Consider the following 57,671-nt stretch of genomic DNA (forward strand, 5'->3'; position numbering starts at 1 on the left):
TTTTTAAAGACATAGTCGACTTAAAAATCAAAAACCGAAGAGAAGAACTCGATTTGCCAACGCCCAATTATTTACTTTTTGTAGAACATCCGCATGTGTATACTTTGGGTAAAAGCGGAGATCTTGAAAATCTTTTATTAAACGAAAAACAGCTCGAAGCCAAAGGAGCTACTTTTTATAAAATCAATCGTGGCGGCGACATTACCTATCACGGCCCGGGACAAATTGTAGGTTATCCGATATTAGATTTAGAAAATTTCTTTACAGATATTCATAAATACTTACGTTTTCTGGAAGAAGCTATAATCCTGACTTTAGAAGAATACGGCTTAAAATGCGGAAGAAGCGAAGGCGAAACTGGAGTTTGGCTCGATGCAGGAACTCCGTTTGCACGCAAGATTTGTGCGCTTGGCGTACGCGCTTCACGATGGGTAACCATGCACGGATTTGCGCTAAATGTAAATGTTGATTTAGGATATTTTGACAACATTATTCCGTGTGGTATTCGCGGTAAAGGCGTTACTTCTCTACAAGTAGAACTTGGCGTAGAAAAAGTCGATGAAGCCGAAGTAAAGGCTAAAATCGTAAAACATTTGACCCATTTGTTTGAGGCAGAATTCGTTTGATGAACTTTTAATTGAATAGATTTATAGGTCTGAGTATACAAGAGAAATAAATTTTTTTTACTTAACTAGTAAGAATAATGTAGCATAAGATTTAACCACAAAGTCCGCAAAGGTTTCACAAAGTTTAGAAAGAGTTTTTAGTGAAGTTTTATTTAAAAAAAAAACAAGTTCGCAAAGCTTTGTGCTCTTTGTGTTTTTACAAAATTTTAAGGGTGAAAAACTTTGTGTTCTCTGTGTTAATAATTACACCCAACTAGTCTTTTAAATATAAATAGTATGAAAAATGCTGAAGAAAATAACAATTATCGAATTGCCGTTCCTTCAGCATTTGAAACTGTTTTTTCTCATTTTTACTTTGCCGAAAATAAAACGGCATTTCCCATAACAAAAACCTTATTGCCAAGTTTTCAAACCATTTTGGTTTTTAACTTTGGAACAAAATCATTTTTAAAATCGCAGCAGAATACTTTTTTAGAAGTTGAAAAATGTATGGTTCTTGGCCCTATAAAACAAGCTTTCGATTATACTTTAGAGCCTAATTCAGAGATTTTGGTAGCCAATTTCAAAGAAGATGCTTTTTACAGATTCTTTGGCAATGCAATGTTTGATTCTTTGCCCATTCATCCCGATGATTTAATTGATGAAAATTGCTTTACTCTTTTGTGGGAAGAACTTCAAAAACTTTCTGACACAAAAGACCGTGTCAATTATATTTTAGATTTCTGTAAACCTTATTTAAGGGAACAAAAGGAGATAACAACGCTTTTAACCGATTTTCAAAACCAAAATCTGAATCCCATAAAAGCAATTGCTTCGCAGATCAATCAAACCGAAAGAAATATTCAGCTCAATCAAAAGAAATTTTTTGGTTACACTATAAAAGAAGCCAATCGGTATGAAAGGTTTTTAAAAGCAGTAAATCAAATTCAGGAAAATATAATAAACGAGTCAAAAACAGATTGGCTAACGATTGTTGACCAATGCGGTTATTACGATCAAAGTCAGCTCATTCATGACTTTAAATATTATATGAATATTTCGCCCACAAAATTCCTGAAATTTCAAAACGATATCTGCAGCTCAAAGTCAGGATAAATCAGATTTCGTTTTCTTACAATTGTACTCAAACCTTGCGTTCTACATTTGCCATGTTAATCTTTAAAAACAGAAAACATGAAAAATTTAATTGTTTATGCGCATCCCAATTCAGGAAGTTTAAATCATTTCTTCAAACAAACTGTACTCGAAAGCCTTCAGGAATCCGGAGAAGAAATTGCTGTTCGAGATTTGAATGAGATCAATTTTAATCCTGTACTTTCTTTAGACGATATGAATGGGCAAAGAATGGGAACGGTTGCTGATGATGTTAAAACAGAACAAGACTTTATAACATGGGCAGATCGTATTATTTTTATTTACCCAATTTGGTGGACAGGAATGCCGGCAATTATGAAAGGTTATATTGATCGTGTTTTTAGTTACGGATTTGCTTACCGATACGATCAGGGTGTTCAAAAAGGTTTACTGACTGGAAAGAAAACAATCATTATCAATTCGCACGGAAAATCAAATGCAGAATATGAAGCAATGGGAATGGATAAAGCTTTGATATTAACCTCAGATACCGGGATTTTTACCTATTCAGGATTAGAAATTCAACAGCATTTTTATTTTGATAAGGCAGACAGAGCTTCCGCAGATAATATTTCGGATTGGGAAAGTCAGATCCAAACTATTTTCAAGTTTATCGGTAAAGAATCAGTTTTGGATAAAAAAATGATTTAATATTAAAAATAATTGTAAAAACCATAAAAAAGAGCCTTTAATCGTCGAGATTTTGAATGGTCGGTAAATTATGTGAGGGTAGTAGTAGTATGGGTTTTTTATCCTAAATTTGGTTGCGTACTTTATAGTAAAAGCTTTGTCGAATCTAACTTACTGACTTATGAGAAAAATCTACTTTATCTGTTTTATTTTTATGATTAATGGGCTATCTGCTCAAAAGAAAGATAAACTAAATCCAATCGAAGTGTATGAAAAAGCCTGGTCAGAACGTAAAAGTGAGGCAAGGTTAAAAATAATTAAAACCATTTGGCTGGAGGAAAGTACCTTTGAAGACCCTTCTGCCTCTATAAAAGGAACAGCGGCTCTAAACAATGTTATAAATGAATTTTATAAAAAGTTTCCCGATGCTGTATTTAAGTCTGGTCCAAAAGTGGTAAAAGACAATTACGTAAGTTGGGATTGGAAAATTTTAGATGCAAAAAATAAACTTATAATGGCCGGACGTGATTTTGCCCGACTTAACGGAAAAGGTCAGGTAAGTAAGATTATTGGTTTTTGGAATCCGGAAGCTACTTTGTCTGAGGCAGAGATTTTGAATAATCTTGAAGCAGATAATTTTAAAATTGTTGCTCAATATTACGAAAGTGTTTTTAAAACCAGGGATTTTACTGCAATGGCACATTTAATAGAAGAAGGTGCAGTTTATAATCAGGCTGAAGGATTGCCTTACGGAGGGAAATTTACAGGTTTTAATGAATGGGTAAAAATGTATGCAAAATCAGCTGAATTTTTTGATGTAGAAATAGAAAAAGAGCCTGTTTATTTTAGCGATGCTACAAAAAACGAAGTAATTATTTATTTTACCATAAAGGCGAAAGCAAAAAAATCAGGTAAAACACTTTCGGTACCAATCTCGGAACATTTTGATTTGAAAAATGGAAAAATTACGGACATCAGACCTTTTTATTTTGATACCAAGCTATTTGCAGAATTTCTGAAAAGTAAAAAATAATAGAAATCTAAATCTATCAATAACAAAAAAAGACTTATCAATTGCGATAAGTCTTTTTTATTGTTATTCAAAATTCAATTCGAGTTGATCCGGCAAAAGCCTAAAACTCATTCTGTGATATTTTGTAGTGCCATATTTTTTTATGGCTTCCCTATGTTCTTTGGTAGGATAACCTTTGTTTTGTTTCCAGTTGTACATCGGGAATTCTTCATGAATCTGATCCATGTATTCATCGCGATACGTTTTGGCCAGGACAGAAGCCGCGGCAATACTTAAAAATTTACCATCACCTTTTATAATGCTTTGGTTGGGAATCGATTTTAGTAATTCAATTTCAGTTAAAGAAAATTGTTTGCCAAAAGTATTTTTCATACCCAATTTGGCATTCAAAGAACGATTACCATCTACAATAATAAATTCAGGTATATGATGCAGTTTCAGGATACATTCCTGCATGCCTTTCATTGAAGCATTTAGGATATTAATCTCGTCAATTTCGTTGGGATGCAGATGCGTAACAGCAAAACAAAGCGCATGCTGCTCGATGATTGGTTTTAGAAAAACTCTCATCTTTTCAGACAATTGTTTACTGTCGTTTAAAAATTCATGCTCAAAATGATTCGGTAAAATTACTGCAGCAGCCGTTACCGGACCAGCCAAACAACCTCTTCCAGCTTCGTCGGTTCCGGTTTCTAAATTAAATCCTGAGAAATTTTTTTCAAGCATTTCTTTTTTTGTTTTAATTCGCAAATATTATAAAATTTTCTTTAAAAACATTCGTTCTCTTACTATTTGCCAAAGCAGTCGTATAAATTCAAGTGTTTTTTTATTTATACGTTTTTATCTTTTACCTTTGCCAGACAAATTTTGCCAAAATAATTCCATATAAAGCGATCAAATGAGAATATTCTTTTTTCTATACCTATTAGTTGTACCCACTTTATTGTTTTCTCAGGAAAAAACTACTTCTAAAAATAGTTTAGATATGAATACTAAATATTCAAGTATAACTGATACTATAAAAAAGAAAAAGGCAAAAATTGCAACAATAGATCAATATCAGATAATTACTCTGGAGCATGATACTACATATGTTGACACTTCGCTAACCATAAAAGGTGCTTATAAACAAAACAATCTTCGTAAGGATGATTTCGGACTTTTGTCTTTTGCAAATATCGGACAGACTTACAATACTTTGCAATATAGCCTGACTAGTTTTTCTCCTTATCCGGAAATTGGTTTTAACGGAAAACACTTTAATTATATGCAGGCCGATCAAATCAATTATTATTCTGCAGCAACACCTCTGACCGAATTGTTTTTTAATACCACAATAAATAAAGGTCAGAACGTAGATTCATTTATTACATTAAATACTTCAAAAAATCTCAACTTTTCTATTGCATACAGAGGTTTACGTTCAGAAGGAGATTATATAAATCAATTGGTAAGTGCGGGGAATTTCAGACTTACAACAAGTTACGCTACAACCGACAGGAGATATGCGATTAATGCACATTATACTTATCAGGATGTTTTGAACGAAGAGAACGGAGGAATTACTACTCCGGCAGATTTTGAAAGTGATAATCCGGATTATAAAAACCGTCAAAGATTGCAAGTGTATCTTACAGATGCTGAATCATTTTTAAAAGGCAGACGTTTGTTTTTTGATCATGCTTTTAGAATAAATCCAACCGAAGGGAATAATAATTTGTATGTAACGCACCAGTTTAATTACGAAAATAAATTTTTCGAATACAATCAGGCAACCGTTCTTTCGGCTGTTGGTACCAGATCAGTAAAACGATTTGGAGAATCATATGTAACAAGCGGTATCAACGACCAGACCCATTATGAAAGACTGTATAATAAGGTAGGAGTAGCTTATGAAAATTCTCTTTTAGGAAAATTCAATTTTTTTGTTGACGATTACAGATCGAATTATAAATACGGAAGAGTCTTAGTAAATGCTGCAGGAGTTGTTATTCCGGATAATTTGTATCTGCAAATTAATAATGTAGGAGGACAATTTGAATATCAAAAAAACAAATGGAACGGGCGTTTTTTATATTCAAGATCAATTACAGACCAGTCTCTTTCTGATTTAGATGCTAAATTAAAATATGATTTTAATGATAAAATCCAGTTTGATTTTAGATATCGTAATATCAACAAATTACCAAATAATAACTACAATTTGTATCAAAGTAGTTATGTGCAGTATAACTGGTCGAATAATTTTAAAAACGAAAAAATCAATTCGCTTAGTGCTGCTGTTAGCACGCCTTGGTTAAATGCAGAGGTTCAGTATACAGTTTTAAATGATCATTTGTACTTTGCAGATGTTTCTACGGCAGCACAGGTTGCAGTAAATACACAAATTATAAATCCGGCCCAATACGGAAATGCGATAAATTACCTGGAGATAAAAGCAAGCCGTGAATTTAAATTTGGCCCTTTTGCCCTTGATAACACACTTTTATATCAAAAAGTAGATCAGTCAGATTTAATTTTAAATGTGCCTGATTTCGTAACAAGAAATACATTTTATTATTCAGGTCACTTTTTTAAGAAAGCATTGTTTATGCAAACCGGAATCGTTTTTAATTATTTTACAAAGTATTATGGAAATGGTTACAACCCGGTTGTTGGAGAATTTTATGTTCAGAAAGAAAAAGAAATTGGAGGTTATCCGTTATTTGATGTTTTTTTAAATGCCAGAATTCGCCAAACCCGATTCTACGTAAAGGCAGAGCACATCAATGCACTTTTTTCTAAAAGCGACTATTATTCGGCACCTAATAATCCTTATCGTGACTTTGTTATTCGATTTGGTTTAGTTTGGAATTTCTTCCAATAAAATTAGGATTATAGTATATTAAAAATCAATATTAAATTAAATAGAAATGGACTTTTCAAATAACATTTTAGAAACAATTGGTAATACACCATTAGTAAAACTCAACAAAATTGTTGCTGAAATTGATGCTTTAGTATTGGCAAAAGTCGAAACTTTTAATCCTGGAAATTCTGTAAAAGACAGAATGGCCGTAAAAATGGTTGAAGATGCTGAGGCAGATGGCCGATTAAAACCCGGAGGAACTATCATTGAAGGAACTTCTGGAAATACGGGAATGGGATTGGCACTCGTAGCGATCATTAAAGGATATAAACTAATTTGTGTAATATCAGACAAGCAGTCAAAAGAAAAAATGGATATTTTGCGCGCTGTAGGTGCCAAGGTAGTAGTTTGCCCTACAGATGTTGAGCCAACAGATCCAAGATCCTATTATTCTGTTTCAAAACGTCTGGCTGAAGAAACGCCAAATTCATGGTATGTAAATCAGTACGATAATATGTCAAATTCTTTGGCGCATTACGAACAAACCGGACCCGAAATCTGGAAACAGACTGATGGAAAAATCACGCATTTTGTAGTAGGAGTAGGAACAGGCGGAACTATTTCAGGTGTTGGAAAATACTTAAAAGAAAAAAATCCAAATATTAAAATTTGGGGAATCGATACTTACGGTTCTGTTTTTAAAAAATACCATGAAACCGGAATTTTTGACGAAAACGAAATTTACTCTTACATTACAGAAGGGATCGGAGAAGATATTTTGCCTAAAAATGTTGACTTTTCTTTAATAGACGGATTCACAAAAGTAACCGATAAAGATGCAGCCGTTTATACCAGAAAAATTGCTCTTGAAGAAGCTATTTTTGTTGGTAATTCTGCCGGAGCTTGTATAAAAGGACTTTTACAGCTTAAAGAGCATTTTAAGCCAGAAGATGTGGTTGTGGTATTGTTTCATGATTCAGGAAGCCGCTACGTAGGTAAAATGTTTAATGACGACTGGATGCGCGAACGTGGTTTCTTAGAAGAAAACATTACAAAGGCCGAAGACGTAATTAAAGATCATATTGATAAAGAATTAATCGTGGTTCGTACAGAAGAATTGGTTTCTCACGCGATCGAACGTATGCGTAAATACAAAATCTCGCAGATTCCTGTTGTAGATATTACTGGTTTTGTTGGTTCTGTTGATGAAACAGATTTATTTAGAAGTTATGTTGCAGATAAAAACGTAGCCGAAAAACCAATTAAAGAAGTAATGGGAAAACCTTTCCCGATTGTAAAATTAGGAACACCAATTGAGGAAGTTTCTAAATTATTTACCAAAGAAAATGATGCCGTTTTGGTTGATTTAGGAAATGGTAATCATCATATTATTACGAAATATGATATCATTGGATCTATAAAATAATACAATTGTAATAATTCATAAATCCATAAATCTAGTTGTGAAATTAGGTTTATGGATTTTTTAGCTTAATATATTCGAAAATGACTTTTACCGCGATAGATTTTGAAACTGCAACAGGACATCATCCGTGCTCTGTTGGTATCGTTACTGTAGAGAACGGAATAATTGTAGATGAGTTTGTTACTTTGATTAAGCCTCCCAAAAATGAGTATAATCCGTTTACGATTCGTGTACACGGAATTTATCCTCGTGACACTGTAAATGCAAAAAGTTTTGTACAGGTTTATCCTGAAATTGAAAAAAGATTGAAAAACAGAGTAGTGGTGGCACACAACGAAAGTTTTGACCGCAATGTTTTAATGAAATCGATGGCGCTTTATGGTTTGCTTTACGAAGATTTAAATATAGCCGAAAAGTGGGAATGTACCGTTAAGATCTACAAATCAAAAGGCTTTAAACCAACTAAATTAAGTGATTGCTGTCGCGAAATGAAAATTCAGCTCAATCATCACGAAGCGTTATCTGATGCAAGAGCTTGTGCTAAATTGTATATGTTGAGATAAAAAAGAGGTGTTTTTTTTGTAAGATTAATATTATTTTAATTAATTTTAGACTTTTTATCAATTAAAGTAAAAGTCTAAAATGAAAGAAGATTTTCTTCATTATCTCTGGAAATTCAAAAAGTTCGACACTTTGAATTTGAAAACTGCCCAGGAGGAACAAATCACGATTATTAAGACCGGAGATTATTTAGAACTTGCCGGACCGGATTTTTTTAATGCCCAAATCACCATAGGAAACCAAAAATGGGCAGGCAATGTCGAAATTCATTTAAAATCCTCTGATTGGTATGTTCATGGTCATGAAAAAGATGCTGCCTACGAAAATGTAATTTTGCACGTAGTTTGGGAACATGATACAGAAATATTTAGCAGAGACAATAATGAGATTCCTGTTTTAATCCTGAAAGATTATGTTGCTTCAGAAATTTTATCCAATTATAACTCCTTAGTAATACCCAAATCCTGGATATTTTGCGAAAAAGATATCGGGAAAATTGACGATTTTATAATAAAAAATTGTCAGGAAAGATTGTTCTTTGACCGCTTAGAGCGCAAATCGAAATTTATTTATGATTTATTAGAAGAAACAAATCAGGATTGGGAAGGAGTTTTGTTCGTTTTACTGGCAAAGAATTTTGGTTTAAATACAAACGGTAATTCCTTTTTGCAAATAGCGAAATCTATTCCTTTTTCAATTGTTCGTAAAGAAAGCTTTGAAATTGAAAATCTCGAGGCATTACTTTTAGGCACTTCTGGCTTGCTGGATGACGATAAAGAAGATATTTATTTTACCGATTTAAAATTGCGATATTATTATTTACTTAATAAATACCAATTAGAAAAACGTCATATCGATTCAGTACAATTTTTTAAGCACCGACCGGATAATTTTCAACGATCCGACTTTCGCAATTGGCTAATTTGTATCACAAACATCAAAACTTATTTTCGAAAGTAACAGTTCTAAAATCAGTAAAAAGTGTCTATGAATTATTAAATGTTTCGGCAAGTGTATATTGGAGTAATCATTATCAGTTTGATAAAGAAAGTTTAAGAAAACCGAAATCTTTATCGAAATCATTTATGGATTTGATCATTATCAATACCATAATCCCAATTCAGTTTGCGTATGCCAATATAAGAGGCGAATCTATTGCCGAAGAATTAATAGCATTCATGAATGAAGTTACACCTGAGAAAAATGCTATAATTGATAAGTTTCAATCTTTTGGAGTTTTTGCTAAAAACGCTTTCGAAACGCAAACATTATTAGAACTTAAAAATGAATATTGCAATCAAAAAGCATGTCTAAAATGTGTTCTAGGAGTGGAGTTGCTGAAGAATAAGCAGAATTAGAGAATTAGAAAATGTCTCAATGAGATAATTTTGTACTTTTGTTTTTATTAGCAAATATTAATATCATCCTGAGCGAAGACGAAGGATAAAATCTAACTATGTCAGCAATTTTAAAACTTAAATTCTTTTTTGAAAAATATGGTTTTCATGTTTCTTCAAGATTGGCCGATAAATTGGGTATGCGCGTAACGAGTGTGAGATTGTTTTTTATCTATATTTCGTTTGTTACGGCCGGTTTAGGATTTGGTGTTTATCTTACTTTGGCATTCTGGATTCGCCTCAAAGATTTAATTCGTGCAAAACGTACCTCGGTTTTCGATTTATAAAATATTTAAAACATAAAAAGGATCATAAAGTAATTTACTCTATGATCCTTTTTTATTTATGTTTAGAAAATTACTTCCCCGGATTGTTTAATTTACTGTTTTTCTTACCGTAAATAAAATAGATTGCTACTCCTAATGCCATCCATACTACAAGTCTAATCCAGCTCTCGTTAGGTAATGAATACATTAAAGCCAAACAAATAATAATTCCTGCAATTGGTACAAATGGTACTAAAGGCGTTCTGAAAGATCTTGGAGCATCTGGCATTTTCTTGCGCATTACCATTACACCAATACAAACTAGTACAAAAGCCAGTAAAGTTCCAATACTTACCATATGTCCTAAATCACTTACCGGAACTAAACCAGCAAATAAACTTACGAATACCAGGAAGAAAAGGTTAGTTTTCCACGGAGTACGAAATTTAGAATGAATAGAACTGAAGAATGGAGGCAATAAACCATCTTTACTCATAGTGTAAAACACGCGGCTTTGTCCCATAAGCATTACTAACATTACAGAAGTATAACCGGCTAAAATAGCCACTATTAGACCTGTTTGTAAAAAGTCATAACCTGTTTTTGCAAATGCAGTTGCAGCTGGTTTAGCATCTCCTGCAAATTCTCTGTAATTAACAAGACCTGTCATTACGTGAGCGAAAAATACATATAATAAAGTACAGATAATCAACGATCCTAAAATACCAATTGGCATTCCTTTTTGCGGATTTTTAGCTTCCTGCGCAGCAGTAGATACAGCATCAAAACCAATAAAGGCAAAAAACACAGTTCCGGCTCCTGCAGCAATTCCTGACCAGCCAAATTCACCAAAAACACCTGTGTTTTCTGGTATATAAGGCGTATAATTTGCAGTATCAATAAAGCTCCATCCTAAAACAATGAAAACAATTACTACTGCTACTTTTACAACAACTAAAAAGTTATTTAATGATGCAGATTCTTTAGTTCCTCTAATTAATAATAAAGATAACATTGAGACAATAAATATAGCAGGTAAATTTACAATACCACCTTCGATTACTGTACCGTCACTAAGTTTTAGAGTTTCCCAGGGCGAACATATAAATTCGTGAGGGAGATGAATTCCATATTTGTTTAATAATTCTAATAAGTAGCGGGACCAGCTAACGCCAACCGTTGCGGCTCCCAAAGCGTATTCTAAAACTAAATCCCAACCAATAATCCAGGCCATAAATTCTCCCATTGTGGCATAAGAGTAAGTATATGCACTACCAGCAACTGGAATCATAGAAGCAAATTCTGCATAACAAAGTCCGGCAAAAGCACATCCAACGGCTGCTAAAATAAAAGAAAGAGTAACTGCTGGTCCTGCATGTTCTGCTGCAGCAATTCCTGTTAACGAGAATAATCCGGCTCCAATAATGGCTCCAACTCCAAGTGCAACGAGTGACCGTGAAGATAGAGTTCTTTTTAAGCCTTTTTCAGATTCGGAAGCTTCGTCAAGCAATACCGAAAGTGGTTTAGTTTTCCAAATTGACATACTATAATATTGGTTTATTGTTATTAAGCTCCAAATGTATCGTTTTTTGTAAAAAATAAAAACAATTATCTCTTTTTAAGTTACAAAATATTAAAATTTTTGACAAAACATCCGTTGATTATTCTTTAACTGCTGAGATTCATTAAATTAATTGGACTTTAGTAATGAAAAATGCAATTTTAAAAACAATATTATTTTTAGTATAAGTCTTGTTAAATTTATTGTTTTTTCCTTAATTTACGGGATTTATTAGAAATGAATAATTTTACTTGGAATGAACTTTACCCCATTTGCCAAATATTTTAGGTTTACAAAACAGCAACGTACAGGAATTTTTTTACTTTTTACGCTTATAATCATCTTACAGGCCATTTATTTTTTTGTCGATTTTACTTTACCTGAAAAAGCTTTTCCCGAAAAAGAAGAATGGATGTCTTTACAAACAGAAATTGATTCTATGAAACTTGCTAAATTCAGTGAGAAACCAAAAGTATATTCTTTCAATCCAAACTTCATTACAGACTATAAAGGATATAAATTAGGAATGTCGGTTCAGGAGATAGATCGTTTGTTGGCTTTTCGAAAAGAGAACAAATACGTTAGTTCAGCAAAAGAGTTTCAGGATGTAACAAAAATTTCTGACTCTTTATTAAGTAGCATGGCTCCACTTTTTAAATTTCCGGATTGGGTTCAGAAGAAAGCTGATTTTAGAACAGAGAAAAAAGAATTTGTTCAGAAGGGGAATTTCAAAAAAGAAAATTTCAAAAAAGAAAAAATTGTACTTTTAGATATCAATCAGGCAACACAAGAAGATTTAGTTAAAATTTATGGCATTGGCGAAGCTTTATCAGCAAGGATACTCAAACAAAAAGAAATTTTAGGATGTTTTGTTTCTATGGAGCAAATGAATGATGTGTGGGGGCTATCGCCAGAAGTTATAAGTGAACTCAATAGCCACTTTAAGGTTGTAATACCTTCTTCATTAAAAAAAATAGCCATAAACGACGCGTCTTTAAAAGAATTATCGCAGTTCTCTTATTTTAAATATACCCTTGCAAAACAAATTGTAACTTATAGAAGTATGAACGGAAATATTAATAATATTGAGGATTTGTCAAAAATTAAAGGTTTTCCTGTTGAAAAAGCAAAAATAATTAGTTTATATTTGGAGTTCTAAAACAAATCAGCTTACAATGAATTTTGAATATAACGAAACGCAATTGATGATTGCTCAATCTATAAAAGATTTTGCCGAAAAAAATATCAGACCAAATATTATGGGATGGGATGAGGCTCAAATTTTTCCGGTGGACCTATTTAAAAAATTAGGTGAAATGGGATTTATGGGAGTTTTGGTTCCAGAAGAATATGGAGGATCAGGATTAGGCTATCATGAATATATTACAGTTGTAGAAGAAATTTCAAAAGTAGATCCTTCAATTGGTTTATCGGTTGCGGCGCACAATTCGTTATGTACCAATCATATTTTGACTTTTGGAAATGAAGAACAAAAGAAAAAATGGTTGCCAAAACTGGCTACCGCCGAATACATAGGAGCCTGGGGATTAACAGAGCACAATACAGGTTCTGATGCCGGCGGAATGAATACAACAGCGGTTAAGGACGGAGATGAATGGATTATAAACGGAGCTAAAAACTTTATAACGCACGCAATCTCTGGAGATATTGCAGTTGTAATTGTGCGTACCGGAGAAAAAGGAGATTCAAAAGGAATGACCGCTTTTGTTTTCGAGAAAGGAACGAAAGGATTCACTTCAGGAAAAAAAGAAAATAAATTAGGAATGCGTGCCAGCGAAACTGCAGAATTGGTTTTTGATGGTTGCCGTGTTCCTGATGCCAATAGATTGGGAGAAGTAGGGCAGGGCTTTGTTCAGGCCATGAAAATATTAGATGGAGGCCGTATTTCGATCGGAGCTTTATCGTTAGGAATCGCAAAAGGCGCTTACGAAGCAGCGCTCAAATACTCTAAAGAAAGACATCAGTTTGGGCAGCCTATTAGTAGTTTTCAGGGAATTTCCTTTAAATTGGCTGATATGGCAACTGAGATCGAAGCTTCAGAATTACTATTACATAAAGCGGCATTCTTAAAACAACAGCACAAACCTGTTACGACACTAGGTGCAATGGCAAAAATGTATGCCTCAGAAGCCTGTGTGAAAATTGCAAACGAAGCCGTTCAAATTCATGGAGGTTACGGGTACACAAAAGATTATCCTGTAGAGAAATTCTATCGTGATTCAAAATTATGTACCATAGGAGAAGGAACTACCGAAATTCAAAAGTTAGTTATTTCCAGAAATTTACTAAAAGAATAAAGAATAAAGAATAAAGAATAAAGAATAAAGAATAAAGAATAAAGAATAAAGAATAAAGAATAAAGAGTATTATTATTGGCTCTTTTCTAGGGATCGATTTTTGGGGAAATCTATTCTCTTTTTTCTATGTTCTATTTTCTTTTAAAATAATTCATAATTCATAACTCATAATTCATAATTAATATATACTTTTGCACCCTTAACGAGAGGAGGTGTCAATATTATGTTAATTATACCAATTAAAGACGGAGAAAATATCGATAGAGCATTAAAGCGCTATAAAAGAAAATTTGATAAAACAGGAACTGTTCGTCAGTTAAGAGCACGTACTGCTTTTATTAAGCCTTCTGTTATCAAAAGAGCACAAATTCAAAAAGCTGCTTACATCCAAAACATGAGAGATGGTTTAGAGAGTTAGTATTAGCTTTTCAAAAATAATTACCGTTAGTTATCAAGATTTTGATACTAACGGTTTTTTTATGCTTAATTTTGAGATAAATAATATTCTTTATAAGTAGAATATGGGTTTGTGTAAATGAAAAGTGTGTATTGCTATGAAATCAAATAAAGAAGCATTTCGCGATTATCTTCAATTAGAAAAAAAATATTCTCCACATACAGTCAATGCTTATTTGAATGATATTTTATTTTTCGAAACATTCAATAAGGAGCACTTTGAGCAAGAGAATATCGAACAGGTAAATTATAATCAAATCAGGAGTTGGATTGTTTCACTTGTGGATGATGATATTTCTAATGTTTCTGTAAATAGAAAAATGTCTTCCCTGAAAGCTTTTTACAAGTTTCTTTTAAAGACAAAGCAAATAGAGGTAAGTCCAATGCTGAAGCATAAGGCGTTAAAAACTCCTAAAATTGTTCAGATTCCATTTTCGGAAAAAGAATTAACAGATTTGATGCAGCAATTTGGCGAACCTTCCGGATTTGAGGAAGTGAGGGATAAACTTATTGTAGATCTTTTTTATACCACAGGAATGCGTAGGGCAGAGCTAATACATTTAATGAAGCACAATGTCGATTTGTCTTCAAGTGTGGTTAAAGTTTTAGGAAAGCGTAATAAAGAACGTATTATTCCCGTTTTGCCAATAATTACAGAGCAGTTTAATTTGTATTTACAAGAAAGAGCGTTAGTTGAGAAGATAGTCGATGAGGATTATTTTTTTATTTCTGCAAAAGGGTTAAAATTGAGTGAATCTTTTGTGTATCGATTAATAAATTCATACTTTAGTAAAGTCTCTGAAAAGGTAAAAAAGAGTCCGCATGTGCTAAGGCATACTTTTGCAACTCACTTATTAAATAACGGAGCAGATTTAAATTCAGTTAAAGAGTTATTAGGACATTCGAGTTTGGCATCTACACAAGTTTATACTCATAATAGTTTAGCAGAGCTTAAAAAGGTGTATAGTGATGCACATCCAAGAAACAAATAATGATTCTTAAATGTTTAACCCTAAAATTTGTATTATGAAGGTAGATGTTCATGCAGTTAACTTTACTGTTGACAGAAAATTAGTGGATTTTATTCAGGAAAGAATGGATAAATTAGAAAAATATTACGATCGTGTTGTTTCGGCTGACATTTTTTTAAAAGTCGAAAGAACGAGTGATAAGGAGAATAAGGCAGTAGAGATTAAGGTTAATGTCCCGGGAGATGATTTTTTGGTTAAAAAACAATGCAAGACATTCGAAGAAGCGATTGAGCTTTCTGCAGAATCTCTGGAGCGTGTATTGGTAAAAAGGAAAGAAAAAATAAGAACACACATATAATTGAAAATTTTTTTTAAAAAATGTTTTGATTAAAAGATAAAATAGCTACATTTGCAGTCCGTTAGAAATAGCGGACTTTTTTATTGATATTGCCAGCGTAGCTCAGTTGGCTAGAGCAGCTGATTTGTAATCAGCAGGTCGTGGGTTCGAGTCCCTCCGCCGGCTCTAAAATATTTCAAATGCGATTTGAAATTTGTTCTTTAAAATTATGGAATAAAACAAATTTAGGTTCTTAATTTGGTTTTAGAATAATCTAAAATCTTAAGTCAGAAATCTAAGATTGTCCGGGGAGATACTCAAGCGGCCAACGAGGGCAGACTGTAAATCTGCTGTGTGAACTTCGCAGGTTCGAATCCTGCTCTCCCCACAAAAAGAAGTTAAGATTCAGAGCGAAGATTTTAAATTTAAAATCTATAAATGCAATCTAAATCAGAACTCTCTGCCGACTTAGCTCAGAGGTAGAGTGCTTCCTTGGTAAGGAAGAGGTCACGGGTTCAATTCCCGTAGTTGGCTCAAGTAAGTAGGAAATTGAAAATTAATATATAACTAAGATTAAAAATTAAGTAAAATGGCAAAGGAGAATTTTAATCGTTCCAAACCGCACTTAAACATAGGTACAATTGGACACGTGGATCACGGAAAAACTACATTAACTGCAGCAATTACAAAAGTATTGTCTGATGCTGGTTACTGTCAAGCAAAATCGTTTGATCAAATCGATAACGCTCCAGAGGAGAAAGAAAGAGGTATTACTATTAATACATCACACGTAGAGTATGAAACAGCTAACCGTCACTACGCTCACGTTGACTGTCCAGGTCACGCGGATTACGTAAAGAACATGGTTACTGGTGCTGCTCAAATGGATGGAGCTATCTTAGTAGTTGCTGCTACAGATGGTCCAATGCCACAAACTCGTGAGCACATCCTTTTAGGTCGTCAGGTAGGTATTCCAAGAATCGTTGTTTTCATGAACAAAGTGGATATGGTTGACGATGCTGAATTGTTAGAGCTTGTTGAAATGGAAATTAGAGATTTATTATCTTTCTACGAATATGATGGAGATAATGGTCCTGTAGTTCAAGGTTCTGCTTTAGGAGGATTGAATAATGATCCTGCTTGGGTACCAAAAATCATTGAATTAATGGAAGCTGTTGATGCTTGGATCGAAGAGCCAGTGCGTGACGTAGCTAAACCATTCTTGATGCCGGTTGAAGATGTATTTACAATTACTGGTCGTGGAACTGTTGCTACAGGTCGTATCGAAACAGGTATTGCTAATACAGGAGATCCAGTTGAAATCATTGGTATGGGAGCTGATAAATTAACTTCTACTATTACAGGAGTTGAGATGTTCCGTAAAATCCTTGACAGAGGAGAAGCTGGAGATAACGTAGGTTTATTGTTAAGAGGTATTGATAAAGAATCTATCAAAAGAGGAATGGTTATCATTAAGCCAGGATCAGTAAAACCACACGCTACTTTCAAAGCTGAGGTTTATATCTTGAAAAAAGAAGAAGGTGGACGTCATACTCCATTCCATAATAACTACCGTCCACAGTTCTACGTACGTACAACTGACGTAACAGGAGTTATTACTTTACCAGAAGGAGTAGAGATGGTAATGCCAGGAGATAACTTGACTATCAATGTTGCTTTATTAAGCCCAATCGCAATGAGCGTAGGTTTACGTTTTGCTATCCGTGAAGGTGGTAGAACTGTAGGTGCAGGTCAGGTAACTGAAATCGTAGGATAATCCTATAAACAATTATAAAAAGCCAGTTGATTTTCTTAACTGAGATCACTGGCTTTTAATTTAATTACGGGCGTAGTTCAAGGGTAGAATAGCGGTCTCCAAAACCGTTGATGGGGGTTCGAATCCCTCCGCCCGTGCAATAAAAAATATATCAAATGACAAAAGTTACGAATTACTTATCAGAGGCTTTCGAAGAGTTAAAGTCAAATGTTACTTGGCCTGCTTGGGCTGAGGTTCAAAAATTGACAATTGTTGTGGCTGTATTTTCGGTTTTATTCGCTTTGGCAACATGGGGAGTAGACGAATTTTTTGCAAAAGCTTTGGCTGGATTTTTTAACTGGTTAAAAGGATAATTTTTTTGTGATGGCAGATAATAATGTGAAAAAATGGTACGTAGTAAGAGCTGTAAGCGGACAAGAAAATAAAGTCAAAGCTTATATCGAAACTGAGATTGCCAGATTAGGTATGGGTGATTATGTTTCCCAAGTTTTAGTGCCTACAGAAAAAGTAGTTACTGTAAAAGAAGGAAAGAAAATGTCTAAGGATAAAGTTTATTTCCCTGGATATGTTATGATCGAAGCCAACTTGGTTGGTGAGATACCTCATATTATTAAGTCTATTACTAGTGTAATTGGATTTTTAGGTGAGATCAAAGGAGGAGAACCTGTTCCTTTGAGACTTTCTGAAGTAAATAGAATGTTAGGTAAAGTAGATGAGTTAGCTGTAAATACAGATACCCGTGCTATTCCTTTCAACTTAGGTGAAACTGTAAAAGTGATCGATGGTCCTTTTAATGGCTTCAACGGAACAGTTGAAAAAATCAATGAAGAAAAGCGTAAACTTGAAGTAATGGTGAAAATTTTCGGAAGAAAAACTCCATTAGAATTGAGCTTTATGCAAGTTGAAAAAGTATAATTTTTGTTACATCTATAATAACCACCGTAATCGCTTCCAATGATTAAGGTGTTAAATTTTTTAAAAAATGGCTAAAGAAATTAGTAAGGTAGTTAAACTACAAGTTAAGGGAGGTGCTGCGAATCCGTCGCCACCGGTTGGACCTGCTTTAGGAGCTGCTGGGGTTAATATCATGGAGTTCTGTAAGCAGTTCAATGCTAGAACACAAGATAAACCTGGCAAAATATGCCCAGTACAAATTACTGTGTATAAAGACAAATCATTTGATTTTGTTGTTAAGACTCCTCCAGCTGCTGTCCAATTATTGGAAGCTGCAAAGCTAAAGTCTGGATCAGGTGAACCAAATCGTAAAAAAGTAGCTAGCGTTACTTGGGACGTTATCAAAGCAATTGCTGAAGATAAAATGGTAGATTTAAATGCATTCACAATCGAATCTGCAATGAGCATGATCGCTGGAACTGCTAGATCTATGGGTATAACTGTATCAGGAGATGCTCCTTTTTAATTAAGAGAAAGAAATGGCAAAATTAACAAAAAAGCAAAAAGAGGCTGCTTCAAAAATTGAAAAGAACAAACTATACTCTTTAAAAGATGCAGCTGCATTAATTAAAGTTATAGCTTCTGCAAAATTTGATGAGTCTGTTGATATCGCAGTTCGTTTGGGTGTAGATCCAAGAAAAGCGAATCAAATGGTTAGAGGTGTGGTTACATTACCTCACGGAACAGGTAAAGACGTTAAAGTATTAGCATTGGTTACTCCAGATAAAGAAGCGGAAGCTAAAGAAGCTGGAGCTGATTATGTAGGTCTTGACGATTATTTACAAAAAATTAAAGATGGTTGGACAGATGTTGATGTTATCATCACTATGCCAGCTGTTATGGGTAAATTAGGTCCATTAGGTCGTATTTTAGGACCTAGAGGTTTAATGCCAAACCCTAAAACAGGTACTGTAACTATGGATGTTGCAAAAGCTGTTGCAGAGGTTAAAGCTGGTAAAATTGACTTTAAAGTTGATAAAACTGGTATCGTACATGCAGGAATTGGTAAAGTTTCTTTTGGAGCTGAGCAAATTTATGACAATGCACACGAAATTATTCAAACATTAATCAAACTTAAACCAACTGCTGCTAAAGGTACCTATATTAAAGGTATTCACCTTACAAGCACTATGAGTCCTGCAATTGCATTGGACCCTAAAGCAGTATAATTGGTAGTTAATAATTTTTAGTATGACTAGAGAAGAAAAATCAATCGCGATTGAAGATTTAACTGCACAGTTAGCTGGTACAAATATTATTTATGTATCTGATATTTCTGGATTAAACGCAGAAACTACTTCAAGCTTGAGAAGAGCTTGCTTTAAAGCAGGTATAAAATTAGAGGTTGTAAAAAATACTTTGCTTGCAAAAGCAATGGAAGCTTCTGCTAATGACTATGGTGATTTACCTTCAGTATTGACTGGTAATAGTGCTATCTTCATTTCAGATGTTGCAAATGCACCTGGAAAAATAATTAAAGATTTCAGAAAAAAATCAGCAAAACCTGTATTAAAAGGGGCTTATATTAATTCTGAAATTTATATTGGAGATGATCAATTAGATGCATTAGCAACTATCAAATCTAAAGAAGAACTTCTTGGAGAACTTATTGGATTATTGCAATCACCAGCACAAAGAATTATTTCTGCTTTACAAAACAAATTCGCTGGTAGCGAAGAAGAAGCTGAAGCATAATAATTCAAACAGGGATTATTCCTTGTTGCTTAATTAGCGCACAATAAATAAATTATATTTTACAAATCATTTTAAACGATAGAAAAAATGGCAGATTTGAAACAATTCGCAGAACAATTAGTTAACTTAACAGTTAAAGAAGTTAACGAATTAGCAACAATATTAAAAGACGAGTATGGTATCGAGCCTGCTGCTGCAGCTGTAGTAGTTGCTGCTGGTGGTGGAGAAGGTGCTGCTGAAGAAGCACAAACTGAATTTACAGTTGTATTAAAAGAAGCAGGTGCTTCTAAATTAGCAGTTGTAAAATTAGTAAAAGAACTTACAGGTTTAGGTTTGAAAGAAGCTAAAGATGTAGTTGACGGTGCTCCAAGCAACGTTAAAGAAGGTGTTTCTAAAGAAGAGGCTGAAGGTCTTAAAAAATCATTAGAAGAAGCTGGAGCTGTAGTTGAGCTTAAATAATTCAACTCAGTTTTAAGAACTAGGTTTAGGTCTTGAGTTAACTCAATGGCCTAAACCATTTTTCGTATAATAAAATATATCAATTTTATTATTCAATATTAGTTTAAAATACGAAAAAGTTTTTGATCAATACGAAGAAAAAAAATTAAGCTTTACTGGTTTATTTTTAAAGATGTATTGATTATAATAAGAAAGTATAGATTAAACAGTGTGTGTTTACACAAAAAATTACTTTTTTTTAATCAAAATTTTGTCCATTGATGATAACAAATCAGACTGAAAGATTGAATTTTGCCTCTACAAAAAATATCCCTGACTATCCAGATTTCCTAGATGTTCAGGTTAAATCTTTTAAAGATTTCTTTCAATTAGAAACGAAATCTGACGAAAGAGGCAACGAAGGGTTATACAACACCTTCATGGAAAACTTTCCAATCACAGATACAAGAAACAACTTTGTATTGGAGTTCCTAGATTATTTTGTTGATCCACCACGTTATACAATTCAAGAATGTATAGAGAGAGGTCTTACGTATAGTGTGCCTTTAAAAGCCAGGTTAAAACTATACTGTACAGATCCAGAACACGAAGATTTTGAAACTATTGTACAAGATGTTTATCTTGGAACAATACCTTATATGACTCCAAGCGGTACTTTTGTTATCAATGGTGCTGAGCGTGTAGTAGTATCTCAACTACACCGTTCTCCTGGTGTTTTCTTTGGTCAATCATTCCATGCAAATGGTACAAAACTTTATTCTGCCAGAGTAATTCCTTTTAAAGGTTCTTGGATAGAATTTTCTACAGATATCAACAGCGTTATGTACGCTTATATCGATAGAAAGAAAAAATTACCAGTTACAACTTTATTCCGTGCAATCGGGTTCGAAAGAGATAAGGATATCCTTGAAATTTTCGACTTAGCTGAAGAAATTAAAGTTTCTAAAACAGGTATTAAAAAATATATTGGAAGAAGACTTGCTGCACGTGTATTGAACACTTGGCACGAGGATTTCGTTGATGAAGATACCGGTGAGGTAGTTTCTATCGAACGTAACGAAATTATCCTTGATAGAGATACTATTATCGACAAAGATAATGTTGAAGAAATCATCGATTCTAATGTAAAATCTATTTTGTTGCACAAAGAGGATAATAATCAAGCTGATTATGCTATTATCCACAACACGTTACAAAAAGATCCAACAAACTCTGAAAAAGAAGCTGTTGAGCATATCTACAGACAATTGCGTAATGCAGAACCGCCTGATGAAGAAACTGCTCGTGGTATTATCGATAAATTGTTCTTCTCTGATCAACGTTATAACTTAGGTGAAGTTGGTCGTTACAGAATGAACAAAAAACTTGGTTTGGATATTCCAATGGAAAAGCAAGTGCTTACCAAAGAAGATATCATTACCATTGTAAAATATTTGATCGAATTGATCAACTCTAAAGCAGAGATTGATGATATTGATCACTTATCAAACCGTCGTGTTAGAACAGTTGGAGAACAATTGTCTCAACAATTCGGTGTTGGTTTAGCGCGTATGGCTAGAACTATTCGTGAGAGAATGAACGTTAGAGATAACGAGGTGTTTACACCAATTGATTTGATTAATGCTAAAACATTATCATCAGTTATCAACTCTTTCTTTGGTACAAACCAGTTGTCTCAATTTATGGATCAAACGAATCCATTAGCTGAGATTACGCACAAAAGAAGATTATCTGCACTTGGACCTGGTGGACTTTCGAGAGAGAGAGCTGGTTTTGAGGTTCGTGACGTTCACTATACACACTATGGTCGTTTATGTCCGATTGAAACTCCAGAGGGACCAAACATTGGTTTGATTTCATCTCTTGGTGTTTATGCAAAAGTTAACGGAATGGGATTCATCGAAACTCCATACCGTAAAGTAACTGATGGTGTAGTTGATTTAGAAAGTACACCTATCTATTTAAGTGCTGAAGAAGAAGAAGGAAAAATGATTGCGCAGGCAAACATTGAAATGGATGCTTCAGGTAAAATTACAGCTAGCAATGTTATTGCTCGTGAGGAAGGTGACTTCCCGGTTGTTGAACCATCTGCAGTACATTATACAGACGTTGCTCCTAACCAGATTGCTTCTATTTCGGCTTCATTAATTCCTTTCTTGGAACATGATGATGCGAATAGAGCCTTGATGGGATCTAACATGATGCGTCAGGCGGTTCCTTTGATCCGTCCGGAAGCACCAATTGTTGGAACAGGTTTAGAGCGTCAAGTGGCTTCAGATTCTAGAGTATTAATTAATGCTGAGGGAGATGGAACTGTAGAATATGTTGATGCAAACATCATTACTATCAAATACGACCGTACTGAAGAAGAAAGAATGGTAAGTTTTGATGCTGATGAAAAAACATACAACTTAATTAAATTTAGAAAAACCAATCAAGGTACAAGTATCAACTTGAAACCAATCGTAAGAAAAGGTGACAGAGTTATTCTTGGACAAGTATTATCAGAAGGATATGCTACTCAAAATGGTGAATTAGCTTTAGGTAGAAACTTAAAAGTTGCGTTCATGCCATGGAAAGGGTATAACTTTGAGGATGCGATTGTAATTTCTGAAAAAGTAGTTCGTGATGATATTTTTACTTCTATCCACGTTGATGATTATTCATTAGAGGTTAGAGATACTAAGTTAGGAAATGAAGAGTTAACAAACGATATTCCTAACGTTTCTGAAGAAGCTACTAAAGATTTAGATGAAAACGGTATGATCAGAATTGGAGCAGAGGTTAAGCCTGGCGACATTTTGATCGGAAAAATTACACCAAAAGGAGAATCAGATCCTACTCCGGAGGAGAAATTGCTTCGTGCAATCTTTGGGGATAAAGCAGGTGATGTAAAAGATGCTTCATTAAAAGCTTCTCCATCTTTACATGGTGTAGTTCTTGACAAAAAATTATTTGCAAGAGCCGTAAAAGATAAACGTAAACGTACTCAGGATAAAGATGCTTTAGGCGCTTTAGAAATGGAATTCGAAACTAAATTTGTTGAATTAAAAGACAGATTGGTTGAGAAATTGTTCCTGATCGTTAACGGAAAAACATCTCAAGGTGTAATGAATGATTTGGGTGAAGAAGTTTTACCAAAAGGTAAAAAATATACTCAAAAAATGCTTTATGCAGTAGAAGATTTTGCCCACTTAAGCAAAGGTCAATGGGTTGCTGATGATGCTACAAATAAAATGGTTAATGATTTGATTCATAACTATAAAATTAAGCTGAACGACTTACAAGGATCTTTAAGAAGAGAAAAATTCACTATTACAGTTGGTGATGAATTACCATCTGGAATCTTGAAATTGGCGAAAATTTATATCGCTAAGAAACGTAAGCTGAAAGTAGGGGATAAAATGGCAGGACGTCACGGTAACAAAGGTATTGTTGCAAGAATCGTTCGTCATGAAGATATGCCTTTCCTTGAAGACGGAACACCAGTAGATATCGTATTGAATCCACTTGGGGTACCTTCACGTATGAACATTGGTCAGATTTATGAAACTGTTCTTGGATGGGCTGGACAAAATTTAGGTAGAAAATTTGCTACTCCAATTTTTGATGGTGCTTCTTTAGATCAAATCAATGAATTAACTGATGAGGCTGGAGTGCCACGTTTCGGACATACACACCTTTATGATGGTGGTACTGGAGAGCGTTTCCATCAAGCAGCAACTGTGGGTGTAATTTACATGCTTAAATTAGGACACATGGTTGATGATAAGATGCACGCACGTTCTATCGGTCCATACTCGTTGATTACTCAACAACCACTTGGAGGTAAAGCTCAATTTGGAGGTCAGCGTTTTGGAGAGATGGAGGTTTGGGCACTTGAAGCTTATGGAGCATCAAGTACGCTACGTGAAATCTTAACAGTTAAATCGGATGACGTTATTGGTAGAGCTAAAACTTACGAAGCTATCGTTAAGGGTGAGTCTATGCCAGAACCAGGATTACCTGAATCATTCAATGTATTAATGCATGAATTGAAAGGTCTTGGACTTGACATTCGTTTAGAAGAATAAATAAAGTTTTCAGTTACAGTCTCAGTATTCAGATCAATCTGAAAGCTGAGACTGAAGCTGTTTATAAAATACAAGTTTTTAGGATTTATACCCGTAACCCGTTCCGATTTTTTATTTAAACTCTAAAAGTTTTATAATTAGCGCTTCAAGAATAAGTTTTGAAGTTTAGAGAAGTAACCCGAGGTAGTGACTTAATGAATGCCTATTCTAGGTAGTTGTAGGTTAAAATCAATTTTTTAATTGCAAATAAATCAATAGTAAAAACTATGATGAATAACAGAAACAATAATAAGGATAAAAATCCAGTTAAAAGATTTAATAAAATCTCTATTGGATTAGCTTCACCAGAATCTATCTTGAAAGAATCAAGAGGAGAGGTGTTGAAACCAGAAACAATCAACTACAGAACTCACAAACCAGAGCGTGACGGACTTTTCTGCGAAAGAATCTTCGGACCTGTAAAGGATTTTGAATGTGCTTGTGGTAAATATAAAAGAATTCGTTACAAAGGTATCATCTGTGACCGTTGTGGTGTTGAAGTTACTGAGAAAAAAGTACGTCGTGACAGAGTAGGACACATCAACCTTGTTGTGCCAATCGCTCACATCTGGTATTTCCGTTCTCTTCCAAACAAAATTGGTTATATCCTTGGTCTTCCATCTAAGAAATTAGACATGATCATTTACTACGAAAGATACGTAGTAATTCAGGCAGGTATTGCTAAAAATGCAGATGGAGAATCATTACAAAGATTAGATTTCTTAACTGAAGAAGAATATTTGAATATCTTAGATACTCTTCCACAGGAAAATCAATATTTAGATGATATGGATCCTAATAAATTTGTTGCCAAAATGGGAGCAGAATGTATTATGGATTTATTAGCTCGTATCGACTTAGATGAGTTGTCTTACCAATTGAGACACAGTGCTAATAACGAAACATCTAAACAACGTAAAACTGAAGCTTTAAAAAGATTACAAGTTGTTGAGTCTTTCCGTGAGTCTAACTTAAACCGTGAAAATCGTCCTGAGTGGATGATTATGAAAGTGGTTCCAGTTATTCCACCAGAATTACGTCCTCTTGTGCCACTTGATGGAGGTCGTTTTGCAACTTCAGATTTAAATGACTTATATCGTCGTGTAATCATCCGTAACAACCGTTTGAAAAGATTAATGGAGATTAAAGCTCCAGAAGTTATCTTAAGAAACGAAAAACGTATGTTGCAAGAATCTGTAGATTCATTATTTGATAACACTCGTAAAGCTTCTGCTGTTAAAACAGAATCTAACAGACCATTAAAATCATTATCTGATTCCTTAAAAGGTAAGCAAGGACGTTTCCGTCAAAACTTACTTGGAAAACGTGTGGATTATTCTGCTCGTTCGGTAATTGTTGTTGGTCCTGAATTAAAATTATTCGAATGCGGATTGCCAAAAGATATGGCATCTGAATTATACAAACCTTTCGTGATCCGTAAATTGATTGAAAGAGGTATTGTTAAAACAGTAAAATCTGCTAAGAAAATCATAGACAAAAAAGAGCCAGTAGTTTGGGATATCCTTGAAAATGTAATTAAAGGTCACCCGGTATTACTTAACCGTGCTCCTACGTTGCACAGACTTGGTATTCAAGCTTTCCAACCAAAATTAATTGAAGGAAAAGCGATCCAATTGCACCCATTAGTATGTACGGCTTTCAACGCCGATTTTGATGGGGATCAGATGGCGGTTCACTTACCATTAGGACCAGAGGCTATTTTAGAGGCGCAATTATTAATGTTGGCTTCTCATAATATCCTTAACCCTGCCAATGGTGCGCCAATTACTGTACCTTCTCAGGATATGGTCTTGGGTCTATATTATATGACCAAAGAACGTATCTCGACTCCAGAACATGTAATTTTAGGTCAAGACTTAACTTTCTATTCTGCTGAAGAAGTAAATATTGCATTAAACGAAGGAAGATTAGAATTGAATGCTCGTGTAAGAATTAGAGCGAAAGATTTTAATGACGCTGGAGAATTAGTGTATAAAATTATTCAAACAACTGCAGGACGTGTATTATTTAATGAAGTAGTACCTGAAAAAGCAGGATATATCAATGATGTATTGACTAAGAAAAACCTTAGAGATATTATCGGACACATTTTAAGTGTGACTGATGTACCTACAACGGCAGCTTTCTTGGACAATATGAAAGATATGGGGTATAAATTCGCATTTAGAGGAGGTTTATCATTCTCTTTAGGTGATATTAGAATTCCAGAACAAAAAACAAAATTAATTGCAGATGCCAGAGAGCAAGTTGAAGGTATTTCTGTGAATTATAATATGGGTCTTATTACCAATAACGAGCGTTACAACCAAGTTATTGACGTATGGACTTCAGCAAATGCTCAGTTGACAGAATTAGCAATGAAAAATATTAGAGAAGACCAACAAGGTTTCAACTCTGTATATATGATGCTTGACTCTGGGGCGAGGGGTTCTAAGGAACAGATTCGTCAGTTAACTGGTATGCGTGGTTTGATGGCTAAGCCTAAAAAATCTACTGCCGGTGGTGGAGAGATTATTGAAAACCCGATTCTTTCTAACTTTAAGGAAGGTCTTTCGATCCTTGAGTATTTCATTTCTACTCACGGTGCTCGTAAAGGTCTTGCGGATACGGCTCTTAAAACTGCCGATGCTGGTTACTTAACAAGAAGACTTCATGACGTATCACAAGATGTTATTGTAAACATCGAAGATTGTGGTACTTTAAGAGGTGTTGAAGTTTCTGCTTTGAAGAAAAATGAGGAAATTGTTGAATCATTAGGGGAAAGAATTTTAGGGCGTGTTGCATTGCAAGATGTTATTAATCCTCTTACTAATGAAGTTCTGGTTGAGTCCGGACAACAAATTACTGAAGCAATCATGAGAGTTATCGAAGCTTCTCCGATTGAAAGAGTAGAAGTTAGATCTCCATTGACTTGTGAGGCTTTAAAAGGTATTTGTGCTAAATGTTACGGTAGAAACTTAGCTACTGGTAAGATGACACAAAGAGGTGAAGCTGTCGGAGTTATTGCTGCTCAGTCTATTGGAGAGCCAGGTACACAGTTAACACTTCGTACGTTCCACGTTGGAGGGGTTGCTGGAGGTATTTCTGAAGAATCTAGTATTGTTACCAGATTCAACGGTAGACTTGAGATTGAAGATTTAAAAACTGTAAAAGGTGAAGACAGTGAAGGTAATGCGGTAGATATCGTAGTATCACGTTCAACTGAATTAAAATTAGTTGATGAGAAAACTGGAATCGTTTTAAATACACACAATATTCCTTACGGATCTAGTATTTTCGTTAAAGACGGTGAAGTAGTTACTAAAGGATCTGTGATCTGTAAGTGGGATCCATATAATGGTGTAATTGTTTCTGAATTTACTGGTAAGATTGCTTACGAGGATTTAGAGCAAGGACAATCGTTCATGGTGGAGATCGATGAGCAAACAGGATTCCAGGAAAAAGTAATTTCTGAAGCTAGAAATAAAAAATTAATCCCAACTTTATTGGTTTACGGTAAAGAAGGTGAATTGATTCGTTCGTATAACTTACCAGTAGGAGCCCACCTTATGGTTGAGAATGGAGAGAAAATTAAAGCAGGTAAAGTATTGGTTAAAATTCCACGTCGTTCTTCTAAAGCGGGAGATATTACAGGAGGTTTACCAAGAATTACTGAGTTGCTTGAGGCTCGTAACCCTTCAAACCCAGCGGTTGTTTCTGAAATTGACGGTGTTGTTTCTTTTGGAAAAATCAAAAGAGGTAACCGTGAAATTGTTATCGAATCTAAATTTGGTGAGATTAAAAAGTATTTAGTTAAACTTTCAAGCCAGATCTTAGTACAGGAAAATGACTTCGTAAGAGCGGGAGTACCATTGTCTGACGGTGCAATTACACCAGATGATATTTTAAGAATTCAAGGACCGGCTGCTGTTCAACAGTACTTGGTAAATGAAATTCAAGAGGTATACCGTCTACAAGGGGTAAAAATTAATGATAAGCACTTTGAGGTAGTTATTCGTCAAATGATGCGTAAAGTAAGAGTTCAGGATCCAGGAGATACATTATTCCTAGAAGATCAATTGATTCACACTAAAGATTTCATCGTTCAAAACGATAAATTATACGGTATGAAAGTAGTTGAAGATTCTGGAGACTCTGCGGTATTGAAACCAGGTCAGATTATTTCTCCTCGTGATTTACGTGATGAAAATTCATTGTTGAAACGAAATGATAAAAATCTTGTTGTAGCAAGAGACGTAATTACTGCAACTGCAACGCCAGTTTTACAAGGTATTACAAGAGCTTCGCTACAAACTAAATCATTCATCTCTGCTGCTTCATTCCAGGAAACAACAAAAGTACTTAACGAAGCTGCTGTAGCTGGTAAAGTAGATGATTTAGAAGGATTAAAAGAAAATGTAATTGTTGGACACAGAATTCCTGCGGGAACTGGTATGAGAGAATACGATAACACTATCGTAGGATCTAAAGACGATTACAATGAAATGATGGCTAATAAAGAAGAGTATATCTATTAAATTAGGAAACTATGAGTAATTCGAACCAACAAGAACAAATTAATATTGAGTTAGACGAAACTATCGCAGAGGGAATTTATTCTAATCTGGCGATTATCAACCACTCATCATCAGAATTTGTTTTAGATTTTGTGAGTATTATGCCTGGTATTCCTAAAGCCAAAGTAAAGTCAAGAATTGTCTTGACACCACAACATGCTAAAAGATTATTAAAAGCAATTGGAGAAAATATCCATCGATTTGAAAACGCTCATGGCGAAATCAAAGAGACAGAACAAGCACCAATACCGCTTAATTTTGGTCCGGCAGGACAAGCATAAAGTACTAAGCCCCATTTTTTTAAATGGGGCTTTTTTATTTCAGATAATATTAGAATAGATGTATTTCAACCGATTTAGTTTACTTTCATCGACTAAATTTCTTGTTTGCGATTTATTATCCTAAATTGGTTTCTCCTAATAAAATGGGATTAATTTGTTGGATATAATAAACTATTAAGGTTGCATTAATTCAAATTAAAAAAAAGCGCTAATGATCATTTAGCGCTTTTTTTATGCTTTTTTTTTTCGTTTTTATTGAACAATAATTCAGGATTGAAAATTAATTAACCCTCTTTCCAACCTTTTTACGGAAAATGTACTCTATATAAGTAAATAAGCATCTTCGAATAGATCTTAACTTAATAAAGTACGATATGAAAAAGAAATTCACCTTAGAGATATCAAGCCCTTGCTCAGAAAATTTTAATAAAATGATTCCCAATACAATTGGCTCATTTTGTAGTTCATGTGCGAAAAATGTAATCGATTTAAGCAAAAAATCGAATGCCGAAGTGGCTAAATTTATTGCAGAAACTAAAGATCAAAATATTTGTGCCCGTTTGAAAGTAACACAATTAGATCACGAGTTTGAATACAATGAGACTTCTAAAATTAATAATCTGAAATATGCAGCAGTAGCCGCGTCACTTTTACTAGCTTCAAATGTTTCCGGACAAGAAAAAACACCGATTAAAACTGAAGTAAATTGCCCAAAACCTAGTCATTATTTACTGGGGAAAGTTGCTTCTAATAATACTGTTAGACAGGAATTAGTAATAACAGTTAAAGGGAAATTATTGGATGCTACAACAAATAAACCCTTTTCCCGTAAAATGTATCCAAATCTGGAACTTAGAATTAATGATTCTGAAAATGCATTTAGAATAAATGCTAAAACGGGAGAATTTTCTATTCCTGTAAAAGTTTTAAAAAGCAACAAAAGTCTAGTTGTTACGATTACCGGAGATGATTATTATCTTTCAAAAGAAATACCTTTTGCATTACAGGCTGTTAAGAATAATGTTTTAGTACAAGATATAATTGTTGGAGAAGGAGAACTTGCTAAAATTATGATTTCCGGAGGATTAGGGATCAACTATAAGTAACATCTTAAATTATATCGAAATATAAAAGGCTGTCTAAAGTAATTTAGACAGCCTTTATATGTTTTTCTTTTAAGAAAATATTAATCAAATTCTGAAGTGAAAAATAACTTCACACTTGGATATTTATTTTGAGTCATTTGAATTGTAAAGTCAGAATCAGCTAAGAAAACTAATTGACCGTATTTATCATGAGCTAAGAATTTCTGTTTAATACGTTTGAATTCTTTAAATTCATCATTTTTAGCATCATCAGGTTTTACCCAACACGCTTTATGAACAGGGAAGTTTTCATAAGTACATTTTGCACCATATTCATGCTCTAAACGATACTGAATAACCTCGTATTGAAGTGCTCCAACAGTTCCAATTACTTTACGATTGTTCATTTCTAAAGTAAACAACTGCGCAACACCTTCATCCATCAACTGATCTACTCCTTTTTCTAATTGCTTAGCTTTCATAGGATCAGCATTGTTGATGTATCTAAAGTGTTCCGGAGAGAAACTCGGAATTCCTTTGAAACTCATGATTTCACCTTCAGTCAAAGTATCACCAATTTTAAAGTTTCCTGTATCGTGCAAACCTACGATGTCTCCTGGATACGAAATATCAACGATTTCTTTTTTCTCAGCGAAAAAGGCATTCGGACTGGAGAATTTTAAATTTTTCTTTTGGCGAACGTGATAATAAGGTTTGTTTCTTTCGAAAGTTCCCGAAACAATTTTTATAAAAGCCAAACGGTCTCTGTGTTTAGGATCCATATTCGCATGGATTTTAAAAACAAAACCGGTCATTTTTTCTTCGGTAGGATCTACTAAACGAGTTTCAGAATCTTTTGGTCTTGGAGACGGAGCGATCGTAACGAAACAATCTAACAATTCGCGAACTCCAAAGTTGTTTAAAGCTGAACCAAAAAATACAGGTTGCAATTTCCCATCTAAATAATCCTGACGATCAAATTTTGGATATACTTCGTCAATAAGTTCCAATTCTTCACGTAATCTGTCAGCTGGTTTAGCACCAATGATTTTTTCTAATTCAGGGCTTTGAACATCAGAGAAAGCAATAGTTTCTTCGATATTTTTACGGCTGTCTCCACTAAAAAGATTGATGTTTTGCTCCCATAAATTATAAATCCCCTGAAAGTCATAACCCATACCAATAGGAAAACTTAAAGGAGTAACCGTAAGTCCAAGTTTTTGTTCTACTTCATCCATTAAGTCAAAAGCATCTTTTCCTTCACGGTCTAATTTATTGATGAAAACAATCATCGGGATATTCCTCATTCTACAAACTGCGACTAATTTTTCAGTTTGTTCCTCAACCCCTTTTGCAACGTCGATTACAACAATAACACTGTCAACAGCAGTTAAAGTTCTAAAAGTATCTTCGGCAAAATCCTTGTGTCCCGGAGTATCAAGAATGTTGATTTTTTTTTCTTTATAATTAAAAGCAAGTACAGATGTTGAAACCGAAATACCTCTTTGGCGTTCGATTTCCATGAAATCACTCGTTGCTCCTTTTTTAATTTTATTGTTTTTTACAGCTCCTGCTTCCTGAATGGCCCCTCCAAATAGCAATAACTTCTCTGTTAAAGTTGTTTTACCGGCATCGGGATGCGATATAATTCCAAATGTTCTTCTGCGTTGTATTTCTTTTAAAAAGCTCATATTTCGTATAAATAGGTTGCAAAAGTACTATTAATTACGGCTTAATAAAAATATTCACTTCTTAAATTAGGAAGTCTTTCGTTTTATTAAAGATAAGTTGTAAGCAAAAAATAAGGCTGTCTTTTTACAACAGCCTTAGAATTAATCATTTTAAAATTATTGGTTAAGCGACCAAACAGAATATCCTTTTGGCGGACATTGAATTTTTACCCATTTATCAGCTTGTGTTGTTGGATACCAGGTTGATGCTCCGGTAAAATCTTTGATCTGTGCATTTGCCCAATTGGTCTGAATCCATCGTTCTTGCCACGAGTTAGAGTTATTGATGTAAACAACTAATCCAGGATTTCCGTTGTACCCATTTCTTCTGGCAATATATTCATCATCATCAGCATATAAAATCGAAGTTGTACCTGTAGCTTTGTTGTTGTGAATCCAGATCAGATTGTTTAATTTGTTTTTATCAAGCCATTCTTCATAATCTCTGTAGAATATTGTTGGATATCCTTCGTGAGTCAGGATATAAGAATACGCTAGTAATTTGTTCGAAATTTCATCTGTATCGTGATTGGTAACAAACGTAACAGCTTTGTATGGATTTCTTTTCCACATCATGTCGTCGTTTAATAACGCAAGATTATTTCCGTCGAATGCATCATTCATTTTATAATAACATGCAAAATCAAAAACAGAACTATTGGCGTTATTTGCCCAATCATTTAATACGTTTACATTCGAATCCCATAATTCTCCCACCGAAAAGCCACCTACATTAGCATTCCAGGAGTTAACAACCCAAGCACCAAACCCTTTTACGTAGTCAAATCTCCAGCCGTCAAATTTCATTGTATTTTTATAGTATTTACCAACACCGTCGGCTCTTAACCACAACCAATTTTGAACATTTGGAGCCGCATGGCATAAATCGGGAAAACCTCCAAAAGAGCCCTCGTCGTTATTACCGTAGCTATTTTTGTAAAAATCATTGTAAGTACGTGGGAATTTTCCAGAAGCAACTCCGTTAAAGTTGGTCCAGGTATTCGTTCCTGTAAACGGATTCGCTTCAGATTGTCCGCCACTATTATGATTAATCACAATATCGGCGTAAACTTTCATGTTTTCGGCATGTGCATTAGTGATTAAACTTACCAATTCGGTTTTTGAACCAAAACGGGTTTCTACAGAACCATTTTGGTTGTAATCTCCAAAATCAAAATAATCAGTTGGATCGTATCCCATAGAAAAAGCTCCATTTTGAGCCTTAGAAGCTGGCGGAAGCCAAATAGATCCAATTCCTGCATTTCCCCATGTGGCTACTTTACCACTTACGGTATTCCACCAGTTTCCTCCTGCAGGTACATCCCAATAAAAAGCCTGCATCATAACACCGCCGCCGGGATTGTCAACATACTTTCCGGTTGATGAATTAGAAGTTCCTGTACTAAACGGTTTTCCGTCGTGATGCGTAACATTAATGATTTCAAACTGTTGACTTTCAGCTCTTGCGTCTGCGTCGTTGGTTTCATTTTGCGAACAGGAATAAAAGAATGCAGTTGTTATTGCAAGCAAATAAATCTTTAGAATAGGTTTTTTCATAATAAGATTTTGGTTTAGGTTAGATAATAAAGTTTGTAATTTGATATTTATTAAAGGGTTTATTGTGACTATTCGTAATTTTGACCCTTCATAATTATCAATTACTCATCTAAAGTATATGTTTTTTGATTTGGTTTATTTTTATAAGAAAATAGTTATACAGCGAAAACGTTGTAGTATTGATAACTTTTTATTTTATCGAAAAGTTAGATCTTTTTTGAATCTGTAAAATATTTCAGTAAAGTGATGATTTTGGGTCCTGTAGAAATGATTTGTGCCATTTTTTAAAGTAATTAATATCATATAAACAGTTGCTCAATATGAAATTAAGCTATCATCCATATAATTTTTTGTTAATAGTATAGCCGATAGTTGTATTATGTAATTGAATTGTTATTTTTGTTCGTTATAAGTTAAAAAGAACTAGATCTTAATTATTTAGTATTTTCAATACAATATCCGGGAAATACATTTAAAGTGATTGTGGTTTAAAACGAAATTCTAAAGCAAGATCTTTACATTCAAATTAAATTTAAAATAATGTTATTAAAAAAATTACAGTTAAAAACAATTGATTACAAATTAGTGTTGACAATGTGTTTTTTATTTTTTTTCAACTCAATCATTTCGGCTCAGGAAATTATTAAAGATACTGTGATCCAGAAACCAGTTCAACTACAATCTGGACAAAAACAAAAAATTGATGGTATTATAGCCAATGTTGGAGATTACATTGTTTTAGATTCAGATATTGATAAAGGATATTTAGAAATTACTGCCTCAGGAGGTTCTACAAAAGATATTACAAGATGCCAGATGCTTGGTAAGCTTTTAGAAGATAAATTGTATGCACACCAGGCGATTCAGGATAGTATCGTAGTAAGTGATGCAGAAATTAGAAGTATGATGGATGACCGATTGAATTATATGGTTCAACAGGTAGGAGATATCAATAAAGTAGTTGCTTATTATAAAAAGAATTCGGTAGAAGAGTTTAAAACTTATTTTTCTGATATCTTAAAGGAGCAAAAATTAGCTTCTGAAATGACGAAGAAAATTGTTGATGCAGTAGAAATTACTCCGGAAGAAGTTCGTAATTTCTTTAAAAAAATACCAAAAGAGGAATTGCCAACTTTTGGAGCTGAGATGGAAGTAGCGCAAATCGTGGTAGAGCCAAAAGTTTCTGCAGAAGATGAGCAAAAGGTAAAAGACAGATTAAATGCCATCAGAAAAGATGTTCTTGAAGGTTCAAGTTTTGCAACAAAAGCAGTTTTGTATTCGCAAGATCCAGGATCTTCACCAAATGGAGGGTTTTATAAAATGACCAGAAAAACTCCATTTGTAAAAGAGTTTAAAGATGTTGCTTTTAGTTTAGGAGAAGGAGAAATTTCTGAGCCTTTTAAAACTACTTTTGGATATCATATTATTATGGTAGACAAAATAAAAGGACAAGAAGTTGAATTACGTCATATTTTAATTGCACCTACAGTTTCTGAGACAGCTTTGAAAGATGCTAAGGAGAGAATTGCGAATATCAGAACTAAAATAGAAAACAAAGAAATTACTTTTGCTGAAGCTGCCAGAACAGAATCTGACGAAAAAGAAACAAGAGCAAACGGTGGAACATTGATTAATCCTAATACTCAGGATACCCGTTTTGAGTTGACTAAAATGGACCCAACGTTATACAGCCAGGTTTCTAATCTAAAAGATAACGAAGTTTCTCAGCCAATTTTGAATACAGATGACAAAGGTAAGAAGACATACAAGTTAATTACTATCACTAATAGAATTGACGCACATACCGCTGATTATGCTAAAGATTATACTAAGATTAAAGAATTGGCATTGAAAGAAAAACAAATCACAACAATTTCAAAGTGGTTTGATACTAAAATAAAAGATACTTACATTAAAATTATTGGAGAGTACAGAGATTGTAATTTTGTATACAACTGGTTGAAAAAATAATTTTTATTAAATAAATAAAAAGAGTTAGTTTTATGAATTCATAGAGCTAACTCTTTTCAATTTTAAAAATATATCTAAATGTCTGACGTAGCAGCAATTCATAATTTAGTTCAAAAAAGAAATGAATTAAAAAACGAAATAGCAAAAATCATTGTAGGCCAGGATGAAGTTGTAGATCAAATTTTACTTTGTATATTTTCCGGCGGACACGCACTTTTAATAGGTGTTCCGGGATTGGCAAAAACATTAATGATAAATACTTTGGCGCAAGCCTTAGGATTAGATTTTAAAAGAATTCAGTTTACTCCGGATTTAATGCCGTCAGATATTTTAGGAAGTGAAATTCTGGATGAAAACAGGCATTTTAAATTTATAAAAGGGCCTATTTTTTCGAACATCATTTTGGCCGATGAGATCAACAGAACGCCGCCAAAAACGCAGGCTGCTTTACTTGAAGCCATGCAGGAACGTTCGGTTACTATTGCTGGACAAAATTATAAGTTAGATTTACCTTATTTTGTATTAGCAACGCAAAACCCAATTGAGCAGGAAGGGACTTATCCTTTACCGGAAGCGCAATTAGACCGTTTTATGTTTGCTATTAAATTAGAATATCCAAGTTTTGAAGAAGAAGTTCAGGTCGTAAAACGTACAACTTCTGATGCTAAAACAACTATCAATCCGTTGTTTACGGCTCAGGAAATTATCGATTTCCAACATTTGATTCGTCGAATTCCTGTAGCTGATAATGTGATTGAATATGCTGTAACGTTAGTAAGCAAAACACGTCCGGATAATGCATTGTCGAATGATTTTGTAAAGAATTACCTGGATTGGGGAGCAGGGCCAAGAGCGTCTCAAAACTTAATTTTGGCTGCAAAAGCTCACGCAGCTTTTAATGGGAAATTCTCACCCGATATTGAAGATGTAAAAGCAGTTGCAACCGGAATTTTGCGACACAGAATTATTAAAAACTACAAAGCAGATGCGGAAGGAATAACCGAAGAAGTTATCATCCAGAAGTTGATGTAAAATATATAAAAGCCTGATATAAATATCAGGCTTTTTTTTTGTCTATTTCGGAATCCTGGTTTCGTTGATTAATCGAACAGATTTATTTTGAAAAAGTTTTATTAGAAGTACTTCTGCAATCGAAGTATATTTTTTATTGTCGCACTCGTACCACCAATAAGAGTGATATTGAATGTTATTTTTCTCCATTCGAACAAAACATATTTCTTCGTTGTTTTTTTGAATCACTTTTGATTCGATAATTTTATACCCAGTTCCTGTCCAGCACACCAAAGGATTGTGTGACGGAGTTTTAATATAGATAAGTTTTTCATGAGTTACAATTTTAAAAACTTCAGGACTTATCCAGATTCCTTTTTTAAGATTATAAGTTGTATTTAAATTTTCGAGCAAATTATGTTTCAATTCTTTTTTGATTTCTAAGCTGGTTATGAGTACAATTGAAAATGCTATTGTAATAAGTAAGAAGGTAAATTTATTAGAATTTGACTGGAGTGTTTCTTCTTGATTAGGTTTAAAAAAACGAATGAAGAATAACATTGGTATAATTTGATAAAATGCAAAACAAAGTAAACCAATAGTGTAATGTAAAGTATTCTCTTCGGTACAATTAAATAAAATTAAAGTTACGATTCTGAAATAATTCGAAATAATATTGAATAAAATCACCATAAAACAAAATAGGAAGATTTGTTTGACATTGAAATATTTCTGTTGTTTTCGTTCTTCCAGAGTCAGTAAAAAAGCTCCAACAAGCAAACCGGTTTTAAACATCGACAATCCCATACATGCCGTATCTATAGTGATTTTCGCATTGTTGATATAAAAATTAACACCTTCGATCTTTGTTATTGGGATGAAATCTTGTAAAGTGAGATATACGCCATAACAAAGAGTTTGTTTGATTTCTACTGTCAAATAATCAAAAAAAGTGCTAAAAACAGATGAGAATAATAAGATACAGATAAAGGCGATGAATGAAAATTTTCTGGTAAGACTGTAATATAAAAAGCAGGCTAGCAATGCTAAAGCTAAAAAATGCAAAGATTTGGTATGCAAGCGAAAGCTTATAAATTCTAATACAAAAATTAAAACTAAAAGAGGGTAGTTCATATTGAATGAAGTTTTTCTACCCCCAATTAGAAACAATACGATGGAAAATACAATTCCGAAGAGATTACTATCAAGCCCCGATATTACTATATTCAAGTTAATAGCCAGTAGACAAGCCAGAATCAATAAGGCAATTGCGTTTTTGTATTGAAATATAAAATTCATTAGATAGTTTGCTTTTTGTTTTTTCTGTAATAGAAGAAAAGTATTGTAGATCCCAGAATAATTAATAACCATTCGTGTGGTTCAGGAACAGCGCCATCGTTGTTTATAGAGGCATTTCCTAAAGTGTCGACATTTTTTTCAATTCCGTTATTTTTGTAATCTGCATCAGTTTCAAGAACAATTAGAGAAGATATTGGCGTTACAATATTGGCATCTTTAGCTAAATTCACATATTTATTATAAAAAAGGGCATCATTTTTAATTTTGATTTCTTCTTCGCGCAATTCGTCAACCGAAACCACTGTAACGCTAGCAGTATCTTGAGAAATAGGCTCATTTTTATAATGTGACAAATAACTATTTTGAATCTTTACTTGCTCCTCCAAAACTTTTCCAAAAGCATACATTCTGTAAATATGATTTGGTCCATTGCTTTTAGTAGCGCTGGTTTGCGGAATTTCTTGAATCGCAATATTTGCAGGTTCTATATTGACCGTGTTAGTTGCTGTTTGAAATAGAATAAATTGCTTTTTATTAATGAGTTCTAAGCTGTTTTTTAAACTGGTCTGAAAATAATCTACATATTTTTGCTCCTTGACTGTCTGCCAAAACGGATTAATATCAGATGAAATATTAATTACTTTTAAATTTCTCTCTTTCGTTCCGGTTCTTATTTTCTTTAAATAACGGGAATCTTCAAGTTCTTCAAAATTAGCAGAAAACGTACCGCATTTTGTAATGATTAAGCTGTTTGGAGTCATTTTATAAAGAGGTAACAAGGAATAGTGCAGATCTTCAAATTCTAATTCGATAGCTTTAAAATTGTCTTTATCGATTGCTTTCTTTTCTCCATTTATAATAACAAACAAATTCTTTTTATTTAAGTCCACAAAAGATTCGATTTGTTTAGTCGTCCAGCTGCTGTTTAGGTCTAATATAATTTCTGAAGGTGTAAACGAAATAGCTGTTTTCTGAATTTCCGTGACTTCATACACTTTATTTTTCCATGCAAATGAATTTGATTGCAAAGGTTGAGTCAAAGGCATAGTAGCTTCCCAATCGTCTAATCCTTTCGATTGGTTGATGTAGTAGTTCTTATTTAGTTCAAAATCTTTACTGGTTTCTATTTTTGTATTTCCAACGGTCTGGATTCTTGATATCGTTTCGGCATTCGAAATATTCGGGCCTTTTATAGAAAGACTCTGATATTTCATTTGATTGTCTTCAACTTTTAAAGGAGTTGTAAAACCACATTTAAAGGTGCGTGGCGTTTTATAATTGATCGGGAAAACCCTAACAACCACTTTATTTCCTTCTTTCCATTGCATTAAAGAAGGGTCACGGTATTCTACACCAACAATTTGTTTATAAGCTGCTTTCGCTTTTTCTTTTGTAGTCAAAACTCCTTTTCTTTCGATTCCGTTTACCCATAATGATAACGATGTTGCAACAGAACCTTCCGGTAATTGAAAAGAATAAATAGCCTCCTTGTTGTTTCTCCCGGATTCTTGCTCGCAGGCAATTTTCATTGTGATTTCAGTATAAGCCAAACGCGTTTCCGGATAAATTTTTACATCTTCTTTAATGCTTTTGGTAAATAAATCGTCGCCACTCCATAATTGTTCTTCGGTTTCTAATCGTTTGTCAAAGTTTGATTTTAGAATATTTATTTTATCGTCGTTATCCAGAGTTAGGTCTTCACAAAACAAATAGGCAATAGATATAAACGGATTATGAATTTTACGCTCATTAAATTGTTTGCTGCCAAAGGAATTAAAAGAGCTAAAAGAAAAAATATCGTGAAGCGGAATATATACAATGTCTTTTTTTAATAGAATTTCGTTAAAAAAATTAGGTTTTAAATTCTGTGAAACTGAGATGTAATAAGGCAGTTCATTATTTTGATCAAATGAAGTGATTCTGGCCAATTGGGTTATTTTTCTGCTTTCAATATTTAATCCTACAGTAAAGACGATCATGCTAATTAATACCACTAAAAAACCTCCGCTAAAAGAAACAGCATAAATTTTATTGTTACTGAGATATCGAATAATTGTGATTGTATGGATAATAATAACAAGTGCCGGTACCAAGCCATAGAAACCTACTCCTAAAGCTATAAGTCCCATAAAAGAGAATGGCATAATTGGAATGAGGTAAAGCGCAAAATATAAAATGATTGAAAACGATACGCCATTTATGAAAAAGGCAATAGATGTATTTCCCTTTTCATCTGAATTTCTGTAAATAAAAAAATTAGAGAGACAAAAAGCCAGAGTGGTTAAATAAACCCATACAGGGAGATCCTGAAAAACAGGAATAAATGTATTTAAGCTAAAACAGCCAATAAACCAGTTTAGGATCAGGAAAGGAGCTAAGTGAATGTACGTTTGCCTTTTTCTAAGAATTAAGAAGGAAACTCCAACTCCATATACAAATTCGAATATGAGACTTAGTAAATCAATTGATTCATAACCACGCCAATAATGTTCTTTAGAGAGAAGAGCGATAATAAGGAAAATGCTGCTAAACAATGTTACAATTAAACTAATTACTACTCCGGTTTTTTGAGTGTAAGATTCTAAAATATCTAATTTGTGTTTCATAGTTATATTTATTTAAAAGTACTTTGAATTGCAAAGCTATTAAATAATTTGAATTACAAATTTTTTTATTAGAATTTTTTTTGAAAGTGAATGAAAGTTTAATCTTCGAATTGATTTTTTTAAATGCAGAAGAAAAAGTGGTATAAAAGAGTAACTATAACGTTATAATTCCTTATTTAGAACCGTTCTTCGCTAAAACAGGAGTAAAATCTGACTTCATTTATAACAGCAAATTCCGACTTTGTTAAAGAAAAGATTTTAAAATATCAATAATTTATTTTTTCCATTCAAAATTGATATTTTGACAAAAACAAGCAGTCAAATTCGTTTTTTAGCAATAATAATTTTTGAAAAGGCGACTTCTATTATATTTTTTTTAATTGTCGGCTTTAATACCTAAATTTGCGTACAAAAAAAATAAAATACCTAGAAAAGACTTTTATTATGAATATTTATCAGGATTACATCCAAGAAATTGAAGAACGAAAAGGTCAAGGGCTTAACCCGAAACCAATTGATGGCGCTGAATTATTAGGCGAAATCATTGAACAAATTAAAGATTTGAATAACGAGTACAGACAAGATTCTCTGAACTTTTTTATTTATAATGTTGTACCAGGTACTACTAGTGCAGCCGGTACAAAAGCTAAGTTTTTGAAGGAAATTATTTTGGGTCAATCCGAAGTAAAAGAAATAACACCTGCTTTTGCTTTTGAGTTATTATCACACATGAAAGGCGGACCTTCGATTGAAGTGTTGTTGGATTTAGCGCTTGGTGATCATACTTCTATTGCAAAACAAGCAGGCGATGTTCTTAAGACACAAGTTTACCTTTATGAGGCAGACACAGACCGTCTTAAAGAAGCATTTAAAAATGGTAACCCAATTGCTATTGAAATTCTTAAAAGTTACGCACAGGCAGAGTTTTTTACTTCACTGCCAGAAGTAGTAGAAGAAATTAAAGTAGTTACTTATATCGCTGGTGAAGGAGATATCTCGACAGATTTACTTTCTCCGGGTAACCAGGCGCACTCACGTTCTGACCGTGAACTTCACGGTAAATGTATGATTACGCCTAAGGCACAAGAAGAAATTAAAGCATTACAGGCAAAACATCCTGACGCAAGCGTTATGTTGATTGCTGAAAAAGGTACAATGGGTGTAGGTTCGTCAAGAATGTCAGGTGTAAACAACGTGGCACTTTGGACAGGTAAACAAGCAAGTCCTTATGTTCCATTTATTAATATTGCTCCAATCGTGGCAGGAACAAATGGTATTTCTCCAATTTTCCTAACAACTGTAGATGTTACCGGTGGTATTGGTTTAGACCTTAAAAACTGGGTAAAAAAGCTGGATGCAGAAGGTAATATTATTCGTAATGAGAATAATGAGCCAATTCTTGAAGAAGCATACTCTGTTGCTACAGGAACTGTACTTACCATAAACACAAAAACAAAAAAATTATACAACGGTGATCAGGAATTGATAGACATTTCTAAAGCATTTACGCCTCAGAAAATGGAATTTATCAAAGCTGGCGGATCTTACGCGATTGTATTTGGTAAAAAACTTCAAACATTAGCAGCGAAAGTTTTAGATATCGAAGCTCCTCTTGTATTTGCTCCATCAAAAGAAATTTCTGTTGAAGGGCAAGGACTTACAGCGGTAGAGAAAATCTTCAACAGAAATGCTGTTGGTATAACTGCAGGCAAAGTATTACACGCCGGATCAGATGTTCGTGTAGAAGTAAATATTGTAGGTTCTCAGGATACGACTGGTCTTATGACTGCTCAGGAATTAGAGTCTATGGCTGCCACAGTAATTTCTCCAATTGTTGATGGTGCATACCAATCAGGTTGTCATACAGCTTCAGTTTGGGATAAAAAGGCACAGGCAAATATTCCAAAATTGATGAAATTCATGAACGATTTTGGTTTAATCACAGCTCGTGATCCAAAAGGTGTTTATCATGCAATGACAGATGTAATTCATAAAGTACTTAACGATATTACAATTGATGAGTGGGCTATCATTATTGGTGGTGACTCTCATACAAGAATGTCAAAAGGTGTTGCTTTTGGTGCTGATTCAGGAACAGTTGCTCTTGCATTGGCGACCGGAGAAGCTTCCATGCCAATTCCGGAATCTGTAAAGGTGACGTTTGTTGGAGAAATGAAAGACTACATGGACTTCCGTGATGTGGTGCATTCAACACAAGCTCAAATGCTTAAGAAATTTGGTGGTGAAAATGTTTTTCAGGGTAGAATTATCGAGGTTCATCTAGGAACTCTTACTGCTGACCAGGCCTTTACATTTACAGACTGGACTGCAGAAATGAAAGCAAAAGCTTCTATCTGTATTTCTGAAGATGATACCTTAATTGAATCATTGGAGATTGCAAAAAGCAGAATCCAGATCATGATTGATAAAGGTATGGATAATCAGAAACAAGTTCTTCAGGGATTGATTAACAAGGCAGATAAGAGAATTTCAGAGATCAAATCAGCTGAAAAACCAGCGTTGACTCCAGATGCAAATGCGAAATATTATGCTGAAGTTGTGGTAGATCTTGATCAGATTATCGAACCAATGATTGCAGATCCAGACGTGAATAACGTTGATGTTTCTAAAAGATATACGCACGATACTATCAGACCTTTATCTTTCTATGGTGGAGTGAAAAAAGTAGATCTAGGATTTATCGGTTCTTGTATGGTTCACAAAGGAGATATGAAGATTTTAGCTCAAATGCTTAAAAATATTGAAGATATACACGGTAAAGTGGAGTTCAAGGCGCCTCTTGTAGTAGCGCCTCCTACTTACAACATTGTAGATGAACTTAAAGCTGAAGGTGACTGGGAAGTTTTACAAAAATACTCAGGTTTCGAATTCAACGATAATGCGCCTAAAGGAGCAGCACGTACTGAATATGAGAACATGTTGTATTTAGAGCGTCCAGGATGTAACCTTTGTATGGGTAACCAGGAAAAAGCGGCAAAAGGAGATACTGTAATGGCAACTTCAACACGTCTTTTCCAGGGAAGAGTTGTAGAAGATACTGAAGGTAAAAAAGGAGAGTCTTTACTTTCTTCTACACCGGTAGTAGTTTTATCTACAATTTTAGGAAGAACTCCTACACTTGCTGAATATACAGCAGCAGTAGATGGTATTAGCCTAACAAGATTTGCACCTTCTCATAAATTGCTGGTAATGTAATTTACGATTAGTTATAATCATTATATATAAAAAGCCTGAGTCGATAAACTCAGGCTTTTTCTTTTCTGGCTCCTCTATTTTTTGTAACTTGTCATGTTCAAATTAAAAAAACAAAAACAATTATACTTATGGCTTTTGATATTGAAATGATAAAAAAAGTGTATGAGAACATGCCGGATCGTGTTGATAAAGCACGCGAGATTGTTGGTCGTCCACTTACATTAACAGAGAAAATTTTATACAATCACCTTTGGGATGGAAATCCAACCAAGGCTTTTGGCAGAGGAGTTGATTATGTTGATTTTGCGCCCGATCGTGTAGCATGTCAGGATGCAACTGCTCAAATGGCATTATTGCAATTTATGCACGCCGGTAAGCCTAAAGTAGCAGTGCCTACAACAGTGCATTGTGATCACCTGATTCAGGCAAAAGTAGATGCAGCAACCGATTTGGCCAGAGCAAAAACACAAAGCAACGAAGTTTTCGATTTCTTGTCGTCAGTTTCTAATAAATACGGAATTGGTTTCTGGAAACCGGGAGCAGGAATTATTCACCAGGTAGTACTAGAAAATTATGCTTTCCCTGGCGGAATGATGATTGGTACCGATTCTCACACTGTAAACGCAGGTGGTTTAGGAATGGTAGCTATTGGTGTTGGTGGAGCCGATGCTGTAGACGTTATGTCCGGTATGGCTTGGGAACTTAAATTCCCTAAATTAATTGGAGTAAAACTAACCGGTAAATTATCAGGTTGGACAGCTCCTAAAGATGTTATCCTAAAAGTTGCCGGTATTCTTACTGTAAAAGGTGGTACTGGTGCAATCGTTGAATATTTTGGAGAAGGAGCAACTTCTATGTCTTGTACCGGAAAAGGTACTATCTGTAACATGGGTGCCGAAATTGGAGCAACAACTTCAACTTTTGGATATGATGATTCAATGAGTCGTTACCTGCGTTCTACAAACAGAGCAGATGTTGCAGATGCTGCAGATAAAATAGCTCCGTACTTAACAGGAGATCCGGAAGTATATGCTAATCCGGAAGAATATTTTGATCAGGTTATCGAAATCAACTTAACTGAATTAGAGCCACATTTAAACGGCCCTTTTACGCCCGATTTAGCGACTCCAATTTCTAAAATGAAAGAAACAGCAATCAAAAATAATTGGCCATTACAAATTCAGGTTGGTTTAATTGGTTCTTGTACTAACTCTTCTTACGAAGATATCTCACGTGCAGCTTCGCTGGCAAGACAAGTAAGCGCTAAAAACTTAAAAACGAAATCTCAATTCACTATTACTCCAGGATCTGAAGTAGTGCGTTATACCATCGAAAGAGACGGATTTATTGATACTTTCGAAAAAATTGGAGCAACTGTTTTTGCTAATGCCTGCGGACCATGTATTGGTATGTGGGACAGAGACGGAGCAGAGAAAGAAGAAAGAAACACTATTGTGCACTCTTTCAACCGTAACTTCTCAAAACGTGCAGATGGTAACCCAAATACTTTAGCATTCGTAGGTTCTCCGGAATTAGTAACTGCTATGGCGATTGCAGGTGATTTAGGCTTCAATCCGTTAACTGATACTTTAATCAATGAAGATGGAGAAGAAGTAATGCTTGAGGCTCCAACAGGAGACGAATTGCCTCCAAGAGGATTTGATGTTAAAGATCCAGGATTTCAGGTTCCGGCAGAAGACGGTTCAGGAGTTCAGGTTGTGGTAAGCCCAACATCTGAGCGTTTACAATTGTTAGCTCCGTTTGATGCCTGGGATGGTAAAAACATTACTGGAGCAAAATTATTAATCAAAGCATTCGGAAAATGTACTACAGATCATATTTCTATGGCTGGACCATGGTTGCGTTTCCGTGGACATTTAGATAATATTTCAAATAATATGTTGATTGGTGCCGTAAATGCATTCAACCAAAAAACAAACTCGGTTAAAAATCAATTATCAGGTACTTACGATGCGGTTCCTGCTGTAGCTCGTGCATACAAAGCCGCTGGAGTTCCGTCTATCGTTGTGGGAGATCACAATTATGGTGAAGGTTCATCTCGTGAGCATGCTGCAATGGAGCCACGTTTCTTAGGAGTTAAAGCGGTATTGGTGAAATCTTTTGCCCGTATCCACGAAACCAACCTTAAAAAACAAGGACTTTTAGGATTAACATTTGCAAACGAAGCTGACTATGATAAAATTCAGGAAGACGATACTATCAATTTTACTGATTTAACGGAGTTTGCTCCGGGAAAACCATTAACATTAGAGTTCGTTCATGCTAATGGTACAAAAGATATCATCCTGGCAAACCATACTTACAACGCAGGTCAGATTGGCTGGTTCGTTGCAGGTTCAGCATTAAACCTAATCGCTGCAGGAAAAGCTTAATCATTAAGATTCCACTATACTCAAAACGCCCTGTTTACACAGGGCGTTTTTATTTGTAGCTAATCCAGCTGTCTTCCATAAAGGATGCCGCTCCCATCTGGGCTAGGGCAGTCGTTTTTATAACAAAAATTAATTCATGAAGATTTTCTGCGATTTAAAAACAAATATTTAATAAGATAAAGTATCATTTATAGTTTTATCGATTGATAACAAATGGTAAAAACAGAAGAGTATTTTTTAGATAATTAAAGCTTATTTTGTTTAAAAAAAGCGGGTTCTTATAAGACGCCTATTTTCAAAGAGTTGAGACTGTTTTTACTTGGGGACAATTAATTCAGGGTAAATTTGTTGTTAAAAAACGTGTATATTTTACATTAAAAGGGTAAATTCGCTTTTTACATAATATATTTACATTTTTCTAGTTTATATTATTCAGGCGAAAAGTTATATTATTTAAACTTAAAGAAGTATTCATTAAACTTTAATAGGTATGGTTGTTAGATTAATTATAGTGTTGTTTTTTTTCAGTGTTGGTGTATTTTCTCAGGAAAAGTTTATCAAGCACAAAATATCAAAGGGAGAAAACCTATCTGTAATTGCTAAAAAATATGGTGTAAAAACCAAAGACATTCAAGATGCCAATCCCGACGCTCCTAAAGTTTTAAAATTAAATTCGGTGCTCTTAATTCCGAATACCAATAAAAAGGTTACTACAAAAAAAACTGAAATAGTTGCCAATACAACTTACGCAACATCTTCAAATTCAGGTGTACACGAAGTACAACAAAAAGAAAATCTTTGGGCAATTTCAAAAAAATACAATGTTTCTGTTGATGATTTAAAAAAAGCAAATCCGTCGCTGGAAAATGAAGATCTGAAAATAGGACAGAAACTTACTATTCCGTCTAATGCTATTGCAGCGACTGAAAAGAATACAAAGAAAAATCAGAATATAGAAAAACCGGAAATAATTCCTTCAACAGATGTAGAAGTTGTAGTTGAAGTAAAGCCAAAAGAAACAAAATATCTAATTGCGAAAAAATACGGGATAACGGTTGCAGAACTAGAGAGGCAAAATCCATCTATTAAAAGAAAGCTGCCGGTTGGTTATCTTTTAAAAATTAGAACTTCAAAAGAAAAAGCAAATCAGGATATTGCTAGCGCATCTCAAACTCAGGTTGCCGAAGCTGTTGCAACTTCAGAAAATAACGGTAAAAACGATGAAATAAGGCCGGAAATTATACCTGCAAAAAACGTTGAAGTAGTAGTTGAGGTACAGCCAAAAGAAACAAAATATGCCATTGCAAAGAAATACGGAATCACTGTTGCAGAATTAGAGCGACAGAATCCATTTATTAAAGGGAAATTGCCTGTTGGTTATGTGCTCAAAATTAATACATCAAAAGAAAAGGCCGATGCAGCCGCATTAGCAACAACTCCACAAACTAACGACGGCTTATCAGACACTTCGCAAGTAGCAGATAATTCAACAGTTGAGAAAGATACCACTACAATATTTAGAGTGAGTAATCATTCAGAATTAGTGAATCAATTGATCGATAATGCAACTGAAAATATTGGAACTCGTTACAGATCAGGCGGAACCACAAAAGCAGGTTTTGACTGTTCAGGATTGATGATTTGTACGTTTAATAATTTCGATATTAAATTGCCAAGAAGTTCTATAGAACAATCCAGAGTGGGTACCAAAGTCGGTACAGAAGAAGCTCAAAAAGGAGATTTGATTTTCTTTAAAACAAACGGAAGACGCCATATCAATCACGTAGGAATGGTCGTTGAGGTTGTTGATGGAGAAATTAAGTTTGTTCATTCTTCTACTCACGGAGGTGTCATGATCTCTTCTACCAAAGAACCGTATTACCAAAGAACCTTCTCTCAGGTAAATCGTATTTTGCAATAATAAACTGTATCAATCAGTTTTCTTTTTTAATTCTCACTAATATGAAAAGTGACGTTTTGTTTCACAACTTTTCAATGTGATTAAAAAGAAATTCATCTCACTTTTTGAATTCTACATTAAGTTTCTCCTTTTTATTCGAATTCATGCCAAAAATGCCCGCAGCCATTTTTACATTCTGTATTTTTTCTTTGAGTGTCGGTTACTTTAAAAATCCACAGTAATGAGGTTACAACTTTTATATTTTCGTTTTCAGGAAGTTCTGCTAATTTATAAAAAGCAATTTTTGTTGGAAAAGTTTTTAAAATCACAATAGGAGTATAGGTTGATTTTAAAGGAATTGTATTCAGCGCATTTTGATACGTTTCTGTATTATAATGAGTTTTCTCCGGAATAGCATTAAATATATAATTTTTTAAAGTTGTAAAAAGTACTTCGAAATCATATTCAGGATCTTCTAATAAAAGCTGTACGCCAAGATTAAAGTCTATTTTATCTTGGGCGACTTTGTTTATTATTAGTTCTTTTTGAGACATTTGATGCATAAAAAGTAATTCAATTTTATTTAAATTGTTGTCTTACATTCCTCGACAGTATTGCGAAAGTATAGAATATCTTTTTGAGTTTTAGAATTAATTTCTTTCTTATGAAATCAGGATTTGCGTGAGGGATAGAGGCGGTATAAATTGTTGGATTTTGGATTTTGATATTTTGGATTTTTCAATATTAAAAGCTTCTCTCATTAGGAGTATGATATTTTAGACAGAGGCTTTTTAATAAGAATCTAAAATCAACAATCTAAAATCTAAAATTTCAGAAAAAAGTATATCTTTAACCAACCCAAAAAAACAAAACCAATGCAAGAAAACGACCAGGAACATTTTAAAAGAGAACTCGGATTATTAGACGGAACTATGCTTGTAGTTGGTTCTATGATAGGATCCGGGATATTTATCGTGAGTGCTGACATCGCCAGACAAGTAGGTTCTGCAGGATGGCTGACTCTGATTTGGCTCATTTCAGGATTGATTACTATTATTGCCGCAGTGAGTTATGGCGAATTAAGCGCGATGTTCCCCAAAGCTGGAGGACAATATGTTTACTTAAAAGAAGCCTATAATAAGCTAATTGCTTTTTTGTACGGCTGGAGTTTTTTTGCTGTAATTCAAACGGGAACGATTGCTGCCGTAGGTGTGGCTTTCTCTAAGTTTGCATCGTATCTTTATGAACCTTTTAGTGATGAAAATATTTTGTTCGAATTGGGTTCTTTTAAACTTAATGCCGCTCAGATTGTTTCGATCCTAACGATTGTTTTACTAACTTTTATTAATAGCCGTGGTGTTAAAAACGGAAAAATTCTACAAACGGTTCTAACAATTATCAAAATTTTATCGTTGTTGGGTTTGATCGTTTTCGGATTAACATTGGCCGCAAAAGCTTCGGTTTGGGATGCCAACTGGGCAGATGCCTGGACAACACGTTCGTTTAATAAAGATACTGGTTCGTGGCTGCCAATTAGCGGAACGGCTTTGATTAGCGGAATTTCGGCTGCGATGGTTGGATCTTTATTTTCTAGTGATGCCTGGAATGGTGTAACGTTTATTGCAGGAGAAATTAAAAACCCGAAGCGTAACGTTGGTTTCAGTTTGTTTTTAGGAACTTTTATTGTGACTATTATTTATGTTTTGACCAATTTGATGTATTTGGCAGTGATTCCGTTAGACGAAATTGCAACTGCAAAATCTGATAGAGTAGCGGTTGTGGCTTCACAATATATCTTTGGTAATATTGGAACGCTGATTATTGCCATTATGATTATGATTTCGACTTTTGCGTGTAACAACGGATTAATCATGGCGGGTGCAAGAGTATATTATACAATGGCAACGGATGGTTTGTTCTTTAAAAAAGCAGCTGTTCTAAATAAATTTAGTGTGCCTTCATGGGCTTTATGGGCGCAATGTATTTGGGCTTCGGCTTTGTGTCTGACAGGGAAATACGGAGATTTATTAGATTTTGTCATCATAATTGTTTTGATTTTTTACATCCTGACTATCTACGGAATCTTTATTTTGCGTAAAAAAATGCCAGATGTAGAAAGACCTTACAAAGCTTTTGGATATCCGTTTTTGCCATTATTGTACATCATTATTGCAGCGGCAATTTGTATCTCGTTATTAATTACAAAATTCTCGACTTGTGGTTGGGGAGTTTTGATTATGCTAACAGGTATTCCGGTATATTACTTGACGAAACCAAAAGGAGAGTAAGAAGGGACAAAGGTTCAGAGAAGCAAAGGTTCAAAGTTTAATTTTGCCCACGGGCTTTACTGATTAAACGGGTTTACACAGGTTTTCTTTTTTAACTTCATAAGTTCTTTTAGATATAAAAAAATGCCTTGTTTTTAGCAAGGCATTTTTTGTGTTATATTTTAAGCAATAAAAAAATCTGTGTAAACCCGTTTAATCAGTAAAATCCGCGGGCTAAAAAAAAAACACTACAATTTGCCAAAGCAAAAAATGTAGTGTCTTAAATGTAAATAATCTAATGAATGTTAGTGGCGATTATGCCATTTCAGTCTCAAGAGAAGATTTTATAGATGAATTAATAATAGACAAAGTAAGTGGATCTGATTCTCCGGAGAAAAAAGCTTCTAATACTTCCTGAAATACAGGATTGGTGTTTTCTACCAAAGAAAAAAGCGTCATAGAAGAACGTAATTTACGCGCATCCAGATCTCCTAAAATTCCGTCTGCTGATTTTCTTCTAAAAGTTAAAAACAGCTCAGAAATTTCTATAAGATGTTTTCCAAGAATGGGATGTTCAAGGAATTCGGTAGCTTCTTTCAGATCGTTAATGGCGTAATAATTCGCAGTATCGCTCTTACCCAATCCTTTAATCTGAGGAAAGATGAACCACATCCAGTGAGTCTCTTTTTTTCCTTTTTTGATTTCAGAAAGAGCAGTAAGATAAAGTTTGTTTTGCGCATCTAAGAAACGCAATAAATCATTGTTTGAGTGAGCCATTGTGGTAATGTATATATAAAAAAAGGTTGCAAAAGTAGTAAAAAAGATAGGTTCTGCCTAATAAAAGGTTCATGTACTGAGTATTTTAACTTTTAGAGGAGGAATTTTCCTCGTCGTTTTGTAATGAAAAAAAACTCATTTTGAGGGATTTATAATCATTCACTTCGATTGGTTCTTCTAAAGGTTAAATTAATTCTGGGCAATACATTTTTGGCTGTTTTAGGGACATGATGCTGCCAAAAACTATTGGTTGTTCCTGCCATTAATAAAAAGGATCCGTGATGCAAAGGAATCTCTATTTGCGGAATCTCTTTTCTAAATTTATGACGGAGTTTGAACATTCTGGTTTCGCCAAAAGTGACCGAAGCAATAACCGGGTTTGGTCCTGTATTGTGCTCTTTGTCGCTGTGCCAGCCAACGCCATCATTTCCGTCTCGGTATAAATTTAGGAGAAGACTATTGAAATCAAGCTGTGTTTCTTTTTCGACCCTTCCTCTGATAGTCAATAATTCATAAGTCCAGTCAGGTCCGTTTTGGTCTGCACCGGGATTATCCTTGTCTTCATACCAGGAAATCATTCGGGGAACAGTATAGGTTTTATCATAGATTTCCATTTCATATTCTCTCCATTTGGTCTTGTGGAGTATTCTTTCGTAAAAGCGATCAGATTCTTCTTTAGTGAAAAAATTATCGATCAAAATAAGTTCTGCATCCGGCAGGTCAAATACTTTTTTTCCTGCCAGACCAGTGGCAAATAATTCGGTATCGCTAAATAGTGTCATTGTTTGATTATTTTGTGTCAATTTCAATCCATACCGGAGCATGGTCGCTTGTTTTTTCCCATCCCCGCACATGGCGGTCAACTCCTCCGGAAATTAGTTTTTTTGCTAATTGCGGACTTAATAAAAAATGATCAATTCTAAGTCCTGCGTCCCGCTCGTAAGCTTTTCTGAAATAATCCCAAAAAGTATAAATTTTCTCATTAGGATATAAAGTTCGAATCGCGTCTGTCCATCCCTGAGAAACAATAGCTGCAAAAGCTTTTCTAACTTCAGGTAAAAAAAGAGCATCGTTTACCCATTTTTCCGGTTTATAAACATCCAGTTCTGTTGGCATCACATTATAATCTCCAATCAATATTACCGGAACTTTTAAACTCAAAAGCGTTGCTGCACGATCAGCCAGACGACCAAACCATTTGAGTTTATATTCTAATTTTGGCCCCGGGGCAGGATTTCCGTTAGGGAGATAAAGACAGGCAATTACAATTCCGTTAATCAAAGCTTCGATATACCGACTTTGAATATCTTCGTGGTCTCCCGGAAGCACGCGCGTTACTTCGTCAATCTCCATATTACGCGCCAGAATCGCAACGCCATTCCATTGTTTTTGTCCGTGCCAAATCGCATTGTAACCGGCATCATTAATTGCTTTAACAGGAAAATTGTCCTGTTGCGCTTTTAATTCCTGAAGGCATACAATATCCGGAGTGGTTTCTTCAAGCCATTTCAATAAAACATTCAATCGTCCGTTGACTCCGTTTACGTTATAAGTAGCTATTTTCATAGTAGATTTAATTAATTTGTATCATTAAATTTACAGCTTTTTGCGCCTTTATATTTACACAACTTCATATTCTTATTTCAGAAACTGTTTGTTAAAGAATACTTTACGCGGATTTTTTTCTGCGTAAGCAAAAATCAATTGCACAATGTATTGATTGCTTTTATAAGGCGTAGCATAATTTTTTACTTCTAAAGGATCTGTAATTGCAACATCTAACGGAATATATCCCATACCATAAAAATGACCATTTTCGATCCAGATGCAACTGCGTTCTTGTGAGGTTCTTCCTTTTTCTATAATCGCAAAAGTGGGTCTGTTGCCCAATAAAAACTCAATAGCATTGTCGACTTGCTCATTGTGAATTGAAACTTCCGGCAAATCTGTTATATCACTGTTTTTAAATATTTCTCCGTCTTCAGGCCTTAAATATTTGCAAAATCGATAATCAATTTCAAATTGTTCTGCCAGGCTTCGCAATGTATTTGTTCCTTCATGTATACTGCTGAAATGCTCAATGCACGACTGAAATTTATTGAGTTTCCCGATTGCCAGATATTTATATCCGTTGCGGGCTTCATATTGATACAATCCGTATTTCGGTTCAAAACGTTTTAATGCTCTGTTGTAAGTGGGCCAAAGGTGCTTGATTTCGGTACATTCTAAAAGTAGCGCCATTAATTCGTTGCCACAGACTTCAAAAGAAATGGAATGTATATCTCTTAAGAAATGTTGTCTTTGCGGATTGATCTTATGACCGCTAAAATGAGAGGCAACGCGTTTTTTTAAGTTGATGGCTTTTCCAACATAAATTACCTTTTTGACTTCATTATAAAAATAATAGACACCTGGTTTTTCCGGTAAATTATTAAAATCTTCCGGCGGAAGGTTAGGAGGTAAACGCTGATCCTGTGAGGTGTTTTTGATCATTTTTTCGATATGACCTTCATCATCCCATTCGAGTAATCGCGAAAATAATATAGCTGTAGCTGCTGCATCACCACCGGCACGATGCTGGTTTTCTAAAGGTATATCTAATGAATTGCAAAGTTTTCCCAAACTGTATGATGCAAAACCGGGTCTGATTTTTCGTGCCGCACGAACGGTACAGAGTTTTCTCGCTGTCCATTTAAAACCCGCTTGTTCGAGTTGATGGCGAACGAACGAATAATCAAAGTTGACATTATGGGCAACGAAAACACGATCAGTAAGCATTTCTAACACCTTATCTGAAATATCATCAAAGATGGGCGCATTAGCCACCATTTCATTATTGATTCCTGTTAGGGCAAAAATCGCAATTGGAATTTCTTTTTCCGGATTCACAAGCGTTTCATAATGTTCGATCACGTTTTCTCCGTCATGAATGATGATCGCAATTTCTGTAATGCGGCTGCCACTGGCGTTTCCTCCGGTGGTTTCGATATCTACTATGGCGTATTCTTGCTTTTTCATCTTATTTATATAACGTAAAACAGATTGTTATTCTTGTCAAATCTTTCAATTATGTGTTTTGAAATTTCATTCGATGTCTCGGTAAATTAATTTCATGTCCTTGCGGATAGGGTTCCCGATGCGTAGGGCTCACATCTTCTTTGATTAAACGTTGTGTTTTATATTGATCTTTGGCATCCATATAACGCGGATCGGGAATAAAAGGTATCTTGGCCATTTTGGTAATCGTGATCGTCGGGAAATGATAATCGACCTCGACAGTTCCTAAAAGCAGGTAACAACCTCCGCCCTGAAAAGGAAATTGTGCCAGACAATCCGGAAAATGTGCTGTATCAAAATAAGTACCTTCATGATCGATCCAGGTTCCGAAATACATATTGCCTTTTTTGGTGGGAACTTGTTTTCTGGAAATCAGATACGCCAGCATACGCACTTGTTTTTTATGATGAACTACTAAATCTTTGGCCATAATATCGCCACGATGTTTAGTTTGAAGCAAATCAAAAACGGTACAGGATACGGGGAAACTTAAAAGTTCGATTTCATCAAAAGCATCTTCATATAAAGAACGTTCTAAAGTGGGGAGCTTATACTCTTTAACGGGTTCCTGCAGCAGCATCAAACTTCTGTTTTCGGGTTTGAAATTATTTAAGAGCAAACTCGCAATAACCAAGAGCTGATTTTTGGTTTTTCCTGTAAAACGAAAAGCATCTATAAAAATCAGGATTTTCATGCTCTCGATCCCAATTGGAATGCGATTGATGAAATCTTCCAAAGAAAGAAAATCTCCATTTTTCTCCCGATCTGATTCTATTAAATGAGCCGTTTTAGATTCTAAACTCTGCAAATGCATAAAGCCGAGATAAATATCAGTTCCGTACACCGTAGTCTGGTATTCACTTTTATTGACACACGGATTAAGAACTGTTGCGCCAGACATTCGGGCTTCGTGTATATACACTTCGGTTCTGTAAAAACCACCCTGATTGTTGATTACCGCTGTCATAAATTCTACAGGATAATTGATCTTGAGATATAAACTCTGATAACTTTCGACAGCATAAGAGGCAGAGTGCGCTTTGCAAAACGAAAACCCGGCAAAAGATTCAATCTGGCGGTAAATTTCCTGACTAAGCGTTTCAGGATGTCCTTTTCTGGCGCAAGACGCAAAGAAATTATCTTTTACTTTTTGTAAAGCTTCTAAAGAACGTCCTTTTCCAGACATGGCACGACGCAGTATGTCGCCATCAGCGGCGGGAACGCCTCCATAATGCTGAGCAATTTTAATAACATCTTCCTGATACACCATAATCCCGTAAGTTTCGCCAAGATGCTCCTTAAAAACCTCATGAAAATACTCGAATTGATCTGGATAATTATGACGGAAAATGTATTCTTTCATCATTCCGGATTGAGCAACTCCGGGACGAATGATGGAAGACGCGGCAACTAAAATTTTATAATTATCGCAATTCAATCGGCGTAATAAACCGCGCATCGCCGGGCTTTCAATATAAAAACAGCCAATAGTTCGGCCTTGAGCCAAATGAACATTGCAAACTGCTTCGTCTTTAGAAATCGAAGTATTGCGAATGTCGACTTTTATACCTCTGTTTTTCTCAATGAGTTTTACGCTGTCGTCTATATGACCAATGCCACGCTGACTCAGAATATCAAATTTATCAAAACCAATTTCCTCAGCAATATGCATGTCAAAAAGCACAATTGGAAAACCTTTTGGAGGCATTTCAAGTGGCGTGTAATTGGTAATGGGTTCTTCAGAAATAATGATTCCACAAGCGTGCATACTTCGCTGATTCGGATATTTATGCATCATTTTGCTATATTCCTGAACCAGTTTTACAATAGAATTGGTTTCGTGTAACTCCTCAGGGTTTTTAGCCAGCATGTCTAATTCTTCTTTTGGAAGACCAAAAACTTTTCCGACTTCCCTAAAAATAGATCGGTGTTTGAACTCGACATTGGTTCCACAGAAAGCAACATGATCGCGACCGTATGTATCGAAAATATATTCTAAAATGGTGTTGCGTTCTTTCCAGCTCCAATCGATATCAAAATCGGGAGGGCTTTTTCGATTTAAGTTTAAAAAACGTTCAAAATACAGATCGAGTTCGATTGGACAGATATCGGTAATTCCGAGACAATAAGCTATAATACTATTGGCTCCACTTCCGCGCCCTATGTGCATAAATCCCTGACTGTTGCTGTATCTGACAATGTCCCAAGTGATTAAAAAATAACCACTGAATTGTAATTCGTCAATAACTTTTAATTCTTTTTCTACACGTTTTCGAGCAATTTTGTTTTCTTTTTCATAACGCCATTCAAAACCTTTTTCGGCCAATTCTGTTAGTTTTTTGAGATCACTCTCGCGACTTCCTGTAAAGAATTTTTTATTTCTTTTAATTGAAAAATCGTATTGAAAATTACAAGAATCGATTATTCTTTGCGTGTTGACTATGATTTCAGGATAACTTTCATAAAATGGTAAAAGCGATTCTAGCGGGAGCATTTTCTCAGAAGTTTTACAATAATCAGTTTCTGTAAGCCTCGAAAGAATAATATTAGTGTCAATGGCGCGTAGAATTTTATGCAGATTAAATTCTTTTTTATTGCTAAAAGTTACGGATTGCAGCACAACCATTTTCGAAATATTATTTCTATGTTCTGATGTTAAAAGCTTTAAAACTTCATCCGGACGAATTCCGATAAATTCATTTTCACGAAGAAATTCCGGAGCATTTTCTAAAGTATAAATAACAAAAACCGATTCGAATTCGGGAGCAATCAAAGGCAAAGCTTCTCCGCTGAAATTATGATCCGTTAAAAAACGATTCATTTCGCCAAGTCCGCTGGCATTTTTGGCTAAGCCAATGTATCGAAATTCATGATTAGATCGAAATTCCATTCCCACAAGAGGTTTAATTCCTTTGGATTCGCAAGCTCTCATAAAATCGTAAATTCCGGTAACGGTATTAATATCGGTAAGTGCCATAGTTTTTATACCATACAAAACGGCTTGCTCAACGAGTTTATCGAGAGGAATTGTGCCGTAACGCAGAGAATGAAAAGAATGACAATTGAGATACATGATTTATTTGATACGTTTTAAAATTTCATCTTTATTATTAGGCTTAAAAGAAGCTCCGGCACAACGCATTACGGCATCAAAACCATAACGGCTTTTCATTTTATCCATCGCAGCATAAAGTGAAAGCATTTCCTCAGTATCTTCAAAAAGATCAATTTGATACGTTCCGCGAACCAATCCGCTAAAGCGAATACCAATCAGGCGCAATCGCATACGGCGTTGGTAGACTTTTTCAAATAACTCCATTACATTTTTGGTCAAAATATGATCTGCTGAAGTATAAGCTATTTTGCATTGTTTGGTTTCGGTA

The 57,671-nt window shown here is 34.5% G+C and carries 43 protein-coding genes, 4 tRNA genes and 1 pseudogene (2 of these 48 cut by a window edge); 35 read left to right on the forward strand and 13 right to left on the reverse strand.

Going from position 1 to position 57,671, the window contains the following annotated elements; all coding sequences use genetic code 11:
- From lipB to FLP_RS04505, 4 genes are all read left to right on the forward strand, one after another.
- Positions 1–626: the 3' portion of a lipoyl(octanoyl) transferase LipB gene (gene lipB, locus FLP_RS04490; protein ID WP_065448338.1), read on the forward strand. The gene continues 73 nt to the left of window position 1, outside the view; only the last 626 of its 699 coding nucleotides appear in the window; the start codon falls outside the window, past its left edge; the stop codon is at positions 624–626.
- Between the two features lie 276 nt (positions 627–902).
- On the forward strand, positions 903–1,721 hold the full coding sequence (locus FLP_RS04495; RefSeq protein ID WP_065448339.1) for an AraC family transcriptional regulator: 819 nt from the start codon (positions 903–905) through the stop codon (positions 1,719–1,721).
- Positions 1,722–1,799: 78 nt separating this feature from the next.
- Complete coding sequence (locus tag FLP_RS04500) at positions 1,800–2,411, forward strand: NAD(P)H-dependent oxidoreductase (protein WP_065448340.1); 612 nt, start codon at positions 1,800–1,802, stop codon at positions 2,409–2,411.
- A gap of 160 nt (positions 2,412–2,571) precedes the next feature.
- The gene (locus FLP_RS04505) at positions 2,572–3,423 is read left to right on the forward strand and encodes a nuclear transport factor 2 family protein (protein ID WP_065448341.1); all 852 of its coding nucleotides are present in this window, start codon (positions 2,572–2,574) and stop codon (positions 3,421–3,423) included.
- Positions 3,424–3,486: 63 nt separating this feature from the next.
- Here the strand turns inward: FLP_RS04505 and FLP_RS04510 are convergent, their stop codons facing one another.
- Positions 3,487–4,149: a ribonuclease HII gene (locus FLP_RS04510; protein WP_065448342.1), complete on the reverse strand. Its 663-nt coding sequence runs from the start codon at positions 4,147–4,149 to the stop codon at positions 3,487–3,489.
- A gap of 172 nt (positions 4,150–4,321) precedes the next feature.
- On the opposite strand from FLP_RS04510, the gene FLP_RS04515 reads away from it, so the two are divergent.
- The 5 genes and pseudogenes from FLP_RS04515 to FLP_RS04535 all read left to right on the forward strand — a co-directional run bounded on the left by FLP_RS04515 (position 4,322) and on the right by FLP_RS04535 (position 9,942).
- Positions 4,322–6,289, forward strand: coding sequence for a putative porin (locus FLP_RS04515; protein WP_065448343.1), 1,968 nt, complete (start codon positions 4,322–4,324; stop codon positions 6,287–6,289).
- A gap of 46 nt (positions 6,290–6,335) precedes the next feature.
- On the forward strand, positions 6,336–7,697 hold the full coding sequence (locus tag FLP_RS04520) for a pyridoxal-phosphate dependent enzyme (RefSeq protein WP_065448344.1): 1,362 nt from the start codon (positions 6,336–6,338) through the stop codon (positions 7,695–7,697).
- Between the two features lie 80 nt (positions 7,698–7,777).
- Entirely contained in the window at positions 7,778–8,260 is a 483-nt protein-coding gene (locus FLP_RS04525) for a 3'-5' exonuclease (RefSeq protein ID WP_065448345.1), read from the forward strand.
- 79 nt (positions 8,261–8,339) lie between these two features.
- Positions 8,340–9,616 (forward strand): annotated as a pseudogene (locus tag FLP_RS04530) (DUF2851 family protein).
- Between the two features lie 98 nt (positions 9,617–9,714).
- Positions 9,715–9,942 (forward strand): PspC family transcriptional regulator, encoded by a 228-nt coding sequence (locus tag FLP_RS04535; RefSeq protein ID WP_007810860.1) that lies wholly within the window; start codon positions 9,715–9,717, stop codon positions 9,940–9,942.
- Positions 9,943–10,012: 70 nt separating this feature from the next.
- Here the strand turns inward: FLP_RS04535 and FLP_RS04540 are convergent, their stop codons facing one another.
- Positions 10,013–11,464, reverse strand: a complete 1,452-nt coding sequence (locus FLP_RS04540) for an amino acid permease (protein WP_065448346.1) — start codon at positions 11,462–11,464, stop codon at positions 10,013–10,015.
- Between the two features lie 274 nt (positions 11,465–11,738).
- Between FLP_RS04540 and FLP_RS04545 the strand changes: the two genes are divergently transcribed.
- The 20 genes from FLP_RS04545 to FLP_RS04640 all read left to right on the forward strand — a co-directional run bounded on the left by FLP_RS04545 (position 11,739) and on the right by FLP_RS04640 (position 30,525).
- The gene (locus tag FLP_RS04545; protein ID WP_065448347.1) at positions 11,739–12,641 is read left to right on the forward strand and encodes a ComEA family DNA-binding protein; all 903 of its coding nucleotides are present in this window, start codon (positions 11,739–11,741) and stop codon (positions 12,639–12,641) included.
- 16 nt (positions 12,642–12,657) lie between these two features.
- Entirely contained in the window at positions 12,658–13,800 is a 1,143-nt protein-coding gene (locus tag FLP_RS04550) for an acyl-CoA dehydrogenase family protein (protein WP_065448348.1), read from the forward strand.
- A 223-nt stretch (positions 13,801–14,023) separates the two neighbouring features.
- Complete coding sequence (rpsU, locus tag FLP_RS04555; protein ID WP_026985791.1) at positions 14,024–14,218, forward strand: 30S ribosomal protein S21; 195 nt, start codon at positions 14,024–14,026, stop codon at positions 14,216–14,218.
- Between the two features lie 136 nt (positions 14,219–14,354).
- Positions 14,355–15,248 (forward strand): tyrosine-type recombinase/integrase, encoded by an 894-nt coding sequence (locus FLP_RS04560; protein WP_065448349.1) that lies wholly within the window; start codon positions 14,355–14,357, stop codon positions 15,246–15,248.
- Positions 15,249–15,282: 34 nt separating this feature from the next.
- On the forward strand, positions 15,283–15,585 hold the full coding sequence (gene hpf, locus FLP_RS04565; protein WP_065448350.1) for a ribosome hibernation-promoting factor, HPF/YfiA family: 303 nt from the start codon (positions 15,283–15,285) through the stop codon (positions 15,583–15,585).
- Between the two features lie 91 nt (positions 15,586–15,676).
- Positions 15,677–15,750 (forward strand) — tRNA-Thr (locus tag FLP_RS04570).
- A 121-nt stretch (positions 15,751–15,871) separates the two neighbouring features.
- Positions 15,872–15,952 (forward strand) — tRNA-Tyr (locus FLP_RS04575).
- Between the two features lie 74 nt (positions 15,953–16,026).
- A tRNA-Thr gene (locus FLP_RS04580) sits at positions 16,027–16,098 on the forward strand.
- 55 nt (positions 16,099–16,153) lie between these two features.
- Positions 16,154–17,341 (forward strand): elongation factor Tu, encoded by a 1,188-nt coding sequence (gene tuf, locus FLP_RS04585; RefSeq protein WP_031456758.1) that lies wholly within the window; start codon positions 16,154–16,156, stop codon positions 17,339–17,341.
- A 66-nt stretch (positions 17,342–17,407) separates the two neighbouring features.
- Positions 17,408–17,478: transfer RNA gene (locus FLP_RS04590), tRNA-Trp, on the forward strand.
- Positions 17,479–17,496: 18 nt separating this feature from the next.
- Positions 17,497–17,694: a preprotein translocase subunit SecE gene (gene secE / locus FLP_RS04595; protein ID WP_041517377.1), complete on the forward strand. Its 198-nt coding sequence runs from the start codon at positions 17,497–17,499 to the stop codon at positions 17,692–17,694.
- Positions 17,695–17,704: 10 nt separating this feature from the next.
- Positions 17,705–18,256 (forward strand): transcription termination/antitermination protein NusG, encoded by a 552-nt coding sequence (gene nusG / locus FLP_RS04600; RefSeq protein WP_029273444.1) that lies wholly within the window; start codon positions 17,705–17,707, stop codon positions 18,254–18,256.
- A gap of 67 nt (positions 18,257–18,323) precedes the next feature.
- Positions 18,324–18,761, forward strand: a complete 438-nt coding sequence (gene rplK, locus FLP_RS04605) for a 50S ribosomal protein L11 (protein ID WP_007807442.1) — start codon at positions 18,324–18,326, stop codon at positions 18,759–18,761.
- Positions 18,762–18,774: 13 nt separating this feature from the next.
- A complete protein-coding gene (gene rplA, locus FLP_RS04610) occupies positions 18,775–19,464 on the forward strand; it encodes a 50S ribosomal protein L1 (RefSeq protein ID WP_007807440.1) in 690 nt (229 codons plus the stop codon).
- A 22-nt stretch (positions 19,465–19,486) separates the two neighbouring features.
- Entirely contained in the window at positions 19,487–19,990 is a 504-nt protein-coding gene (gene rplJ, locus FLP_RS04615) for a 50S ribosomal protein L10 (RefSeq protein ID WP_056195154.1), read from the forward strand.
- 87 nt (positions 19,991–20,077) lie between these two features.
- Entirely contained in the window at positions 20,078–20,449 is a 372-nt protein-coding gene (gene rplL / locus FLP_RS04620) for a 50S ribosomal protein L7/L12 (RefSeq protein ID WP_007807437.1), read from the forward strand.
- A 260-nt stretch (positions 20,450–20,709) separates the two neighbouring features.
- Entirely contained in the window at positions 20,710–24,522 is a 3,813-nt protein-coding gene (rpoB, locus tag FLP_RS04625) for a DNA-directed RNA polymerase subunit beta (RefSeq protein ID WP_065448351.1), read from the forward strand.
- 266 nt (positions 24,523–24,788) lie between these two features.
- Positions 24,789–29,099, forward strand: a complete 4,311-nt coding sequence (gene rpoC, locus FLP_RS04630; protein ID WP_065448352.1) for a DNA-directed RNA polymerase subunit beta' — start codon at positions 24,789–24,791, stop codon at positions 29,097–29,099.
- Between the two features lie 11 nt (positions 29,100–29,110).
- On the forward strand, positions 29,111–29,419 hold the full coding sequence (locus tag FLP_RS04635) for a DUF3467 domain-containing protein (RefSeq protein ID WP_065448353.1): 309 nt from the start codon (positions 29,111–29,113) through the stop codon (positions 29,417–29,419).
- A gap of 374 nt (positions 29,420–29,793) precedes the next feature.
- Positions 29,794–30,525 (forward strand): hypothetical protein, encoded by a 732-nt coding sequence (locus FLP_RS04640; RefSeq protein ID WP_065448354.1) that lies wholly within the window; start codon positions 29,794–29,796, stop codon positions 30,523–30,525.
- 80 nt (positions 30,526–30,605) lie between these two features.
- Here FLP_RS04640 and FLP_RS04645 read toward each other — a convergent pair whose 3' ends face one another.
- Positions 30,606–32,195 carry a peptide chain release factor 3 gene (locus tag FLP_RS04645; RefSeq protein ID WP_065448355.1) on the reverse strand — a complete coding sequence of 530 codons (1,590 nt, stop codon included), beginning with the start codon at positions 32,193–32,195 and terminating at the stop codon, positions 30,606–30,608.
- Positions 32,196–32,351: 156 nt separating this feature from the next.
- Complete coding sequence (locus FLP_RS04650; protein ID WP_065448356.1) at positions 32,352–33,791, reverse strand: alpha-amylase; 1,440 nt, start codon at positions 33,789–33,791, stop codon at positions 32,352–32,354.
- Between the two features lie 540 nt (positions 33,792–34,331).
- Here FLP_RS04650 and FLP_RS04655 point away from each other — a divergent pair.
- Positions 34,332–35,762 (forward strand): peptidylprolyl isomerase, encoded by a 1,431-nt coding sequence (locus FLP_RS04655; protein ID WP_065448357.1) that lies wholly within the window; start codon positions 34,332–34,334, stop codon positions 35,760–35,762.
- Positions 35,763–35,840: 78 nt separating this feature from the next.
- Positions 35,841–36,794 carry an AAA family ATPase gene (locus FLP_RS04660; RefSeq protein WP_065448358.1) on the forward strand — a complete coding sequence of 318 codons (954 nt, stop codon included), beginning with the start codon at positions 35,841–35,843 and terminating at the stop codon, positions 36,792–36,794.
- Between the two features lie 42 nt (positions 36,795–36,836).
- Here the strand turns inward: FLP_RS04660 and xrtN are convergent, their stop codons facing one another.
- Together xrtN and FLP_RS04670 are read right to left on the reverse strand one after the other, a co-directional pair.
- A complete protein-coding gene (xrtN, locus tag FLP_RS04665; RefSeq protein WP_165606645.1) occupies positions 36,837–38,072 on the reverse strand; it encodes an exosortase N in 1,236 nt (411 codons plus the stop codon).
- Entirely contained in the window at positions 38,072–40,678 is a 2,607-nt protein-coding gene (locus FLP_RS04670) for an XrtN system VIT domain-containing protein (protein WP_065448360.1), read from the reverse strand. Before FLP_RS04670 ends, xrtN begins: the two co-directional genes overlap by 1 nt.
- 444 nt (positions 40,679–41,122) lie before the next feature.
- Between FLP_RS04670 and FLP_RS04675 the strand changes: the two genes are divergently transcribed.
- The 3 genes from FLP_RS04675 (at position 41,123) to FLP_RS04685 (ending at position 48,208) form a co-directional block, all read left to right on the forward strand.
- Positions 41,123–43,894 (forward strand): bifunctional aconitate hydratase 2/2-methylisocitrate dehydratase, encoded by a 2,772-nt coding sequence (locus tag FLP_RS04675; protein WP_065448383.1) that lies wholly within the window; start codon positions 41,123–41,125, stop codon positions 43,892–43,894.
- Positions 43,895–44,022: 128 nt separating this feature from the next.
- Complete coding sequence (locus FLP_RS04680) at positions 44,023–46,287, forward strand: aconitate hydratase (protein ID WP_065448361.1); 2,265 nt, start codon at positions 44,023–44,025, stop codon at positions 46,285–46,287.
- Positions 46,288–46,777: 490 nt separating this feature from the next.
- Positions 46,778–48,208: a LysM peptidoglycan-binding domain-containing protein gene (locus FLP_RS04685; protein WP_065448362.1), complete on the forward strand. Its 1,431-nt coding sequence runs from the start codon at positions 46,778–46,780 to the stop codon at positions 48,206–48,208.
- A gap of 131 nt (positions 48,209–48,339) precedes the next feature.
- Here the strand turns inward: FLP_RS04685 and FLP_RS04690 are convergent, their stop codons facing one another.
- A complete protein-coding gene (locus FLP_RS04690; RefSeq protein ID WP_078008480.1) occupies positions 48,340–48,750 on the reverse strand; it encodes a DUF5958 family protein in 411 nt (136 codons plus the stop codon).
- Between the two features lie 312 nt (positions 48,751–49,062).
- Between FLP_RS04690 and FLP_RS04695 the strand changes: the two genes are divergently transcribed.
- Positions 49,063–50,475, forward strand: coding sequence for an APC family permease (locus FLP_RS04695; RefSeq protein WP_065448364.1), 1,413 nt, complete (start codon positions 49,063–49,065; stop codon positions 50,473–50,475).
- 294 nt (positions 50,476–50,769) lie between these two features.
- Here FLP_RS04695 and FLP_RS04700 read toward each other — a convergent pair whose 3' ends face one another.
- From FLP_RS04700 to dinB, 6 genes are all read right to left on the reverse strand, one after another.
- Positions 50,770–51,231, reverse strand: coding sequence for a DUF1810 domain-containing protein (locus tag FLP_RS04700; RefSeq protein ID WP_065448365.1), 462 nt, complete (start codon positions 51,229–51,231; stop codon positions 50,770–50,772).
- A 155-nt stretch (positions 51,232–51,386) separates the two neighbouring features.
- A complete protein-coding gene (locus FLP_RS04705; protein ID WP_065448366.1) occupies positions 51,387–52,013 on the reverse strand; it encodes an alpha-ketoglutarate-dependent dioxygenase AlkB family protein in 627 nt (208 codons plus the stop codon).
- 7 nt (positions 52,014–52,020) lie between these two features.
- On the reverse strand, positions 52,021–52,797 hold the full coding sequence (gene xth, locus FLP_RS04710; protein WP_065448367.1) for an exodeoxyribonuclease III: 777 nt from the start codon (positions 52,795–52,797) through the stop codon (positions 52,021–52,023).
- Positions 52,798–52,869: 72 nt separating this feature from the next.
- On the reverse strand, positions 52,870–54,249 hold the full coding sequence (locus tag FLP_RS04715) for an exonuclease domain-containing protein (RefSeq protein WP_065448368.1): 1,380 nt from the start codon (positions 54,247–54,249) through the stop codon (positions 52,870–52,872).
- Positions 54,250–54,298: 49 nt separating this feature from the next.
- On the reverse strand, positions 54,299–57,361 hold the full coding sequence (locus tag FLP_RS04720) for a DNA polymerase III subunit alpha (protein ID WP_065448369.1): 3,063 nt from the start codon (positions 57,359–57,361) through the stop codon (positions 54,299–54,301).
- A 3-nt stretch (positions 57,362–57,364) separates the two neighbouring features.
- Positions 57,365–57,671, reverse strand: partial view of a DNA polymerase IV gene (gene dinB, locus FLP_RS04725; RefSeq protein ID WP_065448370.1) — the 3' portion only. It continues 875 nt past the right edge of the window; 307 of the gene's 1,182 nt are visible here — the last part of the coding sequence; the start codon falls outside the window, past its right edge; it ends in the stop codon at positions 57,365–57,367.

The sequence above is a fragment of the Flavobacterium piscis genome (assembly GCF_001686925.1).
Taxonomy (GTDB): Bacteria; Bacteroidota; Bacteroidia; order Flavobacteriales; family Flavobacteriaceae; genus Flavobacterium; species Flavobacterium piscis.

Bases quoted from the DNA above. Each gene is read 5' to 3' on its own strand.
- FLP_RS04495 (WP_065448339.1), top strand. From the start codon at position 903: ATGAAAAATGCTGAAGAAAATAACAATTATCGAATTGCCGTTCCTTCA.
- FLP_RS04500 (WP_065448340.1), top strand. From the start codon at position 1,800: ATGAAAAATTTAATTGTTTATGCGCATCCCAATTCAGGAAGTTTAAAT.
- FLP_RS04505 (WP_065448341.1), top strand. From the start codon at position 2,572: ATGAGAAAAATCTACTTTATCTGTTTTATTTTTATGATTAATGGGCTA.
- FLP_RS04510 (WP_065448342.1), bottom strand. From the start codon at position 4,149: ATGCTTGAAAAAAATTTCTCAGGATTTAATTTAGAAACCGGAACCGAC.
- FLP_RS04515 (WP_065448343.1), top strand. From the start codon at position 4,322: ATGAGAATATTCTTTTTTCTATACCTATTAGTTGTACCCACTTTATTG.
- FLP_RS04520 (WP_065448344.1), top strand. From the start codon at position 6,336: ATGGACTTTTCAAATAACATTTTAGAAACAATTGGTAATACACCATTA.
- FLP_RS04525 (WP_065448345.1), top strand. From the start codon at position 7,778: ATGACTTTTACCGCGATAGATTTTGAAACTGCAACAGGACATCATCCG.
- FLP_RS04535 (WP_007810860.1), top strand. From the start codon at position 9,715: ATGTCAGCAATTTTAAAACTTAAATTCTTTTTTGAAAAATATGGTTTT.
- FLP_RS04540 (WP_065448346.1), bottom strand. From the start codon at position 11,464: ATGTCAATTTGGAAAACTAAACCACTTTCGGTATTGCTTGACGAAGCT.
- FLP_RS04545 (WP_065448347.1), top strand. From the start codon at position 11,739: ATGAACTTTACCCCATTTGCCAAATATTTTAGGTTTACAAAACAGCAA.
- FLP_RS04550 (WP_065448348.1), top strand. From the start codon at position 12,658: ATGAATTTTGAATATAACGAAACGCAATTGATGATTGCTCAATCTATA.
- rpsU (WP_026985791.1), top strand. From the start codon at position 14,024: ATGTTAATTATACCAATTAAAGACGGAGAAAATATCGATAGAGCATTA.
- FLP_RS04560 (WP_065448349.1), top strand. From the start codon at position 14,355: ATGAAATCAAATAAAGAAGCATTTCGCGATTATCTTCAATTAGAAAAA.
- hpf (WP_065448350.1), top strand. From the start codon at position 15,283: ATGAAGGTAGATGTTCATGCAGTTAACTTTACTGTTGACAGAAAATTA.
- tuf (WP_031456758.1), top strand. From the start codon at position 16,154: ATGGCAAAGGAGAATTTTAATCGTTCCAAACCGCACTTAAACATAGGT.
- secE (WP_041517377.1), top strand. From the start codon at position 17,497: ATGACAAAAGTTACGAATTACTTATCAGAGGCTTTCGAAGAGTTAAAG.
- nusG (WP_029273444.1), top strand. From the start codon at position 17,705: ATGGCAGATAATAATGTGAAAAAATGGTACGTAGTAAGAGCTGTAAGC.
- rplK (WP_007807442.1), top strand. From the start codon at position 18,324: ATGGCTAAAGAAATTAGTAAGGTAGTTAAACTACAAGTTAAGGGAGGT.
- rplA (WP_007807440.1), top strand. From the start codon at position 18,775: ATGGCAAAATTAACAAAAAAGCAAAAAGAGGCTGCTTCAAAAATTGAA.
- rplJ (WP_056195154.1), top strand. From the start codon at position 19,487: ATGACTAGAGAAGAAAAATCAATCGCGATTGAAGATTTAACTGCACAG.
- rplL (WP_007807437.1), top strand. From the start codon at position 20,078: ATGGCAGATTTGAAACAATTCGCAGAACAATTAGTTAACTTAACAGTT.
- rpoB (WP_065448351.1), top strand. From the start codon at position 20,710: ATGATAACAAATCAGACTGAAAGATTGAATTTTGCCTCTACAAAAAAT.
- rpoC (WP_065448352.1), top strand. From the start codon at position 24,789: ATGATGAATAACAGAAACAATAATAAGGATAAAAATCCAGTTAAAAGA.
- FLP_RS04635 (WP_065448353.1), top strand. From the start codon at position 29,111: ATGAGTAATTCGAACCAACAAGAACAAATTAATATTGAGTTAGACGAA.
- FLP_RS04640 (WP_065448354.1), top strand. From the start codon at position 29,794: ATGAAAAAGAAATTCACCTTAGAGATATCAAGCCCTTGCTCAGAAAAT.
- FLP_RS04645 (WP_065448355.1), bottom strand. From the start codon at position 32,195: ATGAGCTTTTTAAAAGAAATACAACGCAGAAGAACATTTGGAATTATA.
- FLP_RS04650 (WP_065448356.1), bottom strand. From the start codon at position 33,791: ATGAAAAAACCTATTCTAAAGATTTATTTGCTTGCAATAACAACTGCA.
- FLP_RS04655 (WP_065448357.1), top strand. From the start codon at position 34,332: ATGTTATTAAAAAAATTACAGTTAAAAACAATTGATTACAAATTAGTG.
- FLP_RS04660 (WP_065448358.1), top strand. From the start codon at position 35,841: ATGTCTGACGTAGCAGCAATTCATAATTTAGTTCAAAAAAGAAATGAA.
- xrtN (WP_165606645.1), bottom strand. From the start codon at position 38,072: ATGAATTTTATATTTCAATACAAAAACGCAATTGCCTTATTGATTCTG.
- FLP_RS04670 (WP_065448360.1), bottom strand. From the start codon at position 40,678: ATGAAACACAAATTAGATATTTTAGAATCTTACACTCAAAAAACCGGA.
- FLP_RS04675 (WP_065448383.1), top strand. From the start codon at position 41,123: ATGAATATTTATCAGGATTACATCCAAGAAATTGAAGAACGAAAAGGT.
- FLP_RS04680 (WP_065448361.1), top strand. From the start codon at position 44,023: ATGGCTTTTGATATTGAAATGATAAAAAAAGTGTATGAGAACATGCCG.
- FLP_RS04685 (WP_065448362.1), top strand. From the start codon at position 46,778: ATGGTTGTTAGATTAATTATAGTGTTGTTTTTTTTCAGTGTTGGTGTA.
- FLP_RS04690 (WP_078008480.1), bottom strand. From the start codon at position 48,750: ATGCATCAAATGTCTCAAAAAGAACTAATAATAAACAAAGTCGCCCAA.
- FLP_RS04695 (WP_065448364.1), top strand. From the start codon at position 49,063: ATGCAAGAAAACGACCAGGAACATTTTAAAAGAGAACTCGGATTATTA.
- FLP_RS04700 (WP_065448365.1), bottom strand. From the start codon at position 51,231: ATGGCTCACTCAAACAATGATTTATTGCGTTTCTTAGATGCGCAAAAC.
- FLP_RS04705 (WP_065448366.1), bottom strand. From the start codon at position 52,013: ATGACACTATTTAGCGATACCGAATTATTTGCCACTGGTCTGGCAGGA.
- xth (WP_065448367.1), bottom strand. From the start codon at position 52,797: ATGAAAATAGCTACTTATAACGTAAACGGAGTCAACGGACGATTGAAT.
- FLP_RS04715 (WP_065448368.1), bottom strand. From the start codon at position 54,249: ATGAAAAAGCAAGAATACGCCATAGTAGATATCGAAACCACCGGAGGA.
- FLP_RS04720 (WP_065448369.1), bottom strand. From the start codon at position 57,361: ATGTATCTCAATTGTCATTCTTTTCATTCTCTGCGTTACGGCACAATT.